We start from the raw sequence: 57,671 nt of genomic DNA, 5'->3' as shown, positions 1-57,671 counted from the left end.
CTCGAAGTTGATGGAAGCCGATGTCAAAGGCTTCAAGGGGATCTCCGACAGCCTCAATCTGGGTCAGTCGACCGTTTCCGTGGCGCGTCAGGCGGCGGAAACCACCACCGAACTCCTGACTGAAATCAAATCCCGCATCGTCGCGGCGCAAGAGGAAAACGTCGACCGGGCAAAGATCCAGGATGACATCAACGCGCTGCGCGACCAGATTTCCGCAGTGGTGGGCGCGGCCCAGTTCAACGGTCTCAATCTGCTTTCGAACACCGAAACGACTGCCGGGACCGGCCGGGTCAACATTCTTGCCTCGCTGGATCGGTCGGGCACCGGGGTGACCGCCTCTGACATCACAGTCAACAAGCAGGATCTGGGCACCTCCGTCGGGTCGATCGATGTCGCGTCGGCTTCGGCCACGGCGATTGGCACGGACGCCGCCTCGGGTGCCGCCAACACCGCTGCCGTGGCGTTGACCGGCGCCTCTGCCCCGGCGGCCCAGCCCACCACCCTTGCGATCATCGGTCAAACGGCCGGTGCAGGCACCGCAACCGTGGCTGCGGGCACCGGCTTTTCGATCGAGATCTCCGCTGGTGCGGCGGGTCTTGCCACCCTCAACACCACCACAACGGCCGCAGGGCAGGAGATCATCTATGTCGCCCGCGATGGCGACACAGAGGCGGACGTGGCCCGCGGCCTTGCCGCCGCTTTCAACAAATATGTCGCAGACAATTCGGACATCACCGAGGGTCTGGGCATCGGGGCGGCTGTGAACGGCACCAGTGCCAACCAGCTGGACTTTACCGGCGCAAGCAACACCGGCGACAACTTTTCTGTCCAGGTGCGCAGCTACGCGGTGGCCGACACCACAATCGGCGGCCGGCTGGAGGAATTGGCCAGTATCGACGTGACCACGCAGGCCGGGGCTGATTCCGCACTGACCGAAGTGGAAACCCTGATTGATATTGCCATCGACGCAGCGGCGGCCTTTGGCTCGGCTCAGGGCCGGATCGAGACACAGTCCGATTTCGTATCACAGCTGACCGACGCGCTGAAATCGGGCATCGGTGCATTGGTGGACGCCGACATGGAAGAGGCCTCGGCCCGGTTGCAGGCGCTGCAAGTCCAGCAACAGCTGGGTGTTCAGGCGCTGTCGATCGCCAACCAGGCACCGCAGTCGCTGCTGTCTCTGTTCCAGGGCTGATCCGGATCGTTGGGCCGGAGGTTTCTCCGGTCATCTGGCACTGAATGGGGCGGCGCATTGGCGTCGCCCTTTTCGTTTGCGCACGGTCCTGGGCTGGTTGCTGTCATCCTTGCACGGCTGCCTGATTTTTAGGCAATCGGTCGGTCCGGCGCAGCCCATAAAGGCGGTCTGGCTTGTCCGGCCCGCAGCAAGCTGAGACAAACCAGAATGAGCGACCGGATCACCATTGTTGTTGTCGAGGAAGACCGCGAACGCGCCATCGCGATTGTGGACGCCTTGCAGGCGTCCGGCCCCTATGAGGTGCATGTGATCGGCAATGCCTCCAGTCTGGCGCGCCGGATCGCGGCGCTGTCGCCGGACGTGGTGCTGATCGACATTGATAACCCGACCCGCGACATGCTGGAGGAACTGACCCTGGCCTCTGGACCGATGGAACGTCCCGTGGCGATGTTTGTGTCCAGCGCGGCTGGCAATCTGGCGCGTGAGGCGGTTGAGGCGGGGCTGTCGGCCTATGTGGTCGATGGGATGAAACCGGAACGGGTGAAACCCGTGCTGGACGCAGCCATCGCGCGGTTTCAAATGGTGCGCAAGATGCGCCGCGAACTGGCCGAGACGCGCCGCGCGCTGGAAGAACGCAAGATCATCGACCGCGCCAAGGGTCTGCTGATGAAGGCACGCGGCATCGAAGAAGAAGAGGCCTATGCCCTGTTGCGCAAGGCGGCGATGGATCAGGGACGCCGCGTGGCTGATGTGGCCGAGGCGCTGGTGACGGCCTCGGGGTTGCTGTCATGAAGAGGGTGACGCTGCCGATTGCCTATGTGCCGTTGGTGGATGCCGCGCCGTTGATCGTCGCGCATGAGATGGGATTTGCGCGCGAAGAGGGGATTGAGCTGGATCTCATATCCGCCCCGTCGTGGTCCTCGGTCCGGGACATGCTGGCCTTTGGGCGGGTGGATGCGGCGCATCTGCTGTCGCCTGTCCCCGTTGCCATGGCCATGGGGCTGGGCGGCGTGACGCAACCGATTTCGGCAGTCAGTGTCCTGTCGGTGAATGGCAATGTGATCGGGGTCAGCCGCGCGCTGGAACAGCGGTTGCGACAGTCGGGCTACGGGTTCGATTTCCGCGATGCCGCGGCGGCGGCCCGCGCGCTGGCCGCCGCCGCCGACCGACCGCTGGTCTTTGGCGTGCCGTTTCCGTTCTCGATGCATGTGGAACTGCTGCACTATTGGCTGGAGGCGTCTGACATGGCGCGCGTCGGATATGAGGTGCGCACTGTGCCGCCGCCACTGATGGCGCAGGCGCTGGCCGAGGGCGATGTTGATGCCTTTTGTGTCGGAGAGCCCTGGGGGTCCGAAGCGGTCGAAAGCGCGGCGGGCGCGCTGTTGTTGCCGGGCAAGGCGATCTGGTCGCTGGCGCCGGAAAAGGTGCTGGCCGTGCGCACCGACTGGGCAGAGACAGAACCGCACCTGCTGGGCAAGCTGATGCGCGCAGTCTGGCGGGCAGGGCGCTGGTTGGATTCCCCCGATAGCCGGACCTCTGTGGCCGAAATCCTCGCGCGCCGGGCGTATCTGGATCTGCCGTCCGAGGTGATCGACCGCGCGCTGACGGGGCAATTCACGATCTCTGGCCACGCGGAACAGCGGGATGTGCCCGGTTTTGTCGGGTTCCATGACGGGCTGGCCAATTTTCCCTGGCGCAGTCAGGCCAAATGGATCGCCAGCCGTCTGGCGCAGCGGTTCGGGCTGGACGCGGAAGAGGCACGCGCCAAGGCGGGGCGGGTTTTCCGGTCGGATTTCTACCGCCAGCAAATGGCCTCGACAGGGGCTGATCTGCCGGGCGCATCGGAGAAACTGGAGGGTGCGATTCGCCAAACCACGGCGGTCGCGTCGCAAAAAGGACAGATCCTGCTGCCGCCGGACGCGTTTTTTGATGGCCGCATATTTGACCCCGATGCGACCTGACGCCCAGAAATGCGGCAGTGCGGCATGATCTGCCGGTTGGACACCAGAAATTTGCGGCAATGCAGCAAAATCACTTGATCCACGCACCGCGATAGCAAATCCTGAGACCACCGGCGCACAACGATGTGCACCGCGCGACATACCTCCCACCGAATGGGATTTTCCCGAGCAACGCCGCTCACTCTCTGCCTTCAACGGGCAGGGCGTGTTTGCGGCTTTTTTGTTTTGCCCGGTGTTTCGCGACGGACCCGGGCGCCCCCTTAAAAAGGAACCGACCGAATGAAGTCTTTCCTCCTCTCCCTTGCGGCGACCACCGCCCTGGTCAGCCCCGCCTTTGCCCAGATGCTTGAGCTTGAAAAGGATGAGCTGACCTTTGGATTCATCAAACTGACCGATATGGCGCCGCTCGCCGTGGCCTATGAGAACGGTTATTTCCTGGACGAGGGTCTGTTTGTCACGCTGGAGGCGCAGGCCAACTGGAAGGTGCTGCTGGACGGCGTGATCGGCGGACAACTGGACGGCGCGCATATGCTGGCCGGTCAGCCGCTGGCCGCGACTATCGGGTTCGGCACCGAGGCGCATATCATCACGCCTTTTTCGATGGACCTGAACGGTAACGGCATCACTGTCTCGAACGAAGTATGGGAGATGATGAAGCCGAACATCCCGCAGGAAGACGGCAAGCCGGTGCACCCGATTTCGGCCACAGCACTGGCCCCGGTGGTCGAGCAGTTCAAATCCGAGGGCAAGCCGTTCAACATGGGCATGGTCTTTCCGGTGTCCACCCACAACTATGAATTGCGCTACTGGCTGGCCGCTGGTGGGCTGCACCCCGGTTTCTATTCGCCCGACAACATCACCGGCCAAATCAACGCCGATGTGCTGCTGTCCGTGACCCCGCCGCCGCAGATGCCCGCCACGCTGGAGGCCGGCACCATCCACGGCTATTGCGTGGGTGAACCGTGGAACCAGCAGGCGGTGTTCAAGGGCATCGGCGTGCCGGTCATCACCGACTATGAGTTGTGGAAGAACAACCCGGAAAAGGTGTTCGGCATCTCTGCAGAGTTCGCAGAGGCCAACCCCAACACCACCATCGCCGTCACCAAGGCGCTGATCCGGGCGGCTATCTGGCTGGACGAGAACGACAACGCCAACCGCCCCGAGGCGGTCGAGATCCTGAGCCGCGCAGAATACGTCGGGGCCGACTATGACGTGATTGCCAACTCGATGACCGGCACGTTTGAGTATGAAAAAGGCGACAAGCGCGAGGTTCCCGACTTCAACGTCTTCTTCCGCTACAACGCCACCTATCCGTTCTACTCGGACGCGGTCTGGTATCTGACGCAGATGCGCCGCTGGGGCCAGATCGCAGAGCCGAAGTCGGACACCTGGTTCGATGAGGTCGCCAAGTCGGTCTATCGTCCGGATATCTATCTGGATGCGGCGCGGATGCTGGTCGACGAAGGTCTGGCCAATGAGGCCGATTTCCCCTGGGACAGCGATGGTTACAAGGTGCCGACGCCCGCCGCCGATATCATCGACGGCATCGAATACGACGGCCGTGCGCCCAACGCCTACCTCGAAAGCCTGCCGATTGGCCTGAAGGGCGCGCAGACCGTGGTCGGCGCCGAGGTCAAGGGCTGACCGGGCGCGGCGGGGGCAACCCCGCCCTACGCTCCTCACGGCTGTAGGGCGGGGGTTCCCCCGCCTCCCCTCTCTCACTGCAAAGGCCCGTTCTCATGACCGCCATTGACCCCGAACTCGCCGCGACGCAGGCCCGCGAAGCCCGCAAAGCAAAGATATTCACCCGTATCAACACCGCCGACAAATGGTTGCAGGCCTTTGGCCTGAACTGGATCACGCCGATCCTGCGGGTTGCCGCCGGCGACAACCCGGCCGCGCAGATGAAGGAAATCTGGCGCCTGCTGGCGGTGCCGCTGATCGCCATCATGGTGTTCCTGCTGCTGTGGGGCACGTTGGCCCCCAAGGTGCAGACATCACTGGGCGCGGTCCCCGGTCCGGCGCAAGTCTGGGAAGAGGCGCTGAACCTGCACGACGACGCGCTGGCCAAGGCCGCCAAGCAGGCCAAGTTCGAAGAGATGGTTGAAAAGCGCAACCAGAAGTTCATCGACGCCGGTGAGCCGGACAAGGTCAAATCCATCGCCTACACGGGCGCGCCCAGCTATTACCAGCAGATCTGGACCTCTATCAAAACGGTCTTTTTCGGCTTTTTGCTGGCGACGATTGTTGCGGTGCCGCTGGGCATCATGGCGGGCCTGTCGGCCACGGCCAATGCTGCGATCAACCCTCTGGTGCAGATCTTCAAACCCGTGTCGCCGCTGGCGTGGTTGCCGATTGTCACCATGATCGTCTCCGCCATGTACACCAGCAATGACGGGCTGTTTGCCAAGTCGTTCCTGATCTCGGCCATCACCGTGACGCTGTGTTCGCTCTGGCCGACGCTGATCAACACCGCACTGGGCGTGGCGAGCATCGACAAGGATCTGGTGAATGTCTCCAAGGTGCTCAAGATGAACACCTATACCAAGGTCACCAAGCTGGTGCTGCCCTCGGCACTGCCGCTCATCTTTACCGGGCTGCGGTTGTCTTTGGGCGTGGGCTGGATGGTGCTGATTGCGGCGGAAATGCTGGCGCAGAACCCCGGTCTGGGCAAATTCGTCTGGGACGAGTTCCAGAACGGCTCCAGCCAGTCGCTGGCCAAGATCATGGTCGCCGTCCTGACCATCGGCATCATCGGCTTCTTGCTGGATCGCGTGATGTTCGCGCTGCAGTCCTTTTTCACCTTCTCGAACAACCGGTGAGCGATATGGCTGTGATCGAATTCAACAACGTCTCGAAAAGTTTTGGCACCGGCACCCACGCCAGCCATGTGCTCAAGAACATCGACCTGAGCGTCGCAGAGGGGGAGTTTCTGGTGCTGTTGGGGTTCTCCGGCACCGGGAAAACCACGCTGATCAACCTGATGGCCGGGCTGGAACAGCCCACCAAGGGCAGCGTGACGTTTCGCGGCCAGCCCATCACCGGGCCGGGACGCGAACGCGGGGTGATCTTTCAGAATTACTCATTGATGCCCTGGCTGACGGTTGAGGGGAACGTGCGGCTGGCGGTCGACACGGTGTTCCCGAAGATGCCAAGCGCCGAAAAGGCCGCCAAGGTCGCGCAATATGTGCAGATGGTGGGCCTGTCCCACGCGGCGACGCGCCGTCCGGCGGAACTGTCCGGCGGGATGCGGCAGCGGGTGAACGTGGCGCGGGCGCTGGCGATGTCGCCAGAGGTGCTGTTGCTGGATGAGCCTCTGTCGGCGCTTGATGCGCTCACGCGCGGCAACCTTGCCGAAGAGATCGAGCATATCTGGGAGGCGGACAAGAAGACCTGCGTGCTGATCACCAACGATGTGGATGAGGCGATCCTGCTGGCCGACCGCATCATCGCGCTGAACCCGGACGGGACATTGGGCGAAGAATTCAAGATGGGCATCGACCGCCCGCGTGACCGCACGGCGATGAACCATGACGACCGGTTCAAGGCGCTGCGCGCCGCTGTCACCAATTACCTGATGGACGTGGGCATCAAGGCCCGCGCCGAGGGCAGCAAGGTGCTGCCTGACGTGACGCCGATCCACGGTGTGCCAAAGGTCATCAAGGACGCGCAGGCCGGGCTGATCGACGAGCGGTTCCTGGACTTCAGCCAGTTGCACAAGGTTTATGCGACGCCCAAGGGCCCGCTGACCGTGGTCGAGGATTTCAACCTCAAGATGGACCGGGGCGAGTTCATCTCGCTGATCGGCCATTCGGGTTGTGGCAAGTCCACGGTGCTGACCATGGCCGCCGGTCTGAACGCGATCTCCAAGGGCGCGATCAAGCTGGACGGCCGCCACGTCGAAGGCGCTGATCCCGAACGCGCGGTGGTGTTCCAGTCGCCCTCGTTGTTCCCGTGGCTGACCGCGCGCGAGAACTGCGCCATCGGCGTCGACAAGGTCTATCCCCGCGCCAGTCGCGCCGAAAAACAGGACGTGGTGGATTACTACCTCGAACGCGTCGGTCTGGCGGATTCGATGGACAAGGCTGCGGTCGATCTGTCGAACGGCATGAAACAGCGCGTCGGCATCGCGCGGGCCTTTGCCTTGTCGCCCAAGCTGCTGCTGCTGGATGAACCCTTTGGGATGCTGGACAGCCTGACGCGCTGGGAGCTGCAAGAGGTGCTGATGGAGGTCTGGTCGCGGACCAAGGTCACCGCCGTCTGCGTCACCCATGACGTCGATGAGGCGATCCTGCTGGCGGACCGCGTGGTGATGATGACCAACGGCCCGCAGGCCACGATCGGCAAGATCGTCAACGTCGATCTGCCGCGCCCGCGCACCCGCAAGGCGCTGTTGGAGCACCCCGATTACTACCACTACCGCGAGCAGGTTCTGGGCTTTCTCGAAGAATACGAACACGGCGCAAAACCCAAAAAGGCGACCACCGCCGCCGGAAAATCTGACAACAAGGAGGCCGCGTGATGGATGTGGTTATCGATACACCTACCAAGACGTTCATTCAGGTCACCGAGGTCTGGGTGCCAGAGGACGGCGTGCTGAAGCTGGTCGAGGGCAGCTATGGCGATTTGGCGGCCTTTGAGGAGACATCTCGGGGGACGGAATTTGCCAAGGGCGAGGGCCTGCCGGGCAAGGCATGGGCCGAAGAACGCCCCGTGGTGCTCAAGGGCTTCGACGGCTCTTACTTCAAGCGGACAGAGGCCGCGGCAGAGGCGGGGCTGACCAGCGCCGTGGCCATGCCGATCTTTGACGAGGACACGCTGAAGGCGGTTCTGGTTGTGCTATGCGGCGACGATGACGCCCGCACCGGCGCCATCGAGGTCTGGCACGAAGAGGACGGCCTGCTGATGCTGGATGACGGCTATTACGGCGCGGCCAAGCATTTCGAGTGGGTCAGCCAACACACCAGTTTTCCCAAGGGACAAGGTCTGCCCGGCGGGGTCTGGGTGTCAGGTCATCCGATGCTGATGCGCGATCTTGGCTCCGGGTATCGGTTCATCCGCGCGGAAAGCGCGGGTGAGGCGGGCCTGACAACGGGTCTGGGGCTGCCGGTGCCGGTGCCGCACGACAAGACCTATGTCATGACGCTGCTGTCGGCGCGCGGCACCCCCATCGCCCGCCGGTTTGAGCTGTGGGATGCGCGCAAGGTCCGTGCCGGGGACAATGCGGCGCTGCTGGTGGATGGCATCTGCGCGCGTGAGGGCACGTTGGGCGATCCTGACAACGCGGGTAACGAACGCCGCGTGACCGCCTTTCAAGGGGCCATCGGGCGGGTGATCGGCACGGGGCTGCCGGTGGTGCAATCCGGCCAGTCCGGGCTGAGCGCCGGGTACGGCACCATGGTTGCCGTGCCGATCCATCAGGGCGGTGAACTGGCGCATATCGTCGCCTGGTACATTTGAGAGGTCACATGACATGAAACAGAAACTTGTCGTCATCGGGGCCGGAATGGCCTCTGGCCGGGTGCTGGAGCATCTGACCGACGCAGAGCCGGACAATTGGGACATCACCCTGTTCAACGCCGAGCCGCGCGGAAACTACAACCGCATCATGCTGTCGCCGGTGTTGTCGGGTGAAAAGACCTACGAAGAGATCATCACCCATGATGCCGATTGGTACGCCGCGCGCGGTGTGACCTGCCGCTTTGGCGAGGCGGTGACCGCCATCAATCGCGACACCAAGACGGTGCATGGCGCCGGGGGTGACGTGCCTTATGAAAAGCTGGTGATTGCCACCGGGTCTGCGCCGTTCATCATTCCCGTGTCGGGCAAGGATCTGCCCGGTGTCATCACCTACCGCGACCTTGACGACACCAACGCAATGGTCGAGGCGGCGGGCAAGGGCGGCAGCGCCGTTGTCATCCGCGGCGGGTTGCTGGGGCTAGAGGCGGCGGCAGGGCTATCCCTGCGCGGGATGGATGTGACGGTTTTGCATCTGAACGGTCACCTGATGGAACGCCAGTTGGACGAATCCGCAGGCTACTTGCTGCGCCGCGATCTGGAAAAGCGCGGCATCACCATCAAGACGCAGGCCTCGACCAAGGCGATCCTTGGCAAGGATCGCGCAGAGGCGGTCCTGCTGGAGAGCGATGAGATCCTGCCCGCCGATCTGGTGGTCATGGCCGTGGGCATCCGTCCCGAGATCCGGCTTGCCACGGATGCGGGTCTCAGCGTGGCGCGCGGCATCGAGATCGACGCGCAGATGATGACCTCGGACCCGGACATTTTCGCGGTTGGCGAATGTGTCGATTTCAACGGCCATCTCTTTGGTCTTGTCGCGCCGTTGTACGATCAGGCCAAGGTGCTGGCGCAGACCCTGATGGGTGATCCGGCGGCCTTTGTCGTCAAGGACATCGCAACCAAGCTGAAGGTCACGGGCTGTGACCTGTTCAGTGCCGGTGATTTCGCCGAGGGCGAGGGGCGTGAGGATATCGTGTTCCGCGACCCGGCGCGCGGCATCTACAAGCGGCTGGTGCTGGAGGATGACCGTCTGATCGGTGCCGTGATGTATGGCGACACCGCCGACGGCAACTGGTTCTTCGGGCTGATCAAGGACGGCACCGACATCGAAGAGATGCGTGAGACGCTGATCTTTGGACCCGCCTATCAGGGAGGTGGCCAAACGGACCCTCTCTCAGCCGTTGCAGCCTTGCCGCCTGAGGCGGAAATCTGTGGGTGTAACGGCATTTGCAAAGGACAGATCGTCGAGGCCATCGCGGCGGGTGCTACCGATCTGGGCGCGATCAAGGCCACGACCAAGGCCAGTGCGTCCTGCGGGACATGTACCGGGCTGGTCGAGCAGGTGTTGCAGGTCACATTGGGCGACAGTTTCCAGATGCCGACAGCGCAGCCGATCTGTGGCTGTTGCGATCTGACCCATGAGGACGTGCGCCGCCTGATCAAATCGCAGGAGATGAAAAGCCAGGAGGCGGTCTGGCAGGAGCTGGGCTGGAAGACCCGCAACGGGTGCCACGTCTGTCGCCCGGCGGTGAACTTTTACCTGCTGGCGGATTGGCCGGTGGAATACCTTGATGATCCGCAGTCGCGTTTCGTCAACGAACGCAAGCACGCCAACATCCAGAAGGACGGCACATTCAGCGTCGTGCCGCGCATGTGGGGCGGGATCACCACCGCAGACGAGTTGCGCGCCATTGCCGATGCAGCGGACAAATACAACGTACCAACCGTCAAGGTGACGGGTGGCCAGCGCATCGACCTGCTGGGCGTCAAGGGTGCGGACCTGCCGTTCATCTGGGACGATCTGAACAAGGCCGGGATGGTCAGCGGGCATGCCTATTCCAAGGGGCTGCGCACGGTCAAAACCTGCGTTGGCACTGACCACTGCCGCTTTGGCACGCAGGATTCCACCGGGTTGGGGATCAAACTGGAAAAGCTGCTGTGGGGGTCGTGGACACCGCACAAGGTCAAGCTGGCGGTCTCTGGCTGTCCGCGCAACTGCGCCGAGGCGACCTGCAAGGACGTGGGCATCATCTGCGTCGACAGCGGCTATCAGGTCAGCGTCGCGGGCGCGGCGGGCATGGACCTGAAGGAAACCGAAGGTCTGGCGGTTGCCGCAACCGAACAAGAGGCGATCGACCTGACCGTCGCCTTTGTCCAACTGTACCGCGAAAACGCCAAGTATCTGGACCGGGCCTATAAATGGGTCGCCAAGGTGGGGCTGGATTGGGTCAAGGAGCGGGTTGTCGACGATCTGGACGAGCGCAAACGCCTGATCGCGGCCTTTGATCTGTCGCAGTCGATCTACCGCAAGGACCCATGGGCGGAACATGCACAACAGGTCGAGCGCTATCAGCCGCTCGCCGATCTGACACTGGAGGCGGCGGAATGAGCTGGATCGACATTGGCGCGATTGATGAGGTGCCCCTGCGCGGCGCACGGGTTCTGAAAACCAACGTCGGCTGTGTTGCGGTGTTTCGCACCGGCCCGGATGAGGTTTTTGCGGTCTCTGACACCTGCCCGCACAAGGGCGGGCCGCTATCAGACGGCATCGTGCATGGTCAGTCGGTGACCTGCCCGTTGCACAACTGGGTCTTTGACCTGAACACCGGGCAGGCGCAGGGCGCGGACGCCGGCCACATCGCCACCTATCCGGTCCGCGTTGACGCCGGGCGCATCCAGATCGACGGCTCGGTGCTGCGCCAGAGGAGCGTCGCGTGATGGACGGGGCCGGGTGTGGTCCCGTCCGCTCGACCTGCCCCTATTGCGGTGTGGGCTGCGGTGTTCTGCTGTCGCCGGACGGCGCGGGCGGGCTGGACGTGCGCGGTGATCCTGACCACCCGGCCAACCACGGGCGGTTGTGTTCCAAGGGCTCGGCGCTGGGCGAAACCGTGGGGCTGGGTCAGCGGTTGCTGGCCCCGCAGATTGGCGGGCAGGAGGTCGATTGGGACAGGGCGCTGGGCGCGGTGGCGACGCGATTCCAACAGACCATTGCAGAGCACGGGCCTGACAGCGTGGGCTTTTACGTTTCCGGGCAGTTGCTGACCGAAGACTACTATGTCGCCAACAAGCTGATGAAAGGGTTCATCGGGTCGGCGAACATCGACACCAATTCGCGCCTTTGCATGGCCTCCACCGTGGCGGGGCAAAAGCGCGCCTTTGGCACGGATACGGTTCCCGGCACCTATGAAGATCTCGAAGAGGCGGATCTGGTGGTGCTGGTGGGGTCGAACCTTGCTTGGTGTCATCCGGTTTTGTACCAGCGCGTGCTGGCGGCCCGGAAAAAGCGCGGCACCAAGATCGTGGTGATAGACCCGCGCCGCACGGCCAGTTGTGACGGGGCTGACATGCATCTGGCGTTGCAGCCGGGGTCGGACGTGGCGTTGTTCAACCGCCTGCTGGTCGAGATCGACAAGGCGGGGGCACTGGATCACAACTATCTGGGCCATACGCAGGGGTTCGAGGCGGCGCTGCAAACGGCGGAGCAGGACGACGACACGGTCACCGGGCTGGACGCGGCGCAGATCGCCGAATTCTGCCGCCTGTGGATCAGCACCGAAAAGGTTGTCACGATCTTTAGCCAAGGGGTGAACCAGTCCAGCAGCGGCACCGATAAGGTCAACGCAATCCTGAACTGTCACCTTGCCACGGGCCGCGTGGGCAAACCCGGTTCTGGCCCGCTGTCGGTCACCGGCCAGCCCAATGCCATGGGCGGGCGTGAGGTCGGTGGGCTGGCCAATATGCTTGCCTGCCATCTGGATCTCGAAAATGCCGACCACCGCGCCGCGGTGCGCGATTTCTGGCAAGCGCCGTTTGTGCCCGACCGACCGGGGCTCAAGGCGGTGGACATGTTCCGCGCTGTTGGGGACGGGCGGATCAAGGCGCTGTGGGTGATCCACACCAACCCCGCCGTGTCGATGCCTGATGCCGACGCCGTGCGCGACGCCATTGCGGCTTGTCCGTTCACCGTGGTCAGCGATATTACAGCCGCGACGGACACCGCGCGGCTGGCTGATGTGCTGTTGCCCGCCAGTGCCTGGGCGGAGAAGGACGGCACCGTCACCAATTCCGACCGCACCATCAGCCGCCAGCGCGCGGTCCTGCCCGCGCCCGGTGATGCCCGCCCCGATTGGGAGATCTTGGCAGAGGTCGGTTGCCGGATGGGTTGGCGGGATGCGTTCGACTATCAGTTGCCGGTCGAGATTTTTCGCGAATACGCCGCGCTGTCGGGCATTGCCGGACGGTTCGGTCGGGATTTTGACATCTCCGGCCTGCAAGACCTTGGGGCAGAGGGCTACGCCGCGCTCAGCCCGACCCGTTGGCCGGTGTCTGAGTCCCGTCAGGGCGGGCGCTTTTTCGCGGAGGGTGGCTTTTATCACGCCGATGGCAAGGCGCGTATCCTGCCTGTTTCATGGCGCGCCCCGGCAGCCCGGACCGCACCGCGCTATCCATTTGTGTTGAACACCGGGCGCACCCGCGACCAGTGGCACACGATGACGCGCACGGCCCTGTCGCCGCGCCTGTCGGCCCATCTGGCGGAACCGTTTGTCGAAATTCATCCACAGGACGCGCGCGCCCTCGGGATTGGTCCTGCCGATCTGGTGACACTGGACAGCCCGCAGGGCAATGCCATCCTGCGGGCGCGGATCACCGATGTCGTGCAGCCCGGACAGGTCTTTGCGCCGATGCACTGGACCGGGGAAACCGCGCCCTCTGCCCGGATTGACGCGCTGGTGGCCGGCGTGACCGATCCGGTGTCCGGCCAGCCCGAAAGCAAGGCCAGCGTCGTGCGCGTGACCCGCCTGCACGCGGCGTGGTACGGGTTTGCCGTCTCGGCCCGCCCGATGGCGCCGACCGCCGACTACTGGGCGCTGAGCACGACCAGGGCTGGGTTCCGCGCGGAACTGGCGGGTCTGGACACGCCGCCCAACTGGGAGGTCGCGGCGCGTCGCCTGTTTGACCTGCCAGAGGCGGAACTGACCTCTGTGCATGGGCCGGGGCACGGCGTCGCGCGATTGGCGTTCCGCGAAAACGAGCGGTTGATTGCGGCGCTGTTTGTGTCGCCCACGCCGGTTGCGGTGATGCGCGACTACCTTGCCACCTTGCCGGATGCCGCAGATCAAAGCCTGCTGTCGGGGCGGTCGCCTGCGGATGTGCCGGACCCGGGGCCGATCCTGTGTTCCTGTTTCGGGGTTGGGGTGAACACCATCCTTGCCGGGATAGAGGATCAGGGACTGATGTCGGTCGAGGCCATAGGGGCTGCGCTGCAAGCGGGCACAAACTGCGGTTCCTGCCGTCCGGAACTGGCCGATCTGTTGACCATGGTGCAGGCGCGGGAGGCGGCGGAATGAGCCTGTCAGACCATGTGCGCACACTGGGGCGCGGGCCGGGGCGGTCCCGGTCCCTGACCGAGGGTGAGGCCGCCGACGCCATGGCGCAGATGCTGGCGGGGGCGGCACCGGAGGCGGTTGGCGCGTTGCTGATGCTGCTGCGGATGAAAGGCGAGACGGCGGATGAGATCGCCGGATTCGCCCGCGCCGCACAGGCACCGCTGGCCGACTGGCCGCAGGCCGATCTGGACTGGCCATGTTACGCGGCGGGCCGCACGCGCGGGCTGCCGTGGTTCCTGTTGGCGGCAAAGCTGGTCGCTGACAGCGGGTCGCGTGTGCTGCTGCACGGGTGGAACGGACCGGACCCGTCTATCCGGCAGGGCTTGGCGGCGCTGGGCATCCCGATGGCTGACACGCCAGAGGCCGCAACCCGTGCGCTGGATACGCAGGGCATCGCCTATTTGCCACTGGAAGCGGCGCATCCCGCGCTGTTTCGCTTGCTGGATCTGCGCCGCACTCTGGGCCTGCGATCCTGCGTCAACACGGTCTGCCGGATGCTGAATCCGGGCCGTGCCAGCGCCAGCGTGCAGGGGGTGTTTCACCCGACTTACCGCCTGTTGCAGGCGGATGCGGCGCAGCGCCTTGGTTGGCACAACCTGACCGTCATCAAGGGCGGCGGCGGGGAATTTGAACGGCATCCGGGGATGGAGATCGCGGGATTTGGCCTGCGGGACGGCGCGCCGTGGCAGGGCAGTTTTCCGGCCCGTGTGCAGGACCATCGTCGGCTGAGCGATCTGGAGCTGCCGACACAGGCGCTGACCGCGCTTTGGCAGGACGATACCGGGCCGGAGTTTGCCCGCCAGATCGTGCTGGGCACCGCCGCGCTGGCCTTTGACACATTGGGCACCGCGCCCGATCCGACCGCGCTGTGGCGCGCGCGTTCCGTTCTGCATTCGGCCTAGGAGACTGTCATGAAAAGCTTTCCAATGTTCATCCGCACCTCGGGCCGTCGCGTCGTGATCATCGGCGGGGGCGAACAGGCGGCGCAGAAAACCCGGCTGATCCTCAAGACCGATGCAGAGATTGTTCTGGTCGCCCCTGAACTGGACGCCGAATTGCAGGCATTGGTGGCAGAGGGGCGCGCGCGTGATGTTTCGCGCCTGTCGGCGGAGGTGTTTGACGGCGCGGCGATGGGCTTTATTGCCACCGGCTGTCCGGGTCTGGACGCGGCGGTACACGGGTTGGCCCAGGCGATGCGCTGCCCGGTGAACGTGGTGGACCGGCCTGACCTTTGCGACCTGACCACCCCCGCGCTGGTGGACCGCGACCCGGTTGTGATCGCCATCGGCAGCGAGGGCACAGCGCCGGTGCTGACGCGTGAGATCAAGACGCGGCTGGAGGAGAGCCTTCCACTGAACCTTGGGGGGTTGGCGGCCTTGGCGGGGCGCTTGCGGCCTGTCGTCAATGCCCGCGTCGCGCGTGAACAGCGGCGTCCGTTCTGGGCGTGGGTGTTCAAGGGCGGGCCGCGTGCGACGTGGACGCTGGGGCGGGAACGGGACGCCGCGCAACAGATCAAGGCGGCAATTGCGGCAGGCGGCGCACCGCTGGAGACGCACAAGGGTCATGTCTCGCTTGTGGGGGCTGGGCCGGGGTCGCGGGACTTGCTGACGCTGCGGGCGGTCGAGCGGATGCAGGAGGCCGACGTGATCTTTTATGACCGTCTGGTCGATGCCGACGTGCTGGAACTGGCGCGGCGCGATGCCGAGAGGGTCTATGTCGGCAAAGTGGTCGGCGCGCACGCCTGGCCACAGGACCGCATCAATGCGGTCATCGTGGCCGAGGCGCGCAGGGGCCGCCGTGTGGTGCGGTTGAAATCCGGCGATCCGGGTGTCTTTGGCCGCGTGGGGGAGGAACTGACCGCAATCCGCGCGGCAGGGATAGAGGTGGACGTGGTGCCGGGCATCACCGCGGCCTCTGCTGCGGCCGCCGCGATGGGTGAGACCCTGACGGAACGCGGCGTGTCCGATACGTTGATCCTGACGACCGGGATGGCGCAGGCGGGGGCGGCGCTGCCCGACAGCACGCGTCTGGCCTCTCCGGGAACGACGTCGGTGTTTTACATGTCGGTGGGGCAGGCGGGGCGGATCCGCGATGATCTGCTGGCGCGTGGCCTGCCGTCCAGGACGCGTATTCGCGTGGGTATCGACGTCTCCAAGCCCACCCAACAGTTGCTGGACTGCCCGCTGGACGCGCTGGAACAGACGTTGCGGGCGGCGGACTGTCAGGGCTGTGCGGTGATCATGGTGACATGGCCCGCGCGCACTGCCGGAGCCATGTCAGACGAGGCGCGGGCGGTGTGCGTCGCCTGAGCCTGAGACAGGTAGAGTTCCGTAGTCCTCAAACGCAAGGAGGAGCGCATTGCGCTCCTCCAGTCGTTTCGTAGGTCCAAGTGATCACTTTTTCAGGTTGGTCCAGATCTGGTCATAGACCTCTTGCGTGGCTTGATCGCAAACCTGAATGAACACGCCTTCCCCGGCAGTTGCAGGCGGGTTGGATTCCGGTTGCGTTGCCAGAGCGGGATCAAGGAACGGCGCAACCCCATCCACACCCGACACATAGCGCGCATAGTTGGTGACGGCGGCGATGTTTTCAGGCTCCAGCAGGAAGTCCATGAACTTCAACGCGTTGTCGCGGTTCGGCGCGTCCTTGAGCAGGACGACGTTGTCCATCCAGACGATATAGCCCTGCGTCGGAAAGGCGTATTCGGTGTTGGCCCCTTCCTCACGCGCCTTGGCGGCAAATCCGTCATAGATCTGGCCCACGGCGGCATCGCCCGACACCAGCACTTCTTTGGCGGTATCAGAGTTGAACGAGGCCCAGTGTACCTTTGCCTCTTGCAACATGTCGTTCAGCGCCTTGAGCTGGTCGCGGTCGGTGGAACACTGTGGGATGCCCATGTGCAGCGCGGCCATGGCCATGACCTCACCTTGACTGTCCAGCATGTTGATCTTGCCCGACAGGTCGGCGGGCGGGTTGAACAGGATGTCGGTGGTGTTGATGTCGCCGTCAAAGACGTCGCGGTTCACCGCAAACGAGGTAGAGCCCCACTGGTAGGGAATGGAATGCGCGCGGCCCGGATCAAAGGACGGGTCGGCCCATTGCGGCAGGATGTTGCCCTTGTTGGCCAGTTCGCCGTCCTTGATGGTGTCCAGCAGGCCCTCACCCGCCATGATCTGCACCATGTAGTCGCCGGGCACCGCCACGTCATAGGTTCCGATGGCCCCCGCCTTGAGCGAGGCCAGCAGCGCCTCGTTGCTGTCGTAGGTGTCCATGACCACCTCGACGTCGTGCTGTTCGCGGAACTTGTCCAGCACCTCTTGCGGGATGTATTCGAACCAGTGGTAGACCACCAGTTTGCCCTCGGCTGCGGCCATTCCAGCCGTCAGTGCCAGTGCGGCTGCGGTTGTTGTCATCAGTTTTTTCATTGTCGTTCCCCTCTGTTGGTTCATTTTGTCTTGTCCTTACGGCTGATCAGCCATGACAGGGTGACCATCACCACCGATACACCCAGGAGCATGGTGGAAATGGCCATGATGTTGGGCTTGATGCCCTGTTTGACCGCGCCAAAAATCGCGGTGGGCAGGGTTTCGATCCCGGCCCCTTTGACAAAGTTGGTGATGATGAAATCGTCCAGCGACACGATGAAGGCGAGCAGAAAGCCTGACACGATCCCCGGCGCCATCAGCGGCAGCAGGATGCGGGTGAACGCCTGTCTGCGGGTTGCGTAAAGGTCCATCGCCGCCTGCTCATACGTCGCCTCGATCCCCTGCATCCGGGCCGCGATGGGCAGATAGGCAAAGGGAATGCAAAAGGCGATATGCGCCAGCAGGATCGTCAGCAGCCCCCGGTCAAACCCGATGGCGTTGAAAAAGATCAATGTCGCCACGGCGGTCACGATTTCCGGCACCATCAGCGGCAGCGAGATCAGGCCAAAGGACAACATGCGAAGTTTGTATTTGCCCGCCCGCAGGATGGCCGTGGCAGACAGGGTGGCGATGCAGGTGGCGACGCTGGCCGCGATGATAGCGATGACAAAGCTGTTGCGCGCCGCCAGCTTGAACTTGCCGCTTTCCGGGCCGGTAAAGACATCCGCGTACCAGCGCAGGCTGACCCCTTCCCAGTTGGTGATCGAGGGCGAGGCGTTAAAGCTGTAAATCGTGACCACCAGCAGCGGCGCATAAAGGATCACAAGGCAAAGGATCGTGATGGCGCGAAAGCCGGGGTAGACGCGCAAGTCATATCTGCTGGCGCTCATGTCAGGACTCCGCCTTGCTTTGTTGCCGGGCAAAGATCAGCAGGATGATCAGCACCAGCGTCAACAGGATCATCGAGGCGGCAGCCCCGAACGGCCAGTTTCCGGCGTTGCCCTTGAACTGTTCCTCGATCAGCGAGCCAATCATGAAATTCTTGGCCCCGCCCAGCAGGTCCGGGGCCAGGAACGATCCCATCGACGGCACAAAGACAAGGATACAGCCCGCGATGATCCCCGGTTTCACCGAGGGCAACAGGATGCGCCGCAGTACCGTCCAGCGCGAGGCATAAAGGTCTGCCGCCGCCTCGGAGAGGGTAAAGTTATAGCGTTCCACCGCAGCATAGATCGGCAGAACCATGAAGGGCAGGTAGGAATAGAACAGCCCCAGCTGCACCGCGACATTGGTGTTCACGATGGACAGCGGCTCGCTGATGATCCCGATGCCCAGCAGCGCCTCGTTCAGAGGGCCTTGGTCGCGCAGCAGGAACTTCATCGACACGGTGCGGATCAGCAGGTTGACCCAATAGGGGATGGTGACAAGGAACAGCCAGAAGGTGCGCTGCGCCGGGGCGCGAGTGGCGATGAAATAGGCGGTGGGAAAGCCGATCACGAGGCTGAGCAATGTCGCCGCCCCCGCCTGCCAGATAGAGCGCCAGAAGATCTGGATATAGGTCCATTCGATCCGGGGCGGGTCATCTCCGAACAGGCCCCGGTCGAAAAAGAACTGATCATAGGCGGACAGGCTGAATTCCCAGATCACGCCGCCACGAAATTCCTTGGTCAGGAAGGAATAGATCAGCATCATCGTGACCGGGGCCAGCACCAGAATGCCCAGCGTCACCCAGGCGGGCAACAACAGCCATGTGCGCGCCTCGGCATAGGTGTCGCTGGTTGATGAGCCGCCCGTGGCGGCACCGCCTGCCATCAGTCCATCAGGAGGCGCGCGGCCCCCTGCTCCATGTTGACGAAGACCTCTGTCCCCGGCTCAAAGGTGCGCCTGTCGCCGCGACTGGAATTGGGCGCGCGGACGCGGAATTCCGGCCCGTCGGCGAGGTCCAGAATGGTCGAGATGTCGGTGCCGGAAAAGATATTCTCGCGCACGCGGCCCTTCAGGCTGTCACCCTGTGTGGGGTCAGACGACAGGGTCAGACGTTCGGGGCGCAGCGACATGTGGACCTTTGCGCCCGGGCCGATGCCCTCGACCGCGTCGCAGGTCAGCCGGTGCCCGCCGCCCAGATGGCAGGCGGCCTGACCGTCGGCGACGGTGTCTACCGAGACCTCCAGCAGGTTGGTTTCCCCGATGAAGTCCGCGACAAACATGTTGCGGGGGCGGTCATAGATCTCACGCGCGTCGCCTAGTTGCTGCACCTCACCGGCGGACATGACGGCGATCCGGTCGGACATGGTCAGCGCCTCTTCCTGGTCGTGGGTGACAAAGATAAAGGTGATGCCGGTGTCGCGTTGCAGATGTTTCAACTCGATCTGCATGGCCTTGCGCAGCTTGAGATCCAGCGCGCTCAGCGGTTCGTCCAGCAACAGCACCTTGGGGCGCGGGGCCAGCGCGCGGGCAAGAGCCACCCGCTGTTGCTGACCGCCGGACAGTTGCGACGGCTTGCGCGCTGCGAATTGAGACAGTTGCACCATGTCCAGCGCCTCGCCCGCGCGGGCGCGGGCCTCGGACTTGGTGCTGCCCAGCATCTCAAGGCCAAAGCCCACGTTTTCCAGCACGGTCATGTGCGGAAACAGGGCATAGTTCTGAAACACCGTGTTGATAGGGCGTTTGTGCGGCGGCAGTTTCACGATGTCATCGCCAAAGAGGTGAATCGCGCCCTCTGTGACCTCCTCGAACCCGGCGATCATGCGCAACAGCGTGGTCTTGCCGCAGCCAGAAGGACCAAGCAGGGTAAAGAACTCATTGTCCCGGATCGACAGCGACACGCGCTTGAGCGCGGTAAAATCGCCGTACCGCTTGACCGCGTTCTGTACGTCGATCGCAAAGGTCGTTTCTGGTGTCACGCGCGCCCCGTCCTTGGTTCGTGTCCGTTGCAGGAGCATAGAAAGGCTACCCAAGGGTCAGAAGCAACGACTGCCTCAGCGATTGTTAGCCTCAGCCTAAGACGCGCCGAACAACGGCTTTTCCCGCCACAGCAAGCATGGTTGCACAAAAATGGGTCAGGGCTGCATGATTTTTGTGCGATGTGGGAATTGGCCATGTGCCTAGCAAAGCTCGTCCAACACCTGGTCGAGCATCGAGTCGCAGGCGTCCAGTTGCGACTTTTGCAGATATTCGTCGGGTTTGTGGCCCTGCGCTTCCATATCGCCGGGCCCGCAGACGACAGTGGGGATACCCAGCGCGTCAAAGAAACCGGCCTCTGTGCCAAAGGCAACCTTGGTCAGGGTCTGGCAGCGGGCAAGGCGCTGGACAAGGCGCGTGACTTCGGCGTCTGGCGGGGTGTCGAGGCCGGGATAGGCTGTGACCTGCTCCAGCGAGAGTGTCGCGCCGTGGGTTTGGGCGATCCCATCGGCAAGGGTCTGGATGCGTGCCATCAGCGTGTCAGGGGCGTCGGCGGCAAGGTGGCGGAATTCGAACAGCACGTCGGCCCGGTCAGGGACGATGTTCAGCGCAGTGCCGCCAGACAGTTTGCCCACATGGACGGTGCTGTAGGGGATCGCATAGCTGTCGTCGCGCGCGCCGTTGGTGGCGAGATCGTCCTGCAATGCACGCAGGCCGCAGACCAGATCCGCCGCAAGGTGCAGCGCATTGGTGAAACGTGGCGCCAGCGCAGAATGGCCGGCCTCACCGTGACAGGTGGCGCGGATCGCGCGCTTGCCCTTGTGGCCCACGGCGACCTGCATCGACGTAGGCTCGCCCACGATGCAGGCGCGCGGCAGGCCGATGGCGGGTTCCAGCGCGTCGATCATTCGAGCAATACCGACGCAGCCGATTTCCTCGTCGTAGGAAATGGCCAGTTTCAGCGGTTCGCGCAGGGGGCGCTTCGCGGCCTTGTCGGCGCAGGTCAGCATTGCGGCCAGAAACCCCTTCATGTCGGTTGTGCCGCGCCCATAGAGACGGTCGCCCTCGACCGTCAGGCGAAACGGGTCGCGCGTCCATGTCTGGCCCTCAACCGGGACAACATCGGTATGGGCCGACAGCAGGACTCCCGCACCCTTTGGTCCGATGCTGGCGAATAGCCCGGCCTTGTCCTGCTGGGGGTCCGTGAAACGGGTGACGGCAAAGCCGCGTGATGTGAGGAAGTCCTCAACATAGGCGATCAGCGGCAGGTTTGAGCGGGCGCTGACCGTGTCGAACCCGATGAGCTTGTCGAGGATCTCGAGGCTTGTGGTCATGGCGTGAGAGTCTTGAGCGTGTTCAACACTGCATCTGGGTCAGTCTGTGGGTTCACGATACACAGACGAAACACCATCTCACCGCGCCAGCGCGTGGGCAGGCACAGCAGCGCGCCAGAGCGGCGGTGCCCCTCGGCCCATGTGATCATGGCGTCCTCGGACATGTCGGTGGGGCGGAACAGGATCACCGTCAGTTGCGGCCCAAGCAGCAACTCCAGTCCGTCTATTGCTGCGATGCCTTTTGCGATCTCTTCTGCCACCTCGCGCGTGGCGGCGATGGCCTGCGTGTAGGCGCGGGTGCCATGGGTCGCCAGCGCGTACCACAGCGGCAATCCGCGCGCCCGACGAGTCAGATGCAGCGCGTAGTCGGAGGGGTTCCAGTGGGTCTTGTCCACGGTGTCCAGATAGACCGCCTTTTGCCCATGCGCCGCCGCGCCGTGACCGGCATCGCGGTAGATCAGCGCGCAGGAATCGTAAGGTGCAAACAGCCATTTGTGCGGATCGACGATCAGGCTGTCGGCGCGGTCTATGCCGTCAAAGGCGGGCCGCATCACCGGATCGGCCAGCGCCGCGCCCCCATAAGCCCCATCGACGTGCAGCCAGAGACCATGCGCCTGCGCAAGGTCGGCCAGACCGGCAATCTCATCCACAGCACCACAGTTTGTCGCGCCGCCATTGGCGACGATGGCAAAGACGCGGTCATCCAGATGAGGTTTGGCGGCCTCTCCCGACATGTGCCCACGCGCGTCGGCAGGCACCAGGATCACATCCACATCCATGATCCGCGCGACGGCGGCGATGGAACTGTGCGCCTCGGACGAACACAGGATTGCGCCGCGGCCCTCACCGGGGTGGTTGCGGCGGTGCCATTCGCGCGCCGCGTGCAGGGCCGACAGGTTGCCCAACGTGCCGCCCGCCACAAACACACCGCCCGCCGTTTCCGGCCACTGTGCCAGATCGGCGATCCAGCGCAGCGCCTGATTTTCGGCGTGGATCGCACCCGCGCCGCCGTCCCAGTTTCCGGCAAATATGCCCGCCGCGCCCAAGGCCGCGTCAAAGCTCAGCGCCGCGCGGCTGGGGGCGGAAGCGACAAAGGACAGGCTGGTGGGGTGTCCAAAGGGCCGGGTTGACGGCACGATGGTGTCGGTGAACAGGTCAAAGGCGGCCTGACTGCCAATGCCGTCGTTGGTGATCGACCCGCCCAGGATCGGTTCCAGCGCGGCAAAGGCCTGTGCGCCATGCTTTGGGTCCGGGCCTTCGGCGATGCGTTTTGCGGTCCACGCAAGGATCTGGTCGGTCGCAGTGGGATCAAAGGGAAACGGGTCTTTCATTCCGCGGCCAGTTCGGTGATTTCGCGGCGGAAGGGCAGGGCGTCGCCGATGTCCGTGCCGTCCAGTTCACGAGCATAGCGGTGGCCTGCGTAGGTTGCCCATGCAATCGGGCCGGGGGCCTCGGCATCACCGATGATCTTGACCGATTTGATCCCCGCATCCGCCCAATCATCCTGCCGTGCCTTGAGATCGGTATAAAGCGCGTTGTTTTCCAGTTTGGAGGCAACGACCACCACCGCGTCGCAGCCGATTTCCGTCAGGCGGTCAGTGTAGGTGCAGTTGGTCACGACATGGCCCTTGCCGATGGCCGACACGCCCCGGTTCAGCACAATCTCGATCCCCATTTCGGCCAGCCGCCGGTGGATCGTGTGCTGTTCCAGCGTGTTCACCGTCCAGTCGGACAGATAGGCAGAGGGCGTGACGATGGTGACCTGACAGCCCTCCTGCCGCAACAGTTCAGCCAGAACGCCGCCCATGTAATAATGATCGTCGTCGTAAATCACCACATGGCCAGAGGGCCGCTGCCCGTCCATGATGTCGTCGGGCGTATAGATCGGCATGGCCGCGTCCATCGGGAAGGGCACAACATGCTGACGGCTGACCCCGTCGCTTCGCCATTTGGCCCCCGTGGCGATACAGACGTGCTCAAAACCGAACTCAAGGATGCTGTCGGCGTCCAGCGCGCTGTCGAAATAGGTCTGCACGTTGGGTTTTTGCCCGATCTGGTATTCGCGATAATCCGCAACGCGGCCCCATGCGGATAGGCCGGGCAACAGTCGTTCACGCGCCACACGACCGCCGACCGCTGTACCCGCCTCGGCCAAAGCCACGTCATAGCCGCGTTCCGCCAAGGCGCGCGTCGCCTCCAGCCCTGCCGGTCCAGCGCCCACCACCAGAACTGATTGGCTGTCGCCTTGTGCGTTCATCCGTTCCGGGTGCCAGCCCTTGCGCCATTCCTCCATGAAAGTCGGGTTCTGAGTGCAGCGGCTGATCGACATGGTCATGTCACCGGTGATGCAGATGTTGCAGCCGATACATTCCCGGATGTCCTCGATCCGGCCTTCCTCGATCTTTTTCGGCAGGAAGGGATCGGCAATCGACGGCCGCGCGCAGCCAATGGCGTCCAGCGTGCCGCTGCGGATCATCTTGGCCATCACGTCGGGCGAGGTAAAGCGCCCGACACCGACCACCGGCTTGTCCGACAGTTCGCGGATGCCGCGCACCAAAGCCTCTTGCGCGCCTTCGTCCTTGAAGCGGCTGGGCCCGGAACAATCCTCCCACGTCCCATGTGCCAGATCCCAAAGATCCGGCAGATCCTTGTTCATCTCGACAAAGTCGCGCACCTCGGCGTTGGAAAAGCCAAGGTCGCCGATGCTTTCATCCAGACTGACACGCAGGGTGATCCCCATCGTATCGCCCACAGCCTCGCGCATGTCGGCGATCACCTCACGGGCAAAGCGCGAGCGGTTCTCCAGTGAGCCGCCGTATTCATCGTCCCGCATGTTGGTCGCGCGTGACAGAAAGTGCTGAAAGATACCAAACCCATGCGCGCCGTACAGGCAGATCAGGTCAAACCCGCCAATCTGGGCGCGTTTTGCCGCGTTCACGAACCAGCGGCGCAGGTCCTTGATCTCATCCTTGGACAGGGCACGGGCCTGCATCGGGTCATTGGTAAAGGTGCGGATTGGCCCGGGGGAGACCGCGCGCGGCACCTCCTTGGTGTACAGGTTCGGCCCGTTGACGCCGGAATAGGCCAGCTGAATGCCCGCCAGCGCGCCGTGCTCTTTCATCTTGTCGGCCATGCGCGCCAGCATGGGGATGTCCTTGTCCTCCCACAGGCGCAGCTCGATGAATGGCGTGATTTCCGAGGTGTGGTGCATCTCACATTGTTCGGTGAACACCACGCCCCAGCCGCCCTGCGATTTGATCCCGCGCATGGCGGCGGCGGCAGAAGGATCGCGATAGCCGCCGCCGTTGCAATGCGGCACCTGGTAAAATCGGTTTTTTGCGGTGACGGGGCCGATGGTCAGCGGCTCGAACAGGATGTCGTATCGGGGATCGCGCAAGGTCTGCTCCATGATGTTTGCGGGCAGGATACCCATGCGGGCCTGCCCCGAAAGATTGCCCTGCGAAAGCATGGCTTAGGCAGGCGCTAAGGTCAGACCATCGGTTCCCCGCCAATGCTGGCCAGCCGCCCGCTGCGGACCAGTCCAATGCCGTATTCGATGAACGCACGGACCGCGTTGGACCGGTCGGCGTCCTGCGCGGTCAGGAACCCCATCCGCAGCGGGCGCACGTCGCCGGTGATCGGCACGCAACGGACCGGGTTGCCGTCGGGGGCGATGTCGCTGAGCGGGCGCACATTGGCGATGGAATAGCCAAAGTCATTGGCCACAAGGCTGCGCATCACCGCCATGTCGCGGGTGCGTTCGGCGATGATGGGCTTGGTCCCCAACTTGTTGAAAAACGACAGGAAATAATCGGCGCTGAGCGGTAGGTCCAACAGCACCATGGGATGGTCCTTGAGATCCTCGATGGTGACCGAGGCGCGATCCGCCAGTGGATGCCCGGTGCCCATCAGCGCAATGGGCGGCAGGCGCACTAGGCTGGTGAATTGCAGATCGGCGGGCAGATCCAGATCATAAGTCAGGGCAAGATCGACCTCTGACCGTCGCAGGGCGCTGAACAATTCCACCTGGTTCAGCTCGGCTTGCCGCAGGCGGACCTCGGGGTATTGCGCCTCAAACCCGCGCCGCAATCCCGGCAGCACCAGTTGCGCAAAGGTCAGCAAGCAGCCAATGGCCAGTGGCCCGCGCACCTTGCCCGCGATGTCGCCCGCGATATCGGTCAGCGCGCCCGCCTCGCGCAGGACCAGCCGCGCCTGCTCCATCATCTGCCGTCCGCCTTGGGTCAACGACAGCCCCTGCGCATGCTGGCGTACAAACAGCGGCAGGCCGAACTCCTGCTCCAGCTGGGTTATCGCGGCAGAAATCGAAGGCGATGAGACATTGATCCGCTCTGACGCGCGCGCAATGCTGCCCGCCTCGCCAACGGCGACGAAATATTCCAATTGCCGGAGGGTATACCTCAGCATCTTGTTTCCTTGAGCGATTATGCCGCTCAAGCTTTGTCCTTGATGGTCAGGGGGCGCAAGGGGCAGGCGCTATTCGTCGCCCGGAACGCCGTAGGATGGCGCCTCACGCGGGTCCAGAGCGCGTTGGATATATGCATCCAGTTGCGGCTTGTAGATGCCCCATGCGGTGGCGACGGCCTCGATCGGGCAATCCTCGGTCCAGTCGATGCGCAGATCGGCCACCGGCCAGCTGACCTTGTCCACCAGCATCATACCCGCCGAATGCACCGGCCCGGCCTCACCGCCCGCCGCCAGACCGGCGCGCATGGCGGCAATCAGGCGGTCGCCCAGATGGCCGGTTGCCATCTCGAAGCCCGCCACGATGGCCGCTGGCACACCGTCATTGGCCAACATGTTGCCGCCAGAGGCCACATCGCGCCCCTGTGCCTGCGTCCAGATTCCCAATGAGTTCGGCCCGGAATGGATCGCCGTTCCGCCCTGCGCGTCCACCGCCAGCACCTGCCGGTACTCGATGAATTTGCCGCGCTGCTGTACCTCGGCCACCGCCTCTGCGGCGCTCATACCCTCCTGCATCAGGTCCAGCGCCAACGGCCCCAGAGTCGGGTCGGTGACATTCTGGGATGCCACGGCCCCAACCCTCGCCCGCGCATAGGCGCACCGCGCCGCCACGGCAGGGGACGAGGATGAAATCGCCAGCCCAAACATGCCGGTGTCCGCGCAGCGCGCGACAAGCGAAAAGGTCATGGCGCTTCCCCGTGTTTCTTCTCTGTAAAAATACCCAATTCTTTGCTCTCAATCCGGGATCACGGCTGTGGCGTCGATCTCGACCAGCCATTCGGGCCGCGCCAGCGCCTGCACGACAAGCCCGGTGGACACCGGATGCACGCCTTTGATGTATTCGCCCATGGTCCGGTAGACCGCCTCACGGTGGCGCACGTCGGTGATGTAGACAACGACCTTGACCAGATGGTCCATCGTGCCGCCGGCCTCTTCGATCAGCTGGCGGATGTTCTGCATGACCTTGTGGGTCTGTTCCGCAGGGTCATGACTGTCGAGGTTGCGGGCCGTGTCCAGATCCTGCGGGCATTGTCCGCGCATCCAGACCGTGCTGCCGCCGCGCGTCACAACCGCCTGACACAGATCGTTGTCCAGGTTCTGTTCTGGGTAGGTGTCGCTGGTGTTGAACGTGCGGATGCGGGTGTGGGTCATATTACTCTCCGACAGCGTCCCGGTCTGCCGCCTTTGAGGCGTCGATCCGGGACATGAGGTATTGCGCAAAATCGTAGTTGGGGCGTTCGAGGTGGCTAAGGTGTCCCGGCTGGGCGAGGCTGGAGCATAGCCCGCGATAGACCTTTTCGGTACAGCCCCGGTCCTCGACGTTGACATCGTCCAGCAGGGTCTTGAGCGCGGTAAAATTGTCCTGCGCATCCGGGTCATCGGCGTAATCATCCGACATGCCGCCGCCAAAGCGGATATGAACCTGTCCCGGCCCCTTGGGGTGCAGCGACAGATACCAGAAATACCCCGGCGTCAGCGTGATCATCAGGCTGGGGTAGATCGCCAGCAAAAAGGTCGTGCGCCGTTCATCGCCCTTAAGTCGGTCATTGGACGGGTGCGCCATGGCGATCCGCAGTTTGTCGTCCTTGAGGATGGTGTGATAGTTGAAGGTGTCGCGCCCCGGCGGGCAGATCATGTCCTCCAGCCGCGACAGCCCGCCGATGGTGCCCGCGTGACAGACCGGCAGGTGATAGCTTTCCATGAAGTTCTCGGCCAACACCTTCCAGTTGGTGTCCCAGACGTGCTCTTCGTAAAACGCCTCGGTGTAGTTGGTCATGTCGTAGCCCGCGAGCATCGCCTCGACCTCGGCCAGCTTTTCCGCCACCGGCGCGGCGTCCGCGTCCAAAGAGACAAACACCCAGCCCAGCCATTCCTCGCAGCGCACGGCGGGCAGGGTATAGGCGTCCTTGCAAAAGTTTTCGTTCTTGGTCATCGCGGGCGCGCCGCGCAGCTTGCCATCCAGATTGTAGGTCCAGGCATGATAGGGGCAGACGATAGATCGCGTGTTGCCGCGTCCCTGCAACAGCGTCGACATGCGGTGCAGGCAGACATTGCTGAGCGCACGCAACGCGCCTTCGCGGTCGCGCAGCACGACGATGGGCTGACCCGCCAGTTCGCAGGTGACATAATCTCCGGGGTTTTGCAGCGCGTCCGCCCGCCCGATGCAGTACCAGTCCTTGCGGAAGACATGTGCCAGTTCTTCGTCGACAAAGGCTTGCGTCGTGTAGACTTCGACGGGCATGGCGCGGGCGCGCTCAAACGGGACAGAGGTGTTCTGCCGCAGCGCCTCGACAGGGTCGATCTGGTCTTTGGCCATTGGAAAGGCTCCCATGGGGAAATGACGGGTACACCATAGATGCGGCAGTCATGGGCGATTGAAAAGGAATGCTATGTCTTATCGGTGATTAGCGTCGCCCTAAGCGGGATTAGCCTGCCCGAAAGCAAGGCTTCATGATTGCCTAGTTTCGATGCCTCGCTGCTGCCGCCTAGGTTTCCCGGCAAAGATGGATCGAAGGGTTTTGGCATGGAATGCACGGATACGGTGGTGGTGGGCGGCGGACAGGCCGGTATCGCAATGAGCGAACACCTCAGCCAACAGGGCATTGCCCATATCGTGCTGGAGCGGGACCGCATTGCAGAACGCTGGCGCACGGGGCGCTGGGATTCGCTGGTGGCCAATGGTCCCGCTTGGCATGATCGTTTCCCGAACCGTGCGTTTGCCTGTGACGCCGACGCCTTTCCTGACAAGGAAAGCGTGGCGGATTATTTCGTCGCCTATGCCGAACAGATCGCCGCGCCGGTACGCACGGGTGTCGAGGTGCAGGAGGTTGTCCCGCTGGAGGGGCGCGCCGGGTTCCGCGTGACCACCTCTGACGGGCAGATCGAGGCGCGCCATGTGGTGGCCGCAACAGGCCCGTTCCAGCGCCCCGCGATCCCGCCCGTGGTGCCAGCGGATGCCGGGCCGTTGCAGATGCATTCCAACACCTACCGCAATCCGGAGCAACTGCCCGAAGGGGCCGTGCTGGTGGTGGGCGGTGGCTCATCCGGGGTGCAGATCGCCGAGGAATTGATGAACGCGGGCCGCAAGGTCTACCTGTCGATGGGGCCGCATGACCGCCCGCCGCGCCGCTACCGGGGGCGCGACAATGTCTGGTGGCTGGGTGTTCTGGGCAAATGGAACGCGGATTCGCCAGGGCCGGGGACGGAACATGTGACCATTGCGGTCAGCGGTGCAGAGGGCGGCAAGACGGTCGATTTCCGCAAGCTGGCCAACCGGGGCATGACCCTGCTGGGCATGACGGCGGGGTATCACGCGGGCAAGATTACCTTTGCCCCGGACCTGAAAGAGAACCTTGACAAGGGCGATGCCAATTACCTGTCGGTGCTGGATGAGGCAGACGCCTATATCGCGCGTCACGGGCTGGACCTGCCGCAAGAACCAGAGGCGCGGGAGATCCCCGCAGACCCCGAGTGTGTGACCAACCCGATCCTTGAACTGGATCTGGCAGAGGCCGGTGTGGGGACGATCCTCTGGGCAACGGGCTATGCGTTCGATTTTGGCTGGATCAAGGCGGATGCCTTTGATGAGCGGGGCAGCCCGATCCATCAGCGCGGGGTGTCCTGTGAACACGGGCTGTATTTTGTAGGTCTGCCGTGGCAGTCCCGGCGCGGGTCGTCGTTTATCTGGGGGGTCTGGCATGACGCCAAGTTCATCGCCGATCAGATCGCGATCCAGCGCAGCTATGCGGCCTATGAGGGCATGGCGCGGCGGGTGACAGAGGAGGCGTGACGCGGGATGAAGCTGGCGATTTATCAAGGCGCGCCCACGGATGGCGATGAGGCCGGGGCCTTTGCCCGGATCGAACGGTGTCTTGCCGCAGCCGCCGCGATGGATTCGGAAACCGTCGTCTTTCCAGAGTTGTTTCTGCCCGGCTACAACCGCCCGGACCTGCATCCCATTCGCGCGCAGGCGCAGGGTGGCGCGTGGGAAACGCGCCTGGCAGAACTGTGCCGCGCGGCGGATTGCGGGCTGGTCATCGGCTGGGCAGAGCGGGATGGAGAGGCCGTTTACAACGCCGCCAGTTGCCATGACCGGACGGGACGCAAGCTGGCCCATTACCGCAAGGTGCAGCTGTTTGGCCCGATGGAGCAGTCGGTTTTTGTCGCCGGAGACGAATATTGCCTGTTCGATCTGGGCGGTCGCCGCGCCGCGTTGCTGATCTGCTACGATGTCGAATTCGCGCACCACGTCAGAGCGCTGGCCGAACAGGGGGCCGAGGTGATCCTTGTCCCGACGGCCAACCCCGCCGGGTTTGAAAACGTCTCTGACCTGCTGGTGCCTGCTAGGGCGATGGAGATGGCCGTGACCGTGGCCTATGCCAATTACCACGGCGCAGAGGCCGGGCTGGCGTTTGGCGGCGGGTCGGTGATTGCCGGGCCGGATGGAAATATCCTAGCCAAGGCAGGCACGGGAGAGGCGCTGTTGATTGTCGATCTTGCGGCGGCGTCAGCGGTGGCGGCAGACCTGCTGAGCACCCAGCGTCAGGACAAGCGCGATTTGCCGTGACGTGGTGTCCGGAGGGACAGGACAAACTGCCAGATGGAGGTTTGGCAGGGAGTGGCGGGGGGCAAGTCCCGCCCGGTCGGGATCGCGGCCCAAGGTTCTCAGGACCGCCCGCTGCGCAGGGTCACAACCGCGCCGAACAGGGCCAGACAGACGATCAGGGTAAACGCCAGCGTCGCCGGGATGCGCGGGTACAGCGCGGCCTGAGCGGTGCTGGGCGGCACCACAACCTGAAAGATGCTGCGGTTGAGCGCCGCCTCGCGGTTCGCCTCGGCCTGTGTGGCAATCGCCGATCTGACCGCCTCGCGGGCCAGTTCAAGGTTCAGTGACGCGCGTTCATATTCCATCAGCATATTGTTCAAAGGCGTGGGTGAGATGCCGTCAGGCGACACCAGTTGCGCGCGTTCCTTGTCAATCTGCGCCGAGATATGCGCCGCCAGCGCAATCAGCTTTTCGGTCTGGCGGTTGTCTCCGACCCCGGCAATCTGGGCCTTCTGGATCTCGTTGTCGATCCGGTAGGCCTCATCCTCCAGTTCCTTGATCCGGGCATAGATGTTCTCCACCCGGTTCTTGGGGTCGACATCCTGATATTTCATCTGCAAGGCCACAAGCGCGGTCTGGGCGTCCTGCACCTGCGTTTCCGCAACTCGGCGCATGTCGGCGGCGTGGGATTGGCGTTTGTCGAACAGCATCTGTCCCAGTCGGGACACCTGCGATTCCGCATTTCGCAGCACGGCCTCGGACACCAGAATGGCCTGTTCGTGGCTGTCGGCGCGCACAAACAGCGTCAGCAGGCCGCTTTGCACATCAACCGAGGATTCGACGAAACGGTCGAATTGCATCCGCTTGCTGACCGACAGGACCGGGATCGTGCGCAGGCGGCGGACCGGGTCGATGGCCTCTCCGCTCAACTCTGTCACGATGCCGATTTCCTCTTCGAGAGAGTCCATCAGTGCCTGACTGTTGATGTAGGTGTCCGCGCGGAACACCTCTTGCAGGTTGCTGGGTTTTTCCAGACCACCCAACAGCCCCGCCTGCACACCCGATCCGGAATTGCCGGTCTTGGTGATGGCGATGACAGAGCGCGCCTCATACAGCGGGGTGGCCACAAACATCAGGTAGGCCGCGACCAGCAGCACGGGCAATAGGACGATGGCCCCGAACAGCAGCCAGCTGTGCGGGTCTTTCAACCGGCGCTGTGGCTGTGCGGTATCCGGGGGCTTTGGGGCATCATCCGCAGGTACGGATTGCAAAAACACCATCGCAGGCGATTTGGGCTCTTCGACCGCAGCGGGGGCAGTCGGCGTTTTGGCAACGGGGGGCGGTTGCTGACGCGCCGCCGCATCCGCTGCCGCAATGGCCGCGCGCTTGTCTTTCCAAGCGGTTATGCCTGCGTCTTCTTTCGCTGCCGGGTTCGACATGTCACACCCTCAAATAAGCTCGGATTGGTTGGTTTTTTGCAGGTCCAGCGCGTCTTGCGCCACGTTCAGGTCATCGCAGGGCACAAGGCGCTTGTTGATCAACACATAGAACCGGTCACAGTACTGTTTGAGCTGGCGCACGTTGCGCGACAGGAACACCAGCCCGCCGTCAGACAGGCGCTGGGTCAGAACCGCATCGCACCGCTTGCGTTGGAAAGGCTCACCCACGGAAATCACCTCATCGGCGATCCACATGGCCGGACCGGGGACAGAGAGGGCACAGGCATAGGCAAGGATCGCGCGTTGCGTCGGGGTCAGATCCTGCATCATCTTGCGGGCCACGCCGGGGATGCCGCAAAAGGCGCTGCAAAACTCCACCGTGGCGTCGGTTGGCATACCGACAAGGCGTTCAAAGATATGCAGGTTGTCGCGCACGCTGAGCGCGGGATGCAGGAACCCGGCAAAGCCGATGGGCCAGCTGACACGCCCCTCACGGTGGACCGATCCCCGGTCCGGTTGGTCGATCCCCGACAACAGTCGTGCGAACGAGGATTTCCCGGTCCCCGGTGAGGCAAGAATGCCGACCCGTTCGCCACGGTGAAAGGTGGCAGTGGCCTCTGTCACAATCGGATCACGCCGAAAAAACCCGGGTTTGAGGATGCTGACCTGATCAAGCGCAATCATAGCCGTCCCCGCATGATGCGCCGGGTGTTGGCAAAGCGTTCCAGTGGCAAGGAGATCAGAAAGAACCCGGCCGCGACGACAATTGGATACCATGCGTTGGCGAAATGAGAGGTGAAGCCAAGGAAATAGCCCTCGCGCAGGATTTCGGTCACATGCAGGAACGGGCTGTACCACAGGATGTCCCGCACCGGGCCGGGCAGTTCGGCAGCGGTGTAAAAGATCCCCGACAGCCAGAAGAACGGGCGCAGGACCAAAGGCACCGACCGGGCAAAGGTATCGCTGATTTGTGCGCCGATGGCCACAAAGCGACCGACCCCGCAGCCCAGCAACCATGTGATGGCCAGCGCATACAGTACAGAGGGCAGCGCGTGGGGCAGGGGCGTGCCAAACATGACGGTCACGGTGCCAAAGATCAGCAGGGCCGAGACGATCAGGTTCAGCCCTTCCAGCAGCATCGAAGACCACAGTATGTCATCCGTCGACACGGTCGCGAAATAGCGCATGTAGCGATGCGCGCTCAGCACCCGGCTGAGGGCGGTGACGGTTTGGCGAAAGGCCACATAGGGCAGGATGCCGGTGGCCACAAAGATCGCCAGCCCCGCATCGATGGGCGGTGTGCGTTCCAGATAGACAAACAGGCCGACGATCAGGGCGATCCAGACGGCGGGCGTGATATAGGCCCAGAGATAGCCAAAGGTGCCGCCCGCAAAACGGGTTTTCCGTTCGCGGTTCAGCAGGACCATGATCCTGCCAAAGGTGCCCGGAGGCGTGATATGCGGCGCGGCGGCTGTCATTACACCTGATAGTAGTCCCTGTACCAGTTGACGAAGTTGCGGATGCCTTCGGCGACCGGCGTGTTGGGGCGAAAGCCGGTCAGCGCCTCCAGCAGATCGGTGTTGGCCCATGTGGCGGGCACGTCCCCCATCTGCATGTCCATCATGTTCTTGGGGATCTCCATGCCCAACGTCTTTTCCAGCTCTGTGATGAAGTCCATTAGCGGAACCGACGCGCCGTTGCCGATGTTCATGGTGCGGAAGGGGGCCACCGGGCTGAGGCTGTCGCCGGGGATGGGCGTGGTGCGACCCTCCACCTGCGGCGGCGGCGTGTCGATCAACAGGCGGATCGCGTGGACCAGATCATCCACATAAGTAAAGTCGCGCGCCATCTTGCCGTGGTTGTAGACGTCGATGGTTTTCCCGGCGAGCGCCGCGCGCACGAACTTGAACAGCGCGAGATCGGGGCGTCCATAGGTGCCGTAGACGGTGAAAAAGCGGAACATCGTCGTCGGGATGTGCCAGAGGTGCGCATAGGAATGCGCCATCGACTCATTCGCCTTCTTGGTCGCGGCGTAGAGCGTCAGGGGCAGATCGGTCTGTTGCGTCTCTTCAAACGGCATCTGGGTGTTGCCGCCATAGACCGACGACGTGGATGCCATCAGCAGGTGATCCACCCTCGCCTCCCGCGCCGCCTCCATCAGGTTGAAGGTGCCGGTCAGGTTGGAGTCGATATAGGCGCGCGGGTTTTCAAGACTGTAGCGCACGCCCGCCTGTGCTGCGAGATGCACAATCGCATCCGGTTTGGCCTTTGCCACCGTTTTCGCCAGCAGGTCGTTGTCTTCCAGCATCCCGATCTGGGCGCGAAATCTGGGGTTTTTCTCAAGGATCGCGTGGCGGGCCTTTTTCAATTCCACGTCGTAATAGTCCGTCAGACCGTCATAGCCGACAACGGCAAAGCCTTCGTCCAGCAGGTGCTTTGCCAGGTGAAAGCCGATGAACCCTGCGGTTCCGGTGACGAAGATGGTTGCCATTCAGTATGCCTGCTCGATTGTCTTTGCTGTCTCGATTGTATTGAAGAGGTCGCTTGTCCTGTTCAGGATCGTTTCGACCGAAAAGCGATCAACGGAATGGGCCATCGCCGTGGCGCCAAAGCGGGCCAGCCTGTCAGGGTCCGTCAAGAGCGACGCCAGTGCCGTGTCCAGTTCCTGTTCGGGGAGGGTATCCGCAGCGGACAGGATCACGCCGGTGACGCCCTGTTCCACGACCTCGTCTGTGCCGCCTGCGGGGGTCGCCAGAACGGGTGTTCCGACCAGCTGGCTTTCGATCAGGACGTTGGGCAGGCCCTCCATCTGGGCCAGATGCATCAGCAGATCCGCCCGATGCATGTAAAAGCCGACGTTGCTGCGGATGCCCACGGCAAAGACCCGGTGCGACAGGCCAAGGGTTTCGATCAGCGCGCGCGCTTCTGGCAACAGCGCCCCATCGCCCAGCATCACGAACCGGGTGTCATCGTGCCGGGCCAGATAGCGCGCCGCGGTTTCGATCCACTGAAGCGGGCGTTTGTTGGTGTCGAACCGGAATACGCCCAGCACTGTTTTGGTGCAGGGCTCTGTCTGGCGTAGGATGTCGGACCACAGCGCCGTGTCAGTCTGATCGCCGTCCGACGACATGATGTTGACGGCGTTGGGGATCACCTGGACGGTGCCGGGCGCAAGGGCCAGCCAGTCTTCATAGGCAGTTGCCGCCTTTTGGCTGTTGGCGGTCAGCGTGACATGCGGCATCCGCGCAAGGGCGGTATATAGCACCGGCAGTTCATCGCGGTAAAAGGTCGGTCGCAGGTTGGGCGGCAAGCCGCGAAAGGACGTCACAATGCGGGGCACACCGGCCAGAACGGCGGCAATGGCGGATTGTACGATCCCACCATCCTGCCACAGGTACGCCACGTCGGTCTGATGGGCGCGGAAATGGCGGAGCAATTGGCAGGTGTGGCGATGCACGTCAGGGGCCAGCAGGTCGATCAACTCGGCTAGTTCGGACGAAATGCCACCCAACTCGGCGGTCTGGATCTGTCGTTCTTCGGCCAACACCCGGACAGGCACATCCGCCTCCGCCATCATGGGTCGGTAGAAATCCGCGCCGGTGGCTGGGTTCGTGTGTTTGACCCAGACTTCGGGCGTAGGGCTGGCGTGTCTTTTGCTGCGCTCCTTGAACGCGCAGGCAATGCGCGTCATCTGACGTTCGGCCCCGCCTGTGCCCAATTGTCCGCTGAAAAAGACGATTTTCGGCGCGCACGCCCTTGGGCGCGGCGAAGGTGCCCGCGAAAAGATCTCATCGATCACCGTCGCAGAGTGCGACAGGTTGTATTTGGCCATCATGCCTGCTTTGTGCTCAACTGTAGCGAGCATTTCTTGAGATGCTCTGCCCATACGTTCGCGAGCATACACGCCTTTGGCAACCGTTGCAGCATCGATAAATCGCGACTGTTCCAAAAGTGCCTTGATATAGTCCATGCGCAGGGATCGATCCTGCGGGTGCAGGACGGACAGGGTGGCCCACAGTTGGTCCAGTTCGTCCCACGCCTTGAGTTCGACAAGTCCGGGCAGGGCAATCCGGGCCTGTGACAGGGTGCGCCAGCAATCCGGGTAGAGACGCGCGATATGGTCGATGCCGTCCGCAACACGCCCGTCGCGGCGATACCATCGCATCAGCATCCGCAGCGCCAGACCATCCTCCGGGTAGCGGCCCTGAAGATGATCCCAAAGTGACCGCATGTCGCGCTCTGTGCCTGTCTTTTCCAGCAAGAGACCACAGGCCACGGCGATGTTTCTGTCCGCGCGGTAGTCTTTCAGAACCGGCTCCAGCCGCTGGAGGATATCCGCCGCCATTTCGGACCGCTTTATGTTTCTCGACAAGTCGAAAATCTCTTGCGACACGCCATCCGGCAACGGCAAGCCGTTGTTGGACAGGTTGATCTGTTCCGCAAGCGATACCATCCCTTACACCTCGGCGAGCAATTTACGCTGCACGGCTTCGGCCTGTGCCCGCAGTTTTTCCGTCGCTTCATCCGAAAGCGCGATGACCCGGTCTGCGGACCTTGCCGCAAGGGAAGAGTCCCCGGTTTTGACCGCAGCGCGCATCAAGAGAACCCAAACATTGATCCTGTCCGGCATCTGCTCCGCAGCGGCGCAGCCATAGGCGATGGCGCGGGCAAAATCGCCGTCGTCGAATTGCACTCTTGCGCGCCACAGGTCGTATTCCGGCAACGGGATCGCGATGGCCTGAACCTCTGCGGCCAAGGCCGACAGGGCGGCCCAGTCGCGTGCCTTGCCTGCCGCGCGGTAGCGCGTCGCAAGATCGATCTTGGCCGTGCGCAGTGCCTCGCGGACGGCTTTGTGGCGCGGGTCGGCCTGTTGGATGGCGATCAGTGCGCGGATGCGGTCCAGCGGGCGCTGGAGTTGCGTGGCCTGGTTGGTCCAGGCGTCAAGCAAGGCGATCACTCCCTTGTCCCGAAGGCGGGGCATGTCGTGCAGGTCGCGCCAATGGGCAAGGATGTGGGCCGCCGCATTGACGCCCCGTTTTTCTGCAAGACCGGCGGCGATCTTGGTCAGGTCAGTCGCGCTCAGGTGGCTGGAGATCAGCGTCTTTATCGGCGCGTCGGCATGCGTCAGCGCCGCTTCGATGCCCGCCACGGAGAGGCAGGACTGGACCTTGGCCAGTTTTGTCGGTTCCAGCCTGTCTGACAGGTCGATCTGTTGCGCGACAACAAGATCGGCCAGCACCTGCGCGGCGCGATCTGCGGTATCGTGCTGGCGGCAGGCCGCGATTGCGAATTGCGCCGCGCTGGCGATGTCGCCCGCAGCCTCAGCGCGCAAAGCCACGTCCGTCAGGATGTGGCAGGGCAGGGCAACAAAGCGATCTTCCGCGTCCGTCGCCAATAGCCGGGCCGTTTCGAACAGGCCCAGGCGACCGGCCGTTTGGACACTGTTGGCCATGTCCAGTGATTTCGCCGAAGCCGCCTTGGCTGACAGATCCTTGTGGAACACGGCCTGCGCGGCTTTCTGGGCGCGATGTACTTTTTTCCCGAACGGTCGGTATTCTTCGGTCCTGGTCGACAGCGCCGACAGCCGGCTTGTCGCCTCGGCAAAGTGTCCGGCGGTGCAGGCGGCGTCGATTTGGGCACGCAGCGTCTCGGCGGGGACTGTACCGCTTGCAACTGCCGCATCCGTCCGGGGGGCAATGAACCGGGCCATCCAGTCATCCATGACCGCGGTGCTAAAGGGTGTGGTGAAATGGGCAAGACTGGTGCTGTCGTCCTCGATCGCCGCAGGTTGGCCAAATTCGGCCATCAACTGCGTCGGGTCATACAGGTCGAACCCGGCGTCGCGGACGCCGTCGCTGACCATAGTAACCAAGCTGGCGCGGGATTTGATGGTCTGGCCGTCCGGCTTGCGTGCGTTGACGTGAGAGACAAACATCACGTCCGGCAGCAGACGCCCCAATGTCTGGATGTCTTGCGCCAGACTGTCGGGCGTAACGTAATTCAGCGTGATCCGGGACAAAACGGCAGAGTCCGCGCGTTGGGCGTCCGTGGCGGACCACGCCTTGTCCAGAAAGGCGGTGGTTCTGGCGCGGTCGCCGGTCTGCGCCGCGTCCCAAAACGCTTGCATCCGGTCAGGGTCGGCAAAGAAATCGGGGTACGTCGATTTCAGATAGTTCAACTGGATCGAAACGCCGTCGATGGTCAGTTCCTTGGCAGACGCCAGTTCGATCACATACAGACCTGACGGGACGTGTATTTCAGAGGACAGCGTGGCAAGCTGATGTGACCGCGACACCAAGGGCCAGACATCTGCGGAGATGGTCATTTCGCCCCGCAGAAATCGCGCCAGTTGCACTGCCTCGGCAGGCGAGTGGCAATAGCCGTAGCTGCGGTTCAGGTTCAGGCGGATGCCGCGCGTCGATTGGCCCAGACGCAGCGGCGTCGCAATCCGGCATGAGCCGATCGGTGTGACAGTGAACATCTCTTCGCGCCCCCGCGTTTGCCGATTACAGCGACCAGTAGGTCAGAGTGTCGGATCTGACCGATTTCCGGTGAACGCCTTTGACGTCCATCAGAACGCCGCCGTCGCGGATGCGGTTCAGGAATGCCCGGTCATTGAGGTATTCCCGGTGTGCGGTGGTCAGGATCATCAGGTCGAGATTTGCCAACTCTTCGGTGTCACACAGCGTCAGGCCACAGGCCTCTGCCTCGTCCTGATCGCAGTGCGGATCGTGCACCAGCATCTCGATCCCGTAGCCGCGCAGCATCTTGATCAGGTCCAGCGCCTTGGAATTGCGCATGTCGGGCACGTCTTCCTTGAAAGTAATGCCACAGATGGCAACACGCTTGCCCGCGATGGCCCCGCCTTGTTTGAGCAGGAACCGCAGCGCCGCGTCTGCCGTGTGGCGCACCATCGCCTCATTTGTGCGGCGCCCGGCCATGATCAGTTGCGGGGTGTGCCCCACCTTTTCCGCCAGCGTCGCCAGATAGTAAGGATCGACGCCGATGCAATGTCCCCCCACAAGGCCGGGTGTCATCGCAACGAAATTCCATTTGGTCGCGGCGGCCTCGATCACATCATGGGTGTTGATGCCGATCTTGTCGCAAATCATCGACATTTCGTTCATCAACGCGATGTTGACGTCGCGCTGGGTGTTCTCAAGAACCTTCGATGCTTCGGCCACTTTGATGGTCGGAGCGGCGTGCAGGCCCGCGTCGATCACGGTCTCATAGACGGCGCGGACCCGGTTCAACGTGGCCTCTGTGTCGCCGGAGATGACCTTGACCACATTTGTGACGGTGTTGACCTTGTCGCCGGGGTTGATCCGCTCGGGGCTGTAGCCCAGGCCAAAGTCGTCCCCCATCTTGAGGCCGGACAGACCTTCGAGGATCGGGGCGCAGATCTCTTCGGTAGCGCCGGGATAGACGGTCGATTCAAAGACCACCACATCCCCTTTTTTCAGGTGTTGACCGACGGTCTCGCAGGCCGAAATCAGCGGCCCAAGGTCGGGTTGGCGCGCGTCGTTGATCGGTGTCGGGACGGTGACGATGTAAAAGGACGCGTCCGCGATCTCTGTACGGTCTGTGCTGGCGCGCAGGCCGCAGCGGCGCAGCAGGACCTCGTCAACCTCATTGGACGCATCGAAACCGCGTCTGATCTCATCCACACGCCGGGCGGAGATATCAAGACCCTGAACCCGTTCGAACTTTCCGGCCAGTCGCACCGCCAGCGGCAGGCCGACATAACCCAGCCCGATGACGGCGATGTTTTCGAACGCTGCCTTTGACGGGCCATTGTCCGCGACAAGATGGATCGCCGGTTCGATCCGTGTAACCCGTGCACGCCGGTCGAGGCGCGCGTTCTGAAGTGTTGTGGAGACCATGAGATTTCATCCCTTAACGTTCTGTTAATGAAGATGAACGGCAAATGTGGCGAAAATTGGGGCCAACGTGGAAACATTGGGGCCACCTGTGCGGAAATGTTTCCGGTGGCGGGACAGTGGGCGGGATTTGACGGTGTTTGGGCTGCTGATGTCGGCAGTAGCACCTCAACGCCTAGGGGCAGGGACACGCAAGAGCCCCATATATTCCCAATTCGCTCCACGAGCCAAACACAATCTCAAGGTTAATAAAAGCCTAATAAGGAATCCGACGTTCGGACGCGCCGCATGATCCGGCCGGTCAGATCGGGGTTGTGTGCTGTTTCTGCATCACTTCCCGACCCCTGTCCGACCATCGCCGGCCACCCGTGGGTCCACAATCAGGAAAGGCACGTCATGTTCACGTTCTCTCACTCTGCCAATGGTTTGTCCGGCATCCATGTCTCTTTTAACTTTGGCCTCAGTTTCGACAGGGCTGCCGACCAACAGGCAAATCCTGGCGAGCAATGGTTGCAGATCTTTCAGCAGGACACTGCCGACAAGACGAAAAATTCCATATCCAAGAAGCTGCCGACAGACCTGCTGTTTGACGAGGATACGGCCGGGAACGTCGATCTCTCGGACATCAAGTTCAACAGCATCGCCAAGAAGTCCGAGATCATGACGCTGGAATTCAAGGTCGGAGAGGGGACGCTCGATGCCACCGGAACACAGGATGTCACGGTGACCGGTGGCGGGACCGGCCCGCTGTACCTCACAGGCACACGCGATGACATCACGGACTTTCTGAACGACGGCAACGCGGTGACCTACACGGGTGCCCAGGATGTCTTTGGTGACGAAGTAGCAGTGATTTCGCTGCGCGCCGCCGTCGATGGTGACCTGATCGACCTTGGGTCGATGAACGTCGATATCGCGGACGTGATCGACAATGTCATAGGAACTCCACAGGACGATACCCTTTTGGGTGATCGGGGAATGAACCTGATTTTGGGGCTGGCCGGCGACGACAGCCTTGACGGTCAGGGTGGCAACGATGTGATCAGCGGCGACGCGGGCGATGACACGGTCTCTGGCGGCGCGGGCGCAGATACCCTGGACGGCGGCGCGGATGAGGACGTCCTATACTACGTCGGCTCAACCGCCGGCGTCACGGTCGACCTGAATGAGGACGGTGCCGGATTTCAGCAGGCATCAGGTGGCGACGCAGAGGGCGACGTCATCTCCAACTTTGAGAATGTCTATGCGTCCGACCATGCTGACGTGATCACCGGCAACGCTGGTCGCAATATCCTGTTCGGCTATGATGGGGATGACATCATCAACGGCATGGATGGGGACGACGTGCTGCGCGGCGGATTGGGCGCCGATACACTGGACGGCGGCAACGGGAATGACTGGGTCAGATACCTTGGCTCTGCGTCAGGCGTCACGGTCAATCTGACCGTGGGCATGGACGGCTTTCAGTCGGCCTCTGGTGGCGATGGCGAAGGCGACGTTCTGTCCGGTTTCGAGAATATCCAGGGGTCTGATTTCGGCGATGACCTGACTGGCGATGCGGGCAGGAACTACATCCTGGGCTTTGACGGCGATGACGTGATCGACGGTGGGGCCAGCAATGACACGATCCGGGGCGGCGAAGGGGCCGATACCATGGAGGGCGGCAGCGGGGCGGATGTCCTGCAATACACCGACTCCGCCGGAGGCGTGACGGTGGACCTCAACGCGGATGGCTTTGGCATGCAGCAGGCCTCTGGCGGTGACGCCGAAGGCGATGTGATTTCGGGTTTCGAACATGTCTACGCCTCGAACCACGACGATATGCTGACCGGCGATGCGGGTCGTAACATCCTGTACGGTTATGACGGGATGGACACGATCAATGGCGGCGAGGGCAAGGACGTCCTGCGCGGCGGCGACGATGCGGACAGCTTTGTCTTCAACTCGGCGCTTGACCCCGCAAACGAGGATCGGATCATTGATTTCGTCGCTGGCGAAGACGTGATGGTTCTGGACAGCGCGGTGTTCACGGGTCTGACCAGTGGCACGCTGGATGCCGGGATGTTCGTTGCCAACGTCGATGGCGTCGCCACCACCGCAGACCAGCGCATCATCTATGAGACCGATACCGGCAAGGTCTACTACGACAGCGACGGCAGCGGCGATGCCGAAGCCGTCGCTTTTGCCCAGCTGTCGTCCTTGCCCACCATCGGGGCCGACGATTTCCTGATCGTCTGACACAGCTTGCCCCGGGGGACCAAGGACTTGGTCCCCCGGAGGTGGCCCACGGGCCAGAGGCCGTTACCCATTCGGACGCGCTTGCGGTTATCCTGCCCGTGACACCAGCCGTGTGCCTCTTTCGGCTCAAGGTGATCCAGCGGCCTGACGGGGGCAGTCGGTCACAGTGGCGCGGATCGGTGCTGCGCGGTTCAGGGGTGCATTGCGTTCACGAAGCTGTGGGAGTGCTTCGCCCCGCCGCCCGAAACCACTATCTTGAGCCCATGAGTGCAGGGACCAAGCTTCTCGGATCGACAGACCCAGTCCTGCATGTCACCAGAATGATCCTTGCCTCGCAGGAGAAACCGACATGAGCTTTTCCGTGCCGAACCGCCGCATTGTCCTGACCGCCACAGCATCGCTGGTGGCCACGGGCGCCTCTGGCCTCTTTGCCCCCGCTCTGGCGCAGGACATCGCGCCGACCCCTTCGATGCGGGGCGGTGCCAACAACTACCTTCCGGGCGCGCCGATCGTTGAGCGTATCGGCAGCGGGGGCTTTTTGATGTCAGGGACTGTACGGCGTGCGGGGGATGGTGCGCCTCTGGCAGGCCAGCGTATCCAGATCTGGGCGCATACGACCGAAGGGCATGAACGCGATCCGCACAGCCATGGCGCAACCCTGACGGACGAAAATGGCGTGTTCCGCCTTGAGATGCCGCAGATCGTGCCGGCCTTTGGCCAACCGCATGGCCATCTTGCCTATGACGGAGAGGATTTTGAAACCGTCTTCTTACGCCCTGTTATGCGGCGGGCCGGGGATACATCCCTGAGCGCCGATTTCGTCCTCAAACCCGCCTGAAGGCAATGAATTCTGTCAAGGCGACGCTGATCTGGTTTGCGCTCACGCTTGCCGTGACCGTGCCGGTTTTCGTCGCCGCCCGCAGTCCGCTCCTTGCCTGGCGCGAGCCGGTCTACATCGCGGCGGGTTTCGCCGGGGTAATCGCGATGGCGTTGCTTCTGGCCCAGCCGCTGCTTGCCGGTGGATACCTTCCCGGCCTGCCTGCGCGGCGGGGGCGTCGTGTTCACCGCGTCGTTGGTGCGGCGCTTGTCCTTGCGGTGATTGTCCATGTCGCGGGGCTGTGGGTCACCAGCCCGCCCGACGTGATTGACGTCTTGTTGTTCAGATCGCCAACACCCTTTTCACTTTGGGGGGTGATCGCAATGTGGGGCGTTTTTGCGGCGGCGTTTCTGTCAGTGGTCCGTCGCCGGTTGAGCCTGCGGGTCTGGCGTATCGGCCATACCAGCATGGTTGGCCTCGTCGTCGCGACCAGCGCGGTGCACGCGATCCTGATTCAGGGGACGATGGGCACCGTATCAAAAACGGTGCTTTGTCTTTTGGCGCTTGCAGCCACGACAAAGGTGATCCTTGACATGAGGGTTTGGAGACACCTGTTCCACAAACGCGGGTAGATCCAGGGTGCGGCCAGCCCATGACTGTCAAACTGGGTCCGGCAGGGATGACATCTGCACCCGCTGCGCGCCGCAATCCTGGACCGTCAGGGTCGGGACACAACGAAGTCGGGATGGATTTCGGCGCGCCGCATGGCGTTTTCGACGTCCATGCCGGCAAAAAAGCCGTAGTCCGAGATCAAGGCAGAGCTGATGCCGCTGGTCTGCGCACCCAGAATATCGGTGTGCAGACTGTCGCCAACCATGATGACTCGCGACTTGTCGACCGTGCCAAGATGGGACAAAGCTAGATCAAAAACGCTGGGAAAGGGTTTGCCGAAAAACACCGGCTCGACGCCGACGCGGTCCGCCAACTGATGCGCAAAAAAGCCCGGTTCCTGCGAAAAGCCGCTTTCGCGCGGCGCGACAATATCCGGGTTTGCGACCAGAACTGTCCGGGTCTTTGCCCGCAGTGCGTTTTCCAACAAGGACTGGCGGTGAGCGGTCCACGACCCGCTGCCCATCAGCACAAAGCCATCAGCATCGTCGTATGCGCGAGGTTCGTCTCCCAGCAGGACAAAGTCCATCGCGCAAAAATCGTCAAACGCCGAACCTTCGGGTGCCATGACGCCCCACCGCAGGTCACGATGTTCGGCTATCGCGACGGCCAGCGCCATGCGGCTGGTCACAATGTCGGCGAGGTCGAATTGAAACCCCAGCCGGCGGTATTTTTTCAACAGCTCCGGCGCGGGCAGGCTGGCGGCGTTCGACACCACGGAGACGGATTTTCCCGCCGCCCGCAAATCCGCGATGCGCCCTGCAGTGCCGGGAATCGCCGTATCTCCGATGTTCAGAACGCCGAAGGCATCCAGTAGAAAGACGTCAAACGCATCCGCGATCTCGGCCAGTGTCGCCACATGCCGGGGAGGGCAGTGTGGCGCCACGGCCTTTGGGAGACGGTGCCTGACCGCTTCGTAGGCTGCAAAAGCCTCTTCGGCGGTCAGACCCGTCATATGATGGCGCCCCGCACCTTGGCCGATACCCATTCACTGATCACAACCGCCGCAAGGATCACAAGAAGGATCAGGCTGACCTGCGGCCATGCGAGCACGTTCAGTGACGACGACAGTTGCAGCCCGATGCCGCCTGCGCCCACCAGTCCCAGAACCGTCGATTCCCGGATGTTGATGTCCCACCGAAAGACCGCCACCCCCGCAAAGGCCGGCATGATCTGCGGCACGATGCCAAAAGCCATGACCTGCCAGCGCGACGCACCCGTGGCGGTGACCGCCTCGACTTGTCCATGGTCGATCTCTTCGATCGCCTCGTAGAGCAGTTTGGCGCAAAAGCCGATGGACCGGATTGCGATGGCCACGACACCAGCAAACACGCCGGGACCGATGATGGCGATCAGCAACAGCGCCCAGATCAGCGAATTGATCGATCGTGTCGAGACGATGATCAGCAGGGCGATGGGGCGGATGAACACCCGCGACGGGGTTGTGTTGCGCGCCGCCAGAAAGGCCACCGGAACCGACAGGAACAGCGCGATGATCGTGCCAAGGGTGGCAATGTTCAGCGTGTCCCAGATTGGGCGGCCAAGCTGGGTGATATATTCCCAACGAGGCGGCGTTGCGCGGGTCCAGATGTCGTTGGCGATGCGCGGCGCGTCCCAAACAAAGAACCATGTTGTGGCGTCGGAGATGCGCTGCCAGCAGATCATGAAAACCGCGACACCCAAGAGCCAGCCAAACCAGCGCAGCAGGCTTTCGCGTCTGGTGCGGCGCTTCCAGATCTGTGTTCCGCCCTGTTCGATGACCGGCATTACTGCACCCTCGCCCGAATAACGCCCGACAGGTATTCCAGCCCCATGACGATCACGATGATCAGGATCAGGATCGCCGCCGCCGTGTCGTACTCATAGCGGTCAAACGCGGTGTTGAGTGTCGCGCCAATGCCGCCCGCGCCGACAAGGCCAAGGATCGCGCTTTCGCGGAAATTGATGTCGATCCGGTACATGGACAGGCCGACAAGCCGGGGCAGGATCTGCGGTTGGACGCCATAGTTGATATACTGCATCCAGCGCGCGCCGCTGGCCTTGACCGCTTCGGCCTGTACGCGGTCCATGGATTCAATGTCTTCGGCCAGCAGCTTGGACAGGAACCCGATGGTGGCAAAGGACAGCGTCAGGAACCCCGCCAGGGGACCAAAGCCGAAGATGGCCACAAGCAGGATCGCGACGATGATTTCCTGTAGCGCGCGGCTGACTGCGACAATACCACGGCAGACCAGATAGACCGGCATCGGCGCGATGTTCCGGGCGGCGCCCAGACCGATGGGAATGGAGATGGCGATGCCAACCACAGAGGCGGCCACGGTCATCACGATGCTCTCCAGAAGCCCCTCCCAGATGTCGCTGGCGCGAGAGACAAAATCGGGCCGGGTGAAGGACAGGACAAACTGCCATCCCCGGTCAAGACCGGCATAGACGCGCGCCCAATCCACCTCGATGGTCAGGAATGCGGCGATCAGGTAAGCGACGAAGCCCGCCAGCAGCGCCCACCGCAACTTTGGGTTGGCTATAAAGGGCGGCTTGCGCCAGCCTTTGCCCAGCATGTCGTCCAGCTCTCGATGGCTCATTCGGCAGCCTCGATGTCTTCGTCGTCCTCGACCTTTTCGATGGTCGCTTCCCAGTCTTCCTCGCCGTAGATTTCTGTCAGCTTGTCGCTGGTCAGCCCGGTCGGGGGGCCGTCAAACACGATTTCGCCGAACCGCAGCCCGACGATGCGCGGCACGAACATCTGTGCCAGCGCCACGTCGTGGATGTTGATGATCGCCGCCAACCCGCGTTCCTGGCACAGCTCCGTGATCAGCCGCATGATCTGGCGGCTTGTCTTGGGGTCAAGCGAGGCGGTGGGTTCATCCACCAGCAGCAGCTTGGGATTCTGGATCAGGGCGCGGCAGATGCCGACGCGCTGGCGTTGACCTCCCGACAGTTCATCGGCGCGCTTGTCGGCCATGTGCAGCAGCCCGACGCGGTCGAGCAGGCGAAATGCCTCGTCCACATCCGACTGCGGGAAACGGCGCAGGAAACTGCGCCAAAAGCCGACATAGCCAAGACGACCGGACAGCACGTTTTCCATCACGGTCAGGCGTTCGACCAGCGCATATTCTTGAAAGATCATGCCCATGGACCGGCGCGCCTTGCGCAGCGCCGAGGTGCCCAGTTTGGCAAGGTCGGTATCGCCCAACAGCACTTCGCCGGTGGTGGGCTCCACAAGCCGGTTGATGCAACGGATCATCGTCGACTTACCGGCGCCCGATGGTCCGATCAATGCCAGAACCTGGCCCGCCGGAACCTCAAGATCAATCGCCTTCAGCGCCTGATCACCCGTCTTATATGTTTTCGTCAGCTTTTGAAGGCGCAGCATTCATCGACCCTTTATAGGGGTTCATGACAGGCCCCGTCAGGGACCTGTCATATTAAGGTGTGGTTTACTGGCAGGCGTAGGACACGTTGTTTGCCGCGTCGATCTTGCGGATAACCTCCCAGAACTCCTGATAGTTCATCTCAAGGAACTGGCCTTCGCCGTTCTTTTCGAACTCTTCTTTCAGGCTGGAGCCTTCCCATTCGAAGTTGAAGAACGCGTTCTTGATCTTTTCCTGCAGCTCGGGCTTGAGGTTGTACACCACGCCATAGCCGGTCGTCGGGAAGGTTTGCGACTTGTAGATCGATTTGATCTGGTCGGTGGTGACAACGTCCCGCTCGATCATACGGCCCATGACCGAATTGGCGACCGCCGCGGCCTGGTAGTCCTTGTTGGCAACACCCAGGACAGAGTTGTCGTGCTTGCCCGAGAACACGGGTTCGAAATCCTTGTCCGGCTCCATGCCGTAATCCGCCTTCAGGATCGCCGAGGGCGCCTTGAAGCCCGAGTTGGACGTGGGCGAGGTAAAGGCAAGCTGTTTGCCCTTGATGTCCTCGATCGTCTCGATGCCGGAATCGGGATAGGTGATGATTTCCATCTCGTAGCCAAAGCTGCCATCCGTGGCCGCCATGATGGTGAACGGACGGAAACCGGCGCAGTTGACGGCCAGCGGGTTGGAACCGGTGTTGAAGCCCGCGATATGCAGACGACCCGAACGCATCGCCTCGATCTGGGCGGCGTTGTTCTGAACCGGGAAGAACATGACTTTCTTGCCGGTCTCGGCCTCGAGATGTTCCAGGAAATCCGCCCAAGCGGTCTTGTAGACGGCGGGATCTTCGACCGGTGTGTAGGCAAAGATCAGCGTGTCCGGGTCGATCTGGTCCGCCGCGTCGGTCGGAATGTCGGCGATCAGGTCGCCGTCCACGTCGCAATAGCGTTCGTCCAGATCGCCGCGCGGACAATCCTGAGCAGACGCGGTTGTGCCCATCGTCATAAGCGCAATGGCAGATACGCCCAGCAGGTGATTGATGTTAAGTGACATTTTTTCCCTTCCTGATATGCGACCGTTGGGGCCGCCCTTCTTTTTGTCTTCTTAGTTCTGGTCTGCGACCGAAATGTGAACGTCGGCCAGATCCAGCGCGGACAGCAAATCGCCCTTGGGCTTGCTGTCGGTGATGACCGTATCCAACGCGTCAAGCGATCCAACCAGCGCGAGACCTTTGCGGCCAAATTTCTGTTCGTCGATCAGCAAGTGCCGTCTTGCACCCTGGCGCAGCATTATGCGCTTGACCGCCGCGAATCCGCGTACAGTTTCGGATGGCCCCTCCTCGGACAACCCTGACGCACCGATCATGCAATGATCAACATGGAATCGTCGCAGAAATTCCAGTGTTTCGGTTCCGACCAGCGCGGATTCAGCAGGCAGGTATTCGCCCGGGCACAACAGGACTTTTGCCGCGCCGTGTCCCAGCGTCATTGCAACCGGGATCGAATTGGTGATGACCGTGCAAGGTGTGCCCAGGTAGGCCAGCGCCCGTGCCATCTGGATTGTGGTAGAGCCGGAATCGATCATCAGGGTTTCCCCGCTCTGAACCAGTTCCGCCGCCTTCATGCCGATACGGGCGCGTTCCTCGATCAGGGCGTTGGCGCGTTCATCCAGCCCCGGATAGTGCCCCTGTGACGGGGCCGATGCGCCACCATGCGCCCGGCTGATCAGCCCATCGTCGGCCAACGTGCCAAAATCCCTACGCACGGTTTCAGTCGAGACCTGAAAACGGTCGGCCAACTCGCTGATGCGGACGTGCGGGCGCAGCTTGAGTTCCAGCAGGATTTGCCGCCGACGTTCGGATTTCTTGATCCGGTCCGCGCTTCCCTTCTTTCTGACCTCAGAGGCCGAGGTTTCCGACATACGCCCCACCGTCTCGTGCTCCGGCATCAGGATTGTGGCCTTTCGGGCGTTATTGCAATAATTTTTGTTGCATAAGTGGCATTCTGGGCGGATGTTTTTTGAACACACGCTGGCGGACATGGGTTTGTGCCATTGGCGGAAGGGAAAGAAAGCTGATTTTGGTGCAACACCTTTGATCCTTCTCTCGGTAAATCTGGCTGCGGCGGTCGCCCTGTTGTTGTGGTCGGTCCGTTTGATCCGGACCGGGGTCGAACGTGCGTTCATGCCCGAGTTGCGGCGTCACCTCAAAAGCCTGTCCCAACGACCGGTTTCCGCTGCCGCAGGCGGTGGTATCGCGGCGATGCTGCTGCAAAGCTCGACAGCCGTCGCCCTGATCGGGGGTGGCTTTGTCGCGTCGGGAATGTTGGCGCCACCTTCGGCTCTGGCACTGTTGCTGGGGGCGGATCTGGGGTCGGCCGCAATGGCAAGGGTTCTGATGTCGCCGGTCGAGGTGATCATTCCATTCCTGTTGCTGATCGGCATTGCGACCTTTTTCAATGCCCGGTCCCGCAAGACCAAGCAGGTCGGGCGGATCGTGATCGGCTTTGCCCTGGTTCTGGTCTCTCTTCAGATGATCCGCACCGCCACCGCACCGATTGGCGAAAACGAAATCGTGCAGGAGATCTCTGCCTATTTTGCGAATGATCTGCTCAGCGCGTTCCTGATCGGCGCGGTCCTTGCCTGGATCATGCATTCCAGCCTTGCGGCGATCCTGACGTTTGCAACCTTTGCCGCGTCCGATCTGATTGCCCCTCCGGTCGCGGCTGCACTGGTCATCGGCGCAAATCTTGGCGGAGCGGTGGTTCCCTTGGTGTTGTTGTCGGCAGCCCCCCGGTCGGCGCGTCAGGTTGTTGTCGGAAACCTGCTGGCCCGAGGCGGTATCACTCTGGCTGCGTTGTGCCTGATCGTGTTCGACGTGATCGACTTGTCGCTGCTTGGCCAGAATGCCGGGCAGCAAGTCGTCATGCTGCACATCCTGCTGAACGCAACGCTGGTGGGTGTCGGCCTTCTCGGGCTGCATGTGCTGATCCGCATTTCTGGCGCTCTTGTCCCGGCGTCCACGGTTGATGCCGATACAACCGTCAGCGCGCTTGATCCGAACGCCTTGGAAAATACCGACTACGCATTGGCGTGCGGTCAACGCGAGTTGCTGCGCATGGCCGAAACCGTTCAGGCCATGTTGATCCCGGTCATGGGGCTGTTTCGCGAATGGGATCCCCAGGTCGCGCAATTGATCGAAAAGCGCGAAGATGCTGTCGACCGGATGCACTTTGAGACCAAGATCTATCTTTCGAAACTGCGGGAGAAAAACGACGTCGGGGCGCAGTCGCAAAGCTCTGTCGAGCTGGTGGCGATGGCAAACAACCTGGAAGAAGCGGCAGACAAGATCGCGGTCAATCTTCTGGCGCTTGCCAAAAAGATGAACGACGAGGCGATTTCCTTCTCCGAACAGGGGTTGGCCGATATCGAACAGTTCCATGATCAGGTTGTCACGAATACGCAACTGGCGCTGAACGTGCTGACGACCGGCGACGCAGAGGCAGCGCGCCAACTGGTTGCGGAAAAGGACCGCGTTCGTCGCGAAGAGCAGCGCTTGCAGGCGCGGCATCTGAATCGGCTCAGAAAGCGGCGCGCGGCAAGTGTCGAGACAACCAACATCCATCAGGAAACGCTTCGACTGCTAAAACAGATCAACGCCGCTCTTTGTTATCTGGCCTATCCGATTGCCGAAAAGACCGGTGATCTTCTTGGCAGCCGCCTTGCAAGTCCAAGATATGCGGGAAGTCAGACATGACGCAGGCAGGCAACTCCGCCCAGCAGATCGCCGCCCTTCCTGTCCACCGCGACAAGAAAGGCAGGCTGCGCGTGCTGATGGTCACCTCGCGCGATACGGGCCGTTGGGTGATGCCGAAAGGCTGGCTGATGGACGGCAAAAAGCCGTGGCGCGCCGCCGAGATCGAGGCAATGGAAGAGGCCGGGGCGGTCGGTTACATTTCAAACACCGCAATCGGCACCTACCATTATGTCAAGCTGCTGGACGACGGCAGGAGTCTGCGCTGTTGTGTGACAGTCTATCCGATGATGGTCGAACACCTGAAGCGGCGCTGGAAAGAGCGCAAAGAGCGCAAGCGGCACTGGTTTTCGCCCAAAAAGGCGGCCAGGCTTGTCGATGAGACCGAACTGACCGCCTTGCTGACGGAATTGGCCAAGCAACCCACCGAACAGCCGGGCATGAAGGCGTTGCTGAAAGCATCGTGAGGACGTGCAGACAATAAGCCGGGCAAACCGGCAAGTATTCATTTCTGGGAGGAAAGACATGAAGAAAATCACACTTACATTGGCCGGATCGCTGATCGCGCTATCGGCGTCTGTCACGGCGTCCTACGCGGACAAACTGACATTCTATTGCAGCGCACAGGAAGAGTGGTGCCAGTTGATGGCACGCGGCTTTGAGGATGCAACCGGCATCGACGTCAACATGACGCGCAAGTCCTCGGGTGAGACCTTTGCCCAGATCCGCGCCGAAGCGGTGAACCCCAAGGGCGATGTCTGGTGGGGCGGCACCGGCGATCCGCATTTGCAAGCCGCCGAAGAGGGCCTGACCGAAGAGTACCTGTCGCCCATGCGCGACCAATTGCATGACTGGGCCATTCGTCAGGCGGAAAGTGCGGGAAACAAGACCATCGGCATCTATTCCGGGGCCCTTGGCTATGGCTACAACACCGATCTTCTGGCTGCGAACAATCTGCCGGAACCAGCCTGCTGGAAGGATCTGCTAAAGCCCGAGTACAAGCAGCATGTCCAGATGGCGAACCCCAATTCGTCCGGCACGGCCTACACCACGCTTGCCTCGATTATTCAGATCTTTGGCGAGGATGAGGGCTTTGAGTTCATGAAGGGCCTGCATGCCAACATAAACCAGTACACCAAATCCGGCTCTGCCCCGATCAAGGCGGCGGGACGTGGTGAAAGCACAATCGGCATCGTCTTCATGCATGATGCCGTGGCGCAGGCCGTTGCCGGTTTCCCGATCAAGGTTGTCGCCCCGTGTGAGGGCACCGGCTATGAGATCGGCTCCATGTCGATCGTCAAGGGTGCGCGCAACATGGACGAGGCCAAGCAGTTCTACGACTGGGCACTGTCGGTCGATGCACAGAACCTCGCGCTTCAGGTCAACGCCTTTCAGGTGCCGTCCAACAAGGGGGCCAAGACCTCGGACAAGGCGCCCGACATGGCAAGCATCAAGCTGATCGACTACGACTTTGTGAAATACGGGTCGTCGGATGAGCGCAAGCGTCTGCTTCAGAAATGGGACGAAGACGTCTCGGTTCTGCCGCAGTAACCCATGCACGTTGCCGCAAGTGAGCGGACCACCCATCCGGTACTGATCTTCTGGATCATCGCCGGGTGGGTCGGGTTCGGCATCCTGCCCTGGTACGGGGTCGAGGACGGTTTCTGGTCATTTGAGTGGCTGTTGAACGGCTACCCCTTTGATGAGGACTTTGCCCCTGCCGCGTTTCTGATCGCACAGGGAGAAAAGCTCTGGCTGGCGCCTTTGGTGATCCCGCTGGCCTTGCCATTGCTGGTGCTGGGGCGGTTGAAATCCGATCCGCTGTTTGCGCGCATCCTGATCCTGACCGGGGCGCTTGGCTTTGGCTGGCTGATTGCCCAAGGCTTTGGCATCGGCATTCGCGGGTTCACCTTTGACTGGCTGACCGCGTTGTTCGGCGATCTGGGCGACCGGCAGTTCGGCATGGGCTACGGCGCGATGATCTGTGCCACGGCCTTTTTGTTTCTGTTCACCCAAGGCATCGCGGCGCGCGGCGCGATCAACGGCGATGTCTTTGTCGTCAGCGCCATCGGTGGCGTCATCGTGATCGTGACGGCCTTTGTGTTCTTTCCCATCGCCAAGATGCTGTTCGCCGCCTTCGTGACCGAAGATGGCAGTTATTCCATCACCGTCTTCTTTGCCAAGTTCATGGACAACCGGCTGTGGGGGGTGGGATGCCTGTGGGGCGCACGCTGCGGGGTTGCCTGGAACTCGCTCTTTTTGGCCATTGCGGTGGGGTTTCTGACCACTGTCCTTGGCCTTGCGTTCGCATTGGTCGTCACCCGGTCGGGGTTTCGCTACAAACGCGCGCTGCGGGCGCTGACGGTTCTGCCGATCATCACGCCGCCCTTTGTCATTGGGCTGGCGCTGATCCTGCTGTTCGGACTGTCCGGCACCGTGACCGTTTATATTGCCGATCTCTTGGGGGTGCGGCCGACCCGGTGGCTATACGGGATGCCCGGCGTGTTGATCGCGCAGACACTGGCGTTTACCCCTATCGCATTCCTCGTGCTGATCGGGGTCGTCGAAGGTGTCAGCCCCTCGATGGAGGAAGCGGCGCAGACGCTGCGCGCCAACAAGTGGCAGGTGTTCCGCACCGTGTCCCTGCCGCTGATGCGTCCGGGTCTTGCCAATGCCTTTCTGCTGGGCTTCATCGAAAGCATGGCCGATTTCGGCAATCCGCTGGTTCTTGGCGGCAACTTTGACGTGCTGTCGACAGAGATATTCTTTGCCATCGTCGGCGCGCAATACGATCAGGGACGCGCCGCTGTTCTGGCGATGGTTTTGCTGTTTTTCACGCTCTCGGCGTTTTACGCGCAACGCGCGTGGCTGGGCAAAAAGAGCTATACAACCGTTTCGGGCAAGGGTGACGCAGGCGTGCATCCCCTGATGCCAAGCGGGCTGGCGATCCCTGTGATGGCTGTCGCGCTGGGCTGGGCGCTGTTTACGGCGCTGGTCTATATCATGATCATTTACGGCAGCGTCGTCGACCTCTGGGGCGTCAACAACACGCTGACGCTCAAGCACTATGTCACTGCCTTTTCTGTGAGGTTCGAGGCCGAAGGCATTCGCTGGACGGGGGCCGCATGGGACAGTTTCTGGACCACGATCACAATTGCCGCCATCGCCGCACCACTGACTGCTGCGGTGGGGTTGATCACGGCCTACCTGCTGACACGCCAGACATTCGCGGGCAAAAACGCGTTCGAATTTGGCACGATGCTGTCCTTTGCCATTCCCGGCACGGTGATCGGGGTCAGCTATATCCTTGCCTTCAACGTGCCGCCGATAGAGATCACCGGCACCGGCATCATTCTTGTGATCAGCTTCATCTTCCGCAACATGCCGGTGGGCGTGCGCGCCGGCATCGCCTCGATGAGTCAGTTGGACAAATCGCTGGACGAAAGTTCACTGACGCTGGGGGCGAATTCCTGGCAGACGTTCCGCCGTGTGATCCTGCCGCTGTTGCGGCCCGCGATCCTTGCGGCGCTGGTCTATAGCTTTGTGCGGGCGATGACGGCCATTTCGGCGGTCATCTTCCTTGTCTCGGCCGAATACGACATGGCCACCAGTTACATTATCGGGCGCGTCGAAAACAACGACTACGGCCTTGCCATCGCCTATTCCACCACGCTGATCTTTGTCATGCTGGCCGCCGTCGGGTTGCTGCAAGTCGTAGTAGGCCGGGTGCAGATCGGGCGGCGCACCCAACACGGATCGGGGAAATCGACATGAGCGACGCCATAATCAGCAGCAAAGCCGCACCTGTCCGGTTCGAAGGTGTGTCCAAGCGGTTCGGCAAGGACGTCGTCGCGGTGGACAACATCGACCTGTATGTCGAGTCTGGGCAACTGGTGACGCTGCTGGGCCCCTCGGGCTGTGGCAAGACCACGACGCTGCGCATGATCGCGGGGCTGGAGATGGCGACAACGGGCCGTATCCTGATCGGGGACCGCGACGTGACCAAACTGCCCGCGACAGACCGCGACGTGTCGATGGTCTTTCAGTCCTACGCGCTGTTTCCGCATATGACCGTGCTGGAAAATGTCAGGTACGGGCTGACCTTTTCCGGCTTCGACAAGGCAGAGGCGCGCAGCCGCGCGCTGCACGGTCTCGAACTGGTCGGACTCAAAGGCTATGACGACCGGCTGCCCAGCGAGCTGTCAGGCGGCCAGCAACAGCGCGTCGCCGTGGCGCGGGCGCTGGTGCTGGAACCTCAGGTGTTGCTGTTTGATGAGCCGCTGTCCAATCTCGACGCCAAGCTGCGCCGTCAGGTGCGCGAGGACATTCGCGCCATCCAAAAGGACCTTGGGCTGACCGTTGTCTACGTCACCCACGATCAGGAAGAGGCGCTGGCGGTTTCCGACCAGATTGTCGTGATGCGCAACGCGGCCATTGCCCAGATAGGCACCCCGCGTGACCTGTACGAAGCACCCAAGGACCGATTTGTTGCTGATTTCATCGGTGAGGCCAACCTGATCGCCTGCCAGATTGTCGGTGTCGAGGGGGACAGGGCGACAATCGACATTGAGGGCTATCGCCACACTTTGCCTTCGCGCGGTCTGTCTGACGGACCCGCCACCCTTGCGGTCCGGCCCTCACGTTTGCGGATTGGCGAAGAGGAGGGCATTCCCGCGACGGTCGCCAAGGCGACCTATGTGGGCGAGCGGATGGAATACACCCTTGAAGGCGGCTTTGGTCAGGTCTTTGCCGTGCAGGACGAGGTCGATGAGCCGCTGCCTGTTGGACGCGCCGTGCGCATGTCCTTTGCGGGCAAGGGGCCGGTCCTGTTGCCGGACAGCTGAAACCAGTAGCGGCGACACCGTCGTCCCCGTCATTCTCTGTGCTGGGAAGGGGGCTTGAAATCGCCCTGACGGGGGCGATCTGGGTCAGGTGCGGGCGCTGCGGTTATGCGCATCTGCGATCAAGTCGGCCAGGCCTCATTCGCCATGGCTTGCAAGGCATCAAACACCTCAGGTGTCCCGGCCACGACACGGCCCCCGTCGGCAATCATTTCATCAGCGTCTTGCATTTCGACCTTGCCGCCCGCTTCTGCAATCAATAGCTGCCCGGCCAGACAATCCCAGGCGTTCATGTGCTCTTCCAGATATCCCAGCAGCCGTCCGGCCGCGACATAGGCCAGCGAAAGCGCGCCAGAGGCGTTGCGGTGGAACATGGCCCCCTCAGCCACCAAAGCGCTGACAACCGGCAGAACATTCTCCGGTGCAACCCGATTGGAATAGCCGACGGCAACAGTTCCGCTTGACAGCGGAACACCATCCGCCACCCGGATCGGTAGCCCGTTCATCGTCGATCCGCCCCCGCGAACGGCAACAAACGTCTCATCATGGATCGGATCGTGAATGACGCCGACTACTGTTTGTCCCTGAAACACACCGGCAAGCACAATCGTCCAGGCCGGAAGGCCGTTGACGAAGTTTGTCGTTCCGTCGATTGGATCGATGACCCAGACAAACCCGCTTGTTCCGGTCTTTTTGGCCTGTTCCTCACCGACGATGCCATCGTCGGGGCAGGCGGCATTCAGATGCTGCCGGATCAGGATTTCGACATTTCGGTCCGCCTCGCTGACCCAGTCCTGGTTCCCCTTTTTGTCCACAATCAGGGTTGAGCGATCCTTGAAATAGGTGAGGGCCGTACGGCCCGCGGTCCGGCAAATCTCGACCGCCAGTTCTTTCTTCGTGTGTTCCATCGCTCATGCCCCTCAACGCTGCAGTTCGGTGCCATGCCAGTCTTTCAAACCGGAAATCAGGGCCGGTTCGATCATGTCAGGGCGGATCGCTGTGGGCAACATGTGGTGTTCCTTCCATGAACAATCGGCACCAGCGCCCCGTCGTCCGGCCAGTAAGTAATCCCGTCAAAAATCGCGGAGGTTGCCGGGAACCGCACCTGATTCGCAGAGTCGGGACGGTTGCATGAAGCGGTCTTGGGCGGCCTGTGCGTTTGTTTTCATTCCGGTGACAACGCTGGAGGGGGCAAGTGATTACCGTTCGTATCCGGAACATTGACACCTTAAAAATTACTTAATTTCAGGCTTTTGTTGAAAACTCGACGCAACCTCGGTCTTTTCGTGACCTACCGAAATGACATGTTCGCGCGGAGCTTGCCCGCCGGAAAATTACCAGAAAAAGAGGTTAGGGAAGCCCGATGACAAATGACACCACATACGCGTCCGCGACAGGACACGAAGGCCCCGACGGGTCCGGCACCGGGGGGACATCAGGCACCGGGCATCACATGGCGAGTTCCGGGAAGGCCTATCACAACGGTGGTGTCGAAGGTGATTCCTTCGAAGGCTGGTATGAGTCCAATCTTGCGGATCAGATGGGCACGCTGGCAGGTCCGGACGCGGGGGCCGATGGCGGCGGTCTGGTACTTGACCTGTCCCAGACAGGCGCGGTCATTGTCATCAACGTCGGTACAAACCCGGAAACCGGGTTGCAGGGCGGATCGGTCGAGTTTCAGGACGCAGATGGTCAGCCGGTCGCCTGGGGGCATTTTGACGGCGTGACGGACATCATCCTGCCCGATGATCCGACCAGCTATTACTATTCCGAAAGCGATTTTGAGATCATCGGCGAGCACGGTCCGGGCCTGCCGCCGAAAGTATCTCTGGATGAATACATCGTCGAGGACCCGGGCGGTGAAGATCCCGTCGGCTCTGGCGGCACAAAGGGCACCGGTTCGGGCGGCACGAAGGGGTCCGGCTCTGGTGGCACGAAGGGGTCCGGCTCTGGTGGCACCAAGGGCTCCGGCTCTGGTGGCACGAAGGG

General features: G+C 62.3%; 48 protein-coding genes (1 of these 48 running past the window's edge). 23 read left to right on the top strand and 25 right to left on the bottom strand.

Annotation, left to right across the window (positions count from 1 at the left end; all coding sequences use genetic code 11):
• From CHB90_RS10550 to cysG, 12 genes are all read left to right on the top strand, one after another.
• Window positions 1-1,195: the 3' portion of a flagellin gene (locus tag CHB90_RS10550; RefSeq protein ID WP_089277852.1), read on the top strand. Its footprint begins 146 nt before the window's first position; 1,195 of the gene's 1,341 nt are visible here — the last part of the coding sequence; its start codon lies off the left edge, out of view; its stop codon occupies window positions 1,193-1,195.
• Window positions 1,196-1,402: 207 nt separating this feature from the next.
• Window positions 1,403-1,987, top strand: coding sequence for an ANTAR domain-containing response regulator (locus tag CHB90_RS10545; RefSeq protein ID WP_089277833.1), 585 nt, complete (start codon window positions 1,403-1,405; stop codon window positions 1,985-1,987).
• The gene (locus CHB90_RS10540; protein ID WP_089277832.1) at window positions 1,984-3,156 is read left to right on the top strand and encodes an ABC transporter substrate-binding protein; all 1,173 of its coding nucleotides are present in this window, start codon (window positions 1,984-1,986) and stop codon (window positions 3,154-3,156) included. The genes CHB90_RS10545 and CHB90_RS10540 overlap by 4 nt, the downstream gene beginning before the upstream one ends.
• 279 nt (window positions 3,157-3,435) lie before the next feature.
• On the top strand, window positions 3,436-4,800 hold the full coding sequence (locus CHB90_RS10535) for a CmpA/NrtA family ABC transporter substrate-binding protein (protein ID WP_089277831.1): 1,365 nt from the start codon (window positions 3,436-3,438) through the stop codon (window positions 4,798-4,800).
• Between the two features lie 95 nt (window positions 4,801-4,895).
• Window positions 4,896-5,978 (top strand): ABC transporter permease, encoded by a 1,083-nt coding sequence (locus tag CHB90_RS10530; protein WP_089277830.1) that lies wholly within the window; start codon window positions 4,896-4,898, stop codon window positions 5,976-5,978.
• Between the two features lie 5 nt (window positions 5,979-5,983).
• Window positions 5,984-7,678, top strand: coding sequence for an ABC transporter ATP-binding protein (locus CHB90_RS10525; protein WP_089277829.1), 1,695 nt, complete (start codon window positions 5,984-5,986; stop codon window positions 7,676-7,678).
• Window positions 7,678-8,616, top strand: coding sequence for a GAF domain-containing protein (locus CHB90_RS10520; protein WP_089277828.1), 939 nt, complete (start codon window positions 7,678-7,680; stop codon window positions 8,614-8,616). The genes CHB90_RS10525 and CHB90_RS10520 overlap by 1 nt, the downstream gene beginning before the upstream one ends.
• Before the next feature lie 13 nt (window positions 8,617-8,629).
• Window positions 8,630-11,062, top strand: coding sequence for a nitrite reductase large subunit NirB (nirB, locus tag CHB90_RS10515; RefSeq protein WP_089277827.1), 2,433 nt, complete (start codon window positions 8,630-8,632; stop codon window positions 11,060-11,062).
• Complete coding sequence (gene nirD, locus CHB90_RS10510) at window positions 11,059-11,391, top strand: nitrite reductase small subunit NirD (protein WP_089277826.1); 333 nt, start codon at window positions 11,059-11,061, stop codon at window positions 11,389-11,391. The genes nirB and nirD overlap by 4 nt, the downstream gene beginning before the upstream one ends.
• A complete protein-coding gene (locus CHB90_RS10505; protein WP_089277825.1) occupies window positions 11,391-14,021 on the top strand; it encodes a nitrate reductase in 2,631 nt (876 codons plus the stop codon). Before nirD ends, CHB90_RS10505 begins: the two co-directional genes overlap by 1 nt.
• On the top strand, window positions 14,018-14,962 hold the full coding sequence (locus CHB90_RS10500; protein ID WP_089277824.1) for a glycosyl transferase family protein: 945 nt from the start codon (window positions 14,018-14,020) through the stop codon (window positions 14,960-14,962). The genes CHB90_RS10505 and CHB90_RS10500 overlap by 4 nt, the downstream gene beginning before the upstream one ends.
• Before the next feature lie 9 nt (window positions 14,963-14,971).
• On the top strand, window positions 14,972-16,369 hold the full coding sequence (gene cysG / locus CHB90_RS10495; protein ID WP_089277823.1) for a siroheme synthase CysG: 1,398 nt from the start codon (window positions 14,972-14,974) through the stop codon (window positions 16,367-16,369).
• Between the two features lie 84 nt (window positions 16,370-16,453).
• Here cysG and CHB90_RS10490 read toward each other — a convergent pair whose 3' ends face one another.
• The 11 genes from CHB90_RS10490 to CHB90_RS10440 form a co-directional block, all read right to left on the bottom strand.
• On the bottom strand, window positions 16,454-17,485 hold the full coding sequence (locus CHB90_RS10490; RefSeq protein WP_089277822.1) for an extracellular solute-binding protein: 1,032 nt from the start codon (window positions 17,483-17,485) through the stop codon (window positions 16,454-16,456).
• Window positions 17,486-17,505: 20 nt separating this feature from the next.
• Window positions 17,506-18,315, bottom strand: coding sequence for an ABC transporter permease (locus tag CHB90_RS10485; RefSeq protein WP_089277821.1), 810 nt, complete (start codon window positions 18,313-18,315; stop codon window positions 17,506-17,508).
• Between the two features lies 1 nt (window position 18,316).
• Window positions 18,317-19,237, bottom strand: a complete 921-nt coding sequence (locus CHB90_RS10480; protein WP_089277820.1) for an ABC transporter permease — start codon at window positions 19,235-19,237, stop codon at window positions 18,317-18,319.
• On the bottom strand, window positions 19,237-20,367 hold the full coding sequence (locus tag CHB90_RS10475) for an ABC transporter ATP-binding protein (RefSeq protein WP_089277819.1): 1,131 nt from the start codon (window positions 20,365-20,367) through the stop codon (window positions 19,237-19,239). The genes CHB90_RS10480 and CHB90_RS10475 overlap by 1 nt, the downstream gene beginning before the upstream one ends.
• Window positions 20,368-20,529: 162 nt before the next feature.
• The gene (gene argE / locus CHB90_RS10470) at window positions 20,530-21,660 is read right to left on the bottom strand and encodes an acetylornithine deacetylase (RefSeq protein ID WP_089277818.1); all 1,131 of its coding nucleotides are present in this window, start codon (window positions 21,658-21,660) and stop codon (window positions 20,530-20,532) included.
• The gene (locus tag CHB90_RS10465; RefSeq protein WP_089277817.1) at window positions 21,657-22,991 is read right to left on the bottom strand and encodes a pyridoxal phosphate-dependent decarboxylase family protein; all 1,335 of its coding nucleotides are present in this window, start codon (window positions 22,989-22,991) and stop codon (window positions 21,657-21,659) included. Before CHB90_RS10465 ends, argE begins: the two co-directional genes overlap by 4 nt.
• The gene (locus CHB90_RS10460) at window positions 22,988-25,057 is read right to left on the bottom strand and encodes an oxidoreductase (protein WP_089277851.1); all 2,070 of its coding nucleotides are present in this window, start codon (window positions 25,055-25,057) and stop codon (window positions 22,988-22,990) included. Before CHB90_RS10460 ends, CHB90_RS10465 begins: the two co-directional genes overlap by 4 nt.
• Window positions 25,058-25,149: 92 nt before the next feature.
• On the bottom strand, window positions 25,150-26,085 hold the full coding sequence (locus CHB90_RS10455) for a LysR family transcriptional regulator (RefSeq protein ID WP_089277816.1): 936 nt from the start codon (window positions 26,083-26,085) through the stop codon (window positions 25,150-25,152).
• A 69-nt stretch (window positions 26,086-26,154) separates the two neighbouring features.
• Window positions 26,155-26,829: a DUF1028 domain-containing protein gene (locus CHB90_RS10450; RefSeq protein ID WP_089277815.1), complete on the bottom strand. Its 675-nt coding sequence runs from the start codon at window positions 26,827-26,829 to the stop codon at window positions 26,155-26,157.
• A 48-nt stretch (window positions 26,830-26,877) separates the two neighbouring features.
• The gene (locus tag CHB90_RS10445; protein ID WP_089277814.1) at window positions 26,878-27,294 is read right to left on the bottom strand and encodes a RidA family protein; all 417 of its coding nucleotides are present in this window, start codon (window positions 27,292-27,294) and stop codon (window positions 26,878-26,880) included.
• A gap of 1 nt (window position 27,295) precedes the next feature.
• The gene (locus tag CHB90_RS10440) at window positions 27,296-28,459 is read right to left on the bottom strand and encodes an aromatic ring-hydroxylating oxygenase subunit alpha (RefSeq protein ID WP_089277813.1); all 1,164 of its coding nucleotides are present in this window, start codon (window positions 28,457-28,459) and stop codon (window positions 27,296-27,298) included.
• Window positions 28,460-28,666: 207 nt separating this feature from the next.
• Here CHB90_RS10440 and CHB90_RS10435 point away from each other — a divergent pair, with 207 nt between their 5' ends.
• Both CHB90_RS10435 and CHB90_RS10430 read left to right on the top strand, forming a co-directional pair.
• Window positions 28,667-29,932, top strand: a complete 1,266-nt coding sequence (locus CHB90_RS10435) for a flavin-containing monooxygenase (RefSeq protein WP_089277812.1) — start codon at window positions 28,667-28,669, stop codon at window positions 29,930-29,932.
• 6 nt (window positions 29,933-29,938) lie between these two features.
• Window positions 29,939-30,709 (top strand): carbon-nitrogen hydrolase family protein, encoded by a 771-nt coding sequence (locus CHB90_RS10430; RefSeq protein WP_089277811.1) that lies wholly within the window; start codon window positions 29,939-29,941, stop codon window positions 30,707-30,709.
• A 98-nt stretch (window positions 30,710-30,807) separates the two neighbouring features.
• On the opposite strand, the gene CHB90_RS10425 is transcribed toward CHB90_RS10430, so the two are convergent.
• The 7 genes from CHB90_RS10425 to CHB90_RS10395 are packed head-to-tail and all read right to left on the bottom strand — an operon-like array spanning window position 30,808 to window position 40,010.
• The gene (locus CHB90_RS10425) at window positions 30,808-32,127 is read right to left on the bottom strand and encodes a KpsE/RkpR family capsule polysaccharide export protein (RefSeq protein WP_089277810.1); all 1,320 of its coding nucleotides are present in this window, start codon (window positions 32,125-32,127) and stop codon (window positions 30,808-30,810) included.
• A gap of 9 nt (window positions 32,128-32,136) precedes the next feature.
• Window positions 32,137-32,811 carry an ATP-binding cassette domain-containing protein gene (locus CHB90_RS10420; RefSeq protein WP_170941034.1) on the bottom strand — a complete coding sequence of 225 codons (675 nt, stop codon included), beginning with the start codon at window positions 32,809-32,811 and terminating at the stop codon, window positions 32,137-32,139.
• Window positions 32,808-33,605, bottom strand: coding sequence for an ABC transporter permease (locus CHB90_RS10415; protein ID WP_170941033.1), 798 nt, complete (start codon window positions 33,603-33,605; stop codon window positions 32,808-32,810). The genes CHB90_RS10420 and CHB90_RS10415 overlap by 4 nt, the downstream gene beginning before the upstream one ends.
• On the bottom strand, window positions 33,605-34,618 hold the full coding sequence (locus CHB90_RS10410; protein ID WP_089277807.1) for an SDR family NAD(P)-dependent oxidoreductase: 1,014 nt from the start codon (window positions 34,616-34,618) through the stop codon (window positions 33,605-33,607). The genes CHB90_RS10415 and CHB90_RS10410 overlap by 1 nt, the downstream gene beginning before the upstream one ends.
• On the bottom strand, window positions 34,619-36,580 hold the full coding sequence (locus CHB90_RS10405; RefSeq protein ID WP_089277806.1) for a glycosyltransferase: 1,962 nt from the start codon (window positions 36,578-36,580) through the stop codon (window positions 34,619-34,621).
• 3 nt (window positions 36,581-36,583) lie between these two features.
• Window positions 36,584-38,608, bottom strand: a complete 2,025-nt coding sequence (locus tag CHB90_RS10400) for a hypothetical protein (RefSeq protein ID WP_089277805.1) — start codon at window positions 38,606-38,608, stop codon at window positions 36,584-36,586.
• 25 nt (window positions 38,609-38,633) lie between these two features.
• The gene (locus CHB90_RS10395; RefSeq protein ID WP_089277804.1) at window positions 38,634-40,010 is read right to left on the bottom strand and encodes a nucleotide sugar dehydrogenase; all 1,377 of its coding nucleotides are present in this window, start codon (window positions 40,008-40,010) and stop codon (window positions 38,634-38,636) included.
• Between the two features lie 393 nt (window positions 40,011-40,403).
• Between CHB90_RS10395 and CHB90_RS10390 the strand changes: the two genes are divergently transcribed.
• From CHB90_RS10390 to CHB90_RS10380, 3 genes are all read left to right on the top strand, one after another.
• Window positions 40,404-42,245 carry a calcium-binding protein gene (locus CHB90_RS10390; protein WP_089277803.1) on the top strand — a complete coding sequence of 614 codons (1,842 nt, stop codon included), beginning with the start codon at window positions 40,404-40,406 and terminating at the stop codon, window positions 42,243-42,245.
• Window positions 42,246-42,594: 349 nt separating this feature from the next.
• A complete protein-coding gene (locus CHB90_RS10385) occupies window positions 42,595-43,083 on the top strand; it encodes a peptidase associated/transthyretin-like domain-containing protein (protein WP_089277802.1) in 489 nt (162 codons plus the stop codon).
• Between the two features lie 5 nt (window positions 43,084-43,088).
• Window positions 43,089-43,694, top strand: a complete 606-nt coding sequence (locus CHB90_RS10380) for a ferric reductase-like transmembrane domain-containing protein (RefSeq protein ID WP_089277801.1) — start codon at window positions 43,089-43,091, stop codon at window positions 43,692-43,694.
• Window positions 43,695-43,780: 86 nt separating this feature from the next.
• On the opposite strand, the gene CHB90_RS10375 is transcribed toward CHB90_RS10380, so the two are convergent.
• The 6 genes from CHB90_RS10375 to CHB90_RS10350 form a co-directional block, all read right to left on the bottom strand.
• Window positions 43,781-44,686: a TIGR01459 family HAD-type hydrolase gene (locus tag CHB90_RS10375; protein WP_089277800.1), complete on the bottom strand. Its 906-nt coding sequence runs from the start codon at window positions 44,684-44,686 to the stop codon at window positions 43,781-43,783.
• Complete coding sequence (gene phnE, locus CHB90_RS10370; protein ID WP_089277799.1) at window positions 44,683-45,498, bottom strand: phosphonate ABC transporter, permease protein PhnE; 816 nt, start codon at window positions 45,496-45,498, stop codon at window positions 44,683-44,685. The genes CHB90_RS10375 and phnE (CHB90_RS10370) overlap by 4 nt, the downstream gene beginning before the upstream one ends.
• A complete protein-coding gene (gene phnE / locus CHB90_RS10365; protein WP_089277798.1) occupies window positions 45,498-46,313 on the bottom strand; it encodes a phosphonate ABC transporter, permease protein PhnE in 816 nt (271 codons plus the stop codon). Before phnE (CHB90_RS10365) ends, phnE (CHB90_RS10370) begins: the two co-directional genes overlap by 1 nt.
• Complete coding sequence (phnC, locus tag CHB90_RS10360) at window positions 46,310-47,104, bottom strand: phosphonate ABC transporter ATP-binding protein (protein WP_089277797.1); 795 nt, start codon at window positions 47,102-47,104, stop codon at window positions 46,310-46,312. Before phnC ends, phnE (CHB90_RS10365) begins: the two co-directional genes overlap by 4 nt.
• 64 nt (window positions 47,105-47,168) lie before the next feature.
• On the bottom strand, window positions 47,169-48,143 hold the full coding sequence (phnD, locus tag CHB90_RS10355; RefSeq protein WP_089277796.1) for a phosphate/phosphite/phosphonate ABC transporter substrate-binding protein: 975 nt from the start codon (window positions 48,141-48,143) through the stop codon (window positions 47,169-47,171).
• 51 nt (window positions 48,144-48,194) lie between these two features.
• Entirely contained in the window at window positions 48,195-49,037 is an 843-nt protein-coding gene (locus tag CHB90_RS10350) for a DeoR/GlpR family DNA-binding transcription regulator (RefSeq protein WP_245823220.1), read from the bottom strand.
• A gap of 145 nt (window positions 49,038-49,182) precedes the next feature.
• On the opposite strand from CHB90_RS10350, the gene CHB90_RS10345 reads away from it, so the two are divergent.
• Genes CHB90_RS10345 through CHB90_RS10325 form a run of 5 tightly spaced genes read left to right on the top strand, consistent with a single transcriptional unit; the run spans window position 49,183 to window position 55,685 of the window.
• Entirely contained in the window at window positions 49,183-50,844 is a 1,662-nt protein-coding gene (locus CHB90_RS10345) for a Na/Pi cotransporter family protein (RefSeq protein WP_089277849.1), read from the top strand.
• A complete protein-coding gene (locus CHB90_RS10340; RefSeq protein ID WP_089277795.1) occupies window positions 50,841-51,308 on the top strand; it encodes an NUDIX hydrolase in 468 nt (155 codons plus the stop codon). The genes CHB90_RS10345 and CHB90_RS10340 overlap by 4 nt, the downstream gene beginning before the upstream one ends.
• A 58-nt stretch (window positions 51,309-51,366) precedes the next feature.
• Window positions 51,367-52,392, top strand: coding sequence for an ABC transporter substrate-binding protein (locus CHB90_RS10335; RefSeq protein ID WP_089277794.1), 1,026 nt, complete (start codon window positions 51,367-51,369; stop codon window positions 52,390-52,392).
• A gap of 3 nt (window positions 52,393-52,395) precedes the next feature.
• Window positions 52,396-54,615, top strand: coding sequence for an ABC transporter permease (locus CHB90_RS10330; RefSeq protein WP_089277793.1), 2,220 nt, complete (start codon window positions 52,396-52,398; stop codon window positions 54,613-54,615).
• Complete coding sequence (locus CHB90_RS10325; RefSeq protein ID WP_089277792.1) at window positions 54,612-55,685, top strand: ABC transporter ATP-binding protein; 1,074 nt, start codon at window positions 54,612-54,614, stop codon at window positions 55,683-55,685. Before CHB90_RS10330 ends, CHB90_RS10325 begins: the two co-directional genes overlap by 4 nt.
• A gap of 119 nt (window positions 55,686-55,804) precedes the next feature.
• Here CHB90_RS10325 and CHB90_RS10320 read toward each other — a convergent pair whose 3' ends face one another.
• On the bottom strand, window positions 55,805-56,590 hold the full coding sequence (locus CHB90_RS10320) for an inositol monophosphatase family protein (RefSeq protein WP_089277791.1): 786 nt from the start codon (window positions 56,588-56,590) through the stop codon (window positions 55,805-55,807).
• Window positions 56,591-57,045: 455 nt separating this feature from the next.
• Between CHB90_RS10320 and CHB90_RS26555 the strand changes: the two genes are divergently transcribed.
• Window positions 57,046-57,671: hypothetical protein (locus CHB90_RS26555; RefSeq protein WP_212591589.1), on the top strand; the 626-nt coding region annotated here is incomplete at its 3' end.

The sequence above is a fragment of the Antarctobacter heliothermus genome (assembly GCF_900188425.1).
Taxonomy (GTDB): Bacteria; Pseudomonadota; Alphaproteobacteria; order Rhodobacterales; family Rhodobacteraceae; genus Antarctobacter; species Antarctobacter heliothermus.
The sequence above is the reverse complement of the archived record's forward strand: the minus strand, read 5'-3'. Positions and strand labels throughout refer to the sequence as shown.

Excerpts from the sequence above, each read along its gene's own strand:
- CHB90_RS10545 (WP_089277833.1), top strand. The coding sequence starts at position 1,403 with ATGAGCGACCGGATCACCATTGTTGTTGTCGAGGAAGACCGCGAACGC.
- CHB90_RS10540 (WP_089277832.1), top strand. The coding sequence starts at position 1,984 with ATGAAGAGGGTGACGCTGCCGATTGCCTATGTGCCGTTGGTGGATGCC.
- CHB90_RS10535 (WP_089277831.1), top strand. The coding sequence starts at position 3,436 with ATGAAGTCTTTCCTCCTCTCCCTTGCGGCGACCACCGCCCTGGTCAGC.
- CHB90_RS10530 (WP_089277830.1), top strand. The coding sequence starts at position 4,896 with ATGACCGCCATTGACCCCGAACTCGCCGCGACGCAGGCCCGCGAAGCC.
- CHB90_RS10525 (WP_089277829.1), top strand. The coding sequence starts at position 5,984 with ATGGCTGTGATCGAATTCAACAACGTCTCGAAAAGTTTTGGCACCGGC.
- CHB90_RS10520 (WP_089277828.1), top strand. The coding sequence starts at position 7,678 with ATGGATGTGGTTATCGATACACCTACCAAGACGTTCATTCAGGTCACC.
- nirB (WP_089277827.1), top strand. The coding sequence starts at position 8,630 with ATGAAACAGAAACTTGTCGTCATCGGGGCCGGAATGGCCTCTGGCCGG.
- nirD (WP_089277826.1), top strand. The coding sequence starts at position 11,059 with ATGAGCTGGATCGACATTGGCGCGATTGATGAGGTGCCCCTGCGCGGC.
- CHB90_RS10505 (WP_089277825.1), top strand. The coding sequence starts at position 11,391 with ATGGACGGGGCCGGGTGTGGTCCCGTCCGCTCGACCTGCCCCTATTGC.
- CHB90_RS10500 (WP_089277824.1), top strand. The coding sequence starts at position 14,018 with ATGAGCCTGTCAGACCATGTGCGCACACTGGGGCGCGGGCCGGGGCGG.
- cysG (WP_089277823.1), top strand. The coding sequence starts at position 14,972 with ATGAAAAGCTTTCCAATGTTCATCCGCACCTCGGGCCGTCGCGTCGTG.
- CHB90_RS10490 (WP_089277822.1), bottom strand. The coding sequence starts at position 17,485 with ATGAAAAAACTGATGACAACAACCGCAGCCGCACTGGCACTGACGGCT.
- CHB90_RS10485 (WP_089277821.1), bottom strand. The coding sequence starts at position 18,315 with ATGAGCGCCAGCAGATATGACTTGCGCGTCTACCCCGGCTTTCGCGCC.
- CHB90_RS10480 (WP_089277820.1), bottom strand. The coding sequence starts at position 19,237 with ATGGCAGGCGGTGCCGCCACGGGCGGCTCATCAACCAGCGACACCTAT.
- CHB90_RS10475 (WP_089277819.1), bottom strand. The coding sequence starts at position 20,367 with ATGCTCCTGCAACGGACACGAACCAAGGACGGGGCGCGCGTGACACCA.
- argE (WP_089277818.1), bottom strand. The coding sequence starts at position 21,660 with ATGACCACAAGCCTCGAGATCCTCGACAAGCTCATCGGGTTCGACACG.
- CHB90_RS10465 (WP_089277817.1), bottom strand. The coding sequence starts at position 22,991 with ATGAAAGACCCGTTTCCCTTTGATCCCACTGCGACCGACCAGATCCTT.
- CHB90_RS10455 (WP_089277816.1), bottom strand. The coding sequence starts at position 26,085 with ATGCTGAGGTATACCCTCCGGCAATTGGAATATTTCGTCGCCGTTGGC.
- CHB90_RS10450 (WP_089277815.1), bottom strand. The coding sequence starts at position 26,829 with ATGACCTTTTCGCTTGTCGCGCGCTGCGCGGACACCGGCATGTTTGGG.
- CHB90_RS10445 (WP_089277814.1), bottom strand. The coding sequence starts at position 27,294 with ATGACCCACACCCGCATCCGCACGTTCAACACCAGCGACACCTACCCA.
- CHB90_RS10440 (WP_089277813.1), bottom strand. The coding sequence starts at position 28,459 with ATGGCCAAAGACCAGATCGACCCTGTCGAGGCGCTGCGGCAGAACACC.
- CHB90_RS10435 (WP_089277812.1), top strand. The coding sequence starts at position 28,667 with ATGGAATGCACGGATACGGTGGTGGTGGGCGGCGGACAGGCCGGTATC.
- CHB90_RS10430 (WP_089277811.1), top strand. The coding sequence starts at position 29,939 with ATGAAGCTGGCGATTTATCAAGGCGCGCCCACGGATGGCGATGAGGCC.
- CHB90_RS10425 (WP_089277810.1), bottom strand. The coding sequence starts at position 32,127 with ATGTCGAACCCGGCAGCGAAAGAAGACGCAGGCATAACCGCTTGGAAA.
- CHB90_RS10420 (WP_170941034.1), bottom strand. The coding sequence starts at position 32,811 with ATGATTGCGCTTGATCAGGTCAGCATCCTCAAACCCGGGTTTTTTCGG.
- CHB90_RS10415 (WP_170941033.1), bottom strand. The coding sequence starts at position 33,605 with ATGACAGCCGCCGCGCCGCATATCACGCCTCCGGGCACCTTTGGCAGG.
- CHB90_RS10410 (WP_089277807.1), bottom strand. The coding sequence starts at position 34,618 with ATGGCAACCATCTTCGTCACCGGAACCGCAGGGTTCATCGGCTTTCAC.
- CHB90_RS10405 (WP_089277806.1), bottom strand. The coding sequence starts at position 36,580 with ATGGTATCGCTTGCGGAACAGATCAACCTGTCCAACAACGGCTTGCCG.
- CHB90_RS10400 (WP_089277805.1), bottom strand. The coding sequence starts at position 38,608 with ATGTTCACTGTCACACCGATCGGCTCATGCCGGATTGCGACGCCGCTG.
- CHB90_RS10395 (WP_089277804.1), bottom strand. The coding sequence starts at position 40,010 with ATGGTCTCCACAACACTTCAGAACGCGCGCCTCGACCGGCGTGCACGG.
- CHB90_RS10390 (WP_089277803.1), top strand. The coding sequence starts at position 40,404 with ATGTTCACGTTCTCTCACTCTGCCAATGGTTTGTCCGGCATCCATGTC.
- CHB90_RS10385 (WP_089277802.1), top strand. The coding sequence starts at position 42,595 with ATGAGCTTTTCCGTGCCGAACCGCCGCATTGTCCTGACCGCCACAGCA.
- CHB90_RS10380 (WP_089277801.1), top strand. The coding sequence starts at position 43,089 with ATGAATTCTGTCAAGGCGACGCTGATCTGGTTTGCGCTCACGCTTGCC.
- CHB90_RS10375 (WP_089277800.1), bottom strand. The coding sequence starts at position 44,686 with ATGACGGGTCTGACCGCCGAAGAGGCTTTTGCAGCCTACGAAGCGGTC.
- phnE (WP_089277799.1), bottom strand. The coding sequence starts at position 45,498 with ATGCCGGTCATCGAACAGGGCGGAACACAGATCTGGAAGCGCCGCACC.
- phnE (WP_089277798.1), bottom strand. The coding sequence starts at position 46,313 with ATGAGCCATCGAGAGCTGGACGACATGCTGGGCAAAGGCTGGCGCAAG.
- phnC (WP_089277797.1), bottom strand. The coding sequence starts at position 47,104 with ATGCTGCGCCTTCAAAAGCTGACGAAAACATATAAGACGGGTGATCAG.
- phnD (WP_089277796.1), bottom strand. The coding sequence starts at position 48,143 with ATGTCACTTAACATCAATCACCTGCTGGGCGTATCTGCCATTGCGCTT.
- CHB90_RS10350 (WP_245823220.1), bottom strand. The coding sequence starts at position 49,037 with ATGCCGGAGCACGAGACGGTGGGGCGTATGTCGGAAACCTCGGCCTCT.
- CHB90_RS10340 (WP_089277795.1), top strand. The coding sequence starts at position 50,841 with ATGACGCAGGCAGGCAACTCCGCCCAGCAGATCGCCGCCCTTCCTGTC.
- CHB90_RS10335 (WP_089277794.1), top strand. The coding sequence starts at position 51,367 with ATGAAGAAAATCACACTTACATTGGCCGGATCGCTGATCGCGCTATCG.
- CHB90_RS10330 (WP_089277793.1), top strand. The coding sequence starts at position 52,396 with ATGCACGTTGCCGCAAGTGAGCGGACCACCCATCCGGTACTGATCTTC.
- CHB90_RS10325 (WP_089277792.1), top strand. The coding sequence starts at position 54,612 with ATGAGCGACGCCATAATCAGCAGCAAAGCCGCACCTGTCCGGTTCGAA.
- CHB90_RS10320 (WP_089277791.1), bottom strand. The coding sequence starts at position 56,590 with ATGGAACACACGAAGAAAGAACTGGCGGTCGAGATTTGCCGGACCGCG.